Source organism: Corynebacterium aurimucosum ATCC 700975 (genome assembly GCF_000022905.1).
Taxonomy (GTDB): Bacteria; Actinomycetota; Actinomycetes; order Mycobacteriales; family Mycobacteriaceae; genus Corynebacterium; species Corynebacterium aurimucosum_F.
This window is the reverse complement of record NC_012590.1, coordinates 2,575,303-2,632,973: the sequence shown is the minus strand read 5'-3', so window position 1 is coordinate 2,632,973 and position 57,671 is coordinate 2,575,303. Positions and strand designations below refer to the sequence as shown.

The window sequence follows — 57,671 nt, the reverse complement described above, 5'->3', positions numbered from 1 at the left end:
TTGAACAACGATCCCCACGGCGACCACCGCGTTTGTTCATCGAAATTGGCCTGGTGGTCCAGCGCCAGGAAATGCCCGCGCCGTGGCGGATCGAAAGCCAGCATGGGGCTCAAGATGGCGTCTACTTCCCACTCTTGTGCCAGCATTTCCGATAGCTGCGCGGCGTGGGCGCGGGCTGCGGCAAATTCGGAATCCGTGACGCGGCGGCCCTTCGCACGAATCCATTCCGCGTAACCCTCCGCGAAGTCAAGGCCGGCTAGTCGGCGACTAAAGATGTGTTGGAAGGCCTCAAAGGTAGCCGCAGCCTGGGGATAGGGGGAAATGGCCACGGTTTCGAAACCCGCGCCTTCAAAGGTGGCGGTGGCCTCTGCGACCGCGCGCAGCATGTGCGGGGCCACCTCGACCTCGGCGAAAAGAGGATCCGTCAGCACGCCAATGCGGGCGCGCCGGGCACGCGGGCGAAAGCCGTGCAGCGTTGCGGTATCGGCGATGCTGCGCGTGATGAACCCCTGCACCGAGAGATCCTCGCCACCCGGCTTGAACCCGACGACGCCGCAGGCGGCAGCCGGCACACGAATGGAACCGCCACCGTCGGAGGCATGCGCGGCACGCAGCAGACCCCGCGCCACCTGGACCGCCGCTCCGCCCGAGGAACCGCCCGGAGTATGGCCCGGGTAGAGCGGATTATCCGGGTGAGGCAGGCCAACAGGTTCGGTGTCCACGCGCAGGCCCAGCTCGGGCGCGGCGGATTTGCCGACGACGAGCGCGCCAGCATCGATGAGCTCCTGCAGTAAAGGATCGGTCTCCTCCGCCACGTAGGCACGCTCGGCATGACCGAGCGTGGTGGGCATGCCGGCGACATCGTTGAGGTCCTTCACCGAGAGAATCCACCCGCTCAAGCGTCCATGCGACTGCGGCCGACACTCAAGGTCGAGGTACGTGAAGCCGTGCTCCGCAGGGCTCAGGCCCGATAGATCCTCGCGCAGCTTGTCCAGAGTGAACTCGGTGCTTTCCATGGCGGCTCAGTTTAGTAGTTGTGTGAGATAAAGTTGCTGTCATGAGCACCACCATCGCATTCCTCGGGCCCGCCGGAACCTTCACGGAAGCGGCGATGCAGCATTTCGCCGCAGACTTTGCTGCTCCCGAGGGGCTGCCGGTGAGCTCCCCAGCCGAGGCACTGTCGGCGGTGCGTTCCGGTGCGGCGGACTATGCCTGCGTGGCTATCGAAAACTCCGTGGATGGGCCGGTGACTGCCACCTTTGACGCGCTTGCCGACGGCACCCGGGTCCAGATCTACCGCGAGGTAGACCTGCCGGTGTCTTTTTCCATTCTGGTGCGCCCCGGCACTTCCGCGCAGAACCTTCGCACGTTCTCCACGCATCCTGTGGCCTACCAGCAGGTGTGCGGTTGGTTGGAGCAGAACTTGCCGGACGTGGAGTATGTTCCGGCGGCGTCGAATGGTGCGGCGGCGCAGGCCGTGGCGCGCGGGGAGGTGGATGTTGCTGCCGCCCCTGCCCGTGCAGCGGAGGTCTTCGGACTGGATTCTCTGGCGGAGAACGTGGCAGATGTCGCGGGGGCCACGACTCGTTTCGTCCTCGTGGGGTCGGCCGGAAAGCCGACCGCGCGGACCGGCAACGATAGGACATCCGTCATCTTCACCCTGCCCAACGAGCCCGGCTCCCTGGTGGGGGCCCTGCAGGAATTCGCGCACCGCGGGGTGGATCTCTCCCGCATTGAATCCCGCCCGCTGCGCACCGTGTTTGGTAATTACCGCTTCCACGCCGATCTCATCGGGCACATTGAGGACCAGCCGGTGGCGGAGGCTCTGCGGGCGCTATGGCTACGGGCGGAGGACGTCGTTTTCGTTGGTTCCTGGCCTTCCGTGGTGGCGCTGGGGGAGGCGCCGCGGGATCTGGCGCGGTTGCACGAGGCCGATGAATGGGTAGCGCAGGCGCGCACCGGCCAATAGTGTGGTGAAGCATGACCGGAAGAATTATCCTGCTGCGCCACGGCCAGACCTTTTCCAATATTGACCGCGTTATGGATACCCGGCCCCCGGGCGCCGAGCTCACCGAGCGCGGCCGCGGCCAGGCGGAAGATGTGGGACGCGAGCTAGCTGAGCTGTGCGCCGGCCGCCGCGTGCGGTTCGTATGTTCTATTGCCCTGCGTGCCCAGCAGACCGCGATGTTGGCCGCCCGCACATACGGCGAGGCCGTCGATGAACGCAACGTTCCCGTGGAAGTGCGTACAGGCCTGCACGAGGTCTTCGCCGGTGAGCATGAAATGAGCGGCAGCGAGGACACCCACCGCGAATATATGGTGGCGCTGCGCGGCTGGCTCGACGGCGATGAGAGCGCCCGGATGCCTGGCGGCGAGAGCTACGTGGATGTGCTCGAGCGCTACCAACCGGTGTTGGAGGATCTCGCTGCGGAGCTGGAGGATGATGAAGACATCGTCGTCGTCAGCCACGGCGCCGCCATTCGCGTGGTGACGGCGCACGCCTGCGGAGTGGACCCAGACTTTGCTTATACCGGTTATATGCCGAACTGCCGCTTTACCCTCATGGAGCCGCAGGGCCAGCCTTTTGGCCAGTGGACGCTCAAGCGCTGGGCGGATACCGAAGTTTAATTTCTCGCGGCCACGGTAGGTTTCGTTGTGGTCACGGTAGGCGTCGTTGTGGTCCCACGGTAGGTGCCTTAGGCACCTACCCCCAGCCGAGCTCGTGGAGGCGCTCCTCCTCGAATCCGAAATAGTGCCCGACCTCGTGGAAGACGGTCACCAGGACTTCGTGGGCGAGCTCTTCTTCCGAGTTGCTGATGGCCTGCAACGGCTGCCGGTAAATGGAAATGGTATCCGGCAGGTAGCCGGTGTGTGAGGCGGTGCGCTGCGTGAGCATGACGCCCTCATAAAGCCCCAACAGTTCAGGGTTCTCCGGGTGTTCTTCCTCGACGAGGATGACCAGGTTGCGCATCTGATTAACGAAGCGATCCGGAATTTTATCTAGGGCCTCGCCGACCATTTCCTCAAAGCGCTCTTCGCTGACCTCGTACATGTGGCTACTTCCTGTTCAAGGGCCGGGATTAGAGGGCCGGTGCCGCAGCTTCGGGGGTGGCGGGAGCGTCGTTCGCGCCAGCTGGCTCGGCGTTCTCGCCGCCCGGCTGAGCATTCGGGTCACGCAATGGGTTGCGCTTCGGCTGTTCGGTCGGCGGGGCGCCGTTAATGCTCAGGGCCTCGCGTCCCCCTGTGGCAGAGCCGGTGATCTCGGAGAAGTGGCCGTCCTTGATGTGGATCAGCGAGCAATTCACCGAACGGGAGCCGCTCTCCCAGGTTTCGCGGTTCATCGCACCCCAGAAAGGTTGCAGCGTGGACTGGTAAAGGTTCTCCTCGCCGCCCAGGTAGTCCATCGCATTTTGGGTGCAGGTCTCGGAGAGGAACTTATCCATGTCCTCATCGCTGGGGTAGCCATCGGGGAACTTTTCGGCCAGGTTGATGACGGAGACGGTCTCCATCTGGTGCGGTTCCTGGCAGGGCACGGTAGTGAGCGCCTGTTTATCATCCACCTTCCGGCACTCGCCCGGCTTGGCGACGACCGCCTGGTCCACCTCGCTGACCTTACCGGTGGATTCCTGCGGTACGCCGTTGGCGTCGGTAGTCTGCAGGCCACACAGCAAGGTACGGTCACCCTGATCCCAGGATGCGGCCGGGGGCAGGATGGAAGCAATGTCATAGCGCCCGTTGGGATCCCACTTGCCATTCAGGTAGCTCACCGTGGGTACCTCGCACAGCTCATCGCGCAGGGCGTTTTGGCGTGTGATGTCGGGGCGCGTGGCGTTGGGACCGAACTCGCTGGTGGGGTAGGTGCTGAGATCCTCGCGCGCCGAGACTTCGAAGCGGTGTGGTTTATCGCAGCTGATCTGCTCAAAACCAGTGGCGGTGCCGTCGGGGGCGATGTCCCACGTCACGCATGCCCCAGCGGAGGCGGTGGTGAAGGGAGCAGCTTCGCCGTCGGCGGCAGAAGGATCGGCGGCCTGACTGCCGTCGGCGCTGGAGCTAGCGGAGCCATGTCCGGCCGAATTGGTGCCGGTTGGTCCGCCGCTGAAGAGGCCGTAGGACGCCATGAAGACGGCCGCAGCCACGGCTGCAACGAGGACGACGCGGATGGCAGAGGCGGAGCGCCACGCAGATGAAGTGCTCATAGAACTCTTCATACTACTCCCTTAACGGCCCTGGCTTCTAGCCCGCCCAGCGCTGTTCTGGGCGAGGGTGCCGCTACATACGCGCGCGGGAGACGTGTGTTGTGAGGCGGTAGCGGTCAGTGCGGTAGACCGAGGAACACCATTCAACCGGGCGATCCCCCGAGCGGGCGAGGCGGGTGATGTGCAGCAGTGGGGTGCCCGGTGAGACGTCGAGAAGCTCGGCGATGTCCTCCTCCGCCGCCACCGCGGTGACAGTCTGCTCGGCCTCGGTGATGGGGACCTTAAAGGTGCTATCCAGAATCGCGTAGACGGAGTTATAGATGTCATTTTCTAGCAGCGTCGGCGCGAAGGCGGAGTTATACCAGCCATCGTCTATGGAATAAGGCTCGCCATCGCCCAAGCGCAGGCGCCGCAGGTGGGTGTGTGCAACCGTGGACTCTGTGCCGAAGAAATCACAGACCTCGCTGGGCGCGGTGCTGCGCTCGCCCAGCAGGATTCTCGAGGAAGCCTGTACCTTTTGGTAGCCCATCTCATCGGAAAAGGATGCCAGATGGAGCCGGGAGACCAGTGGGTTCGGAGCCACGAAGGTGCCCTTGCCTCGCACCCGCCGCAGGCGGCCTTCGGCTACTAAATCACCGATGGCGCGGCGCACAGTGATGCGGGAAACTCCGTAGGTTTCTTCGAGAATGCGCTCGCCGGGGAGGATGTCACCGGGTTTGAGGGTGGTTCGGCAGAGCTCGGAGAGAATATCCCGCAGCTGAGCGTGCTTGGGCACGGGGCCGTCGGTAATAATGTGAGGTGCCATGATATCCATGATAATGCGCTGGTTATGACCAGCGCAAAGGTATGGCCGTGCGCTAGACTATCCGGCGTGATTGATCTCAAGTTTCTTCGCGAAAATCCCGATGTCGTCCGCGCCTCCCAGGTAAACCGTGGGGAGGACCCCTCTTTGGTGGACCAGCTGCTCGCCGCCGATGAACAGCGCCGCGCGGCCATTGTGAAGGCAGACCAGCTGCGCTCGGAGCAGAAGGCCTTTGGCAAGAAGATTGGCCAGGCCTCCCCCGAGGAGCGCCCGGCGCTGCTGGAAGGCTCTAACGAGTTGAAGGAGAAGGTCAAGGCGGCCGGCGAGGAAGCGGCCGCGGCCGAGGCCAAGGTGACGGAGCTGCAGTACCAGCTCTCCAACGTGGTGGAAGGTGCTCCGGCGGGCGGCGAGGATGACTTCATCGTGCTCGAGGAGGTCGGTGAGAAGCCGCAGTTCGACTTCGAACCGAAGGATCACCTGGAGTTGGGTGAGACGCTGGGGCTTATCGACGTCAAGCGGGGCGCCAAAGTAGGCGGCGCACGTTTCTACTACCTCACTGGTGATGGTGCCTTCCTGCAGCTGGGCATGTTGATGCTGGCTGCGCAGAAGGCTCGTGAGGCGGGCTTTAAGCTTATGATTCCACCGGTACTTGTGCGCCCGGACGTTATGCAGGGAACTGGCTTCTTGGGCCAGCACTCCGATGAGATTTACTACCTTCCGGCGGATGATCTTTACCTGGTCGGCACCTCCGAGGTGGCCTTGGCTGGCTACCACAAGGAAGAAATCATCGACCTGTCCAAGGGGCCGTTGCAGTATGCAGGCTGGTCTTCTTGCTTCCGCCGCGAGGCAGGTTCGCACGGCAAGGACACCCGCGGCATCCTGCGCGTGCACCAGTTCGACAAGCTGGAGATGTTTGTCTACTGCAAGCCGGAAGACGCCGAGGAGATGCACCAGAAGCTCCTGAACATGGAAAAGGACATGCTGGAGGCGATGGAGCTGTCCTACCGCACCATCGATATCGCGGGCGGAGACCTGGGTTCCTCTGCGGCTCGCAAGTTCGATAACGAGGCGTGGGTGCCCACCCAGGACACGTACCGCGAGCTCACCTCGACCTCGAACTGCACCACCTTCCAGGCGCGCCGCCTGTCCACGCGCTACCGCGATGAGAACGGCAAGACCCAGTACGCCGCCACGCTCAATGGCACCCTGGCCACCACCCGCTGGCTCGTGGCCATCCTGGAGAACCACCAGCAGGCAGACGGCTCTGTGGTGGTCCCGGAGGCCCTGCGCCCATTCGTGGGTAAGGACGTGCTGTACCCCGTAAACTCCTAGAAGAACGCGGTGCGCGGGGCTTCGCGCGCCGCCCTCTCTTGTCCCTCCTCGCTGCCCTCGACAGCGGGGTCTTAGCTGTTTGGAGCACCATGAGCGCTGTGACTAACTTCCTCTACCGGCAGATCACGCACATCGGCCGCGGGGTGACGCTGGCCCAGGGGCTCAAGATGCGCCTGTCCGGGGAGGAGAATATCCCGGACAAGGGCGGGGCCGTCATCGTCTGCAACCACACCGGCTACATGGACTTCCTCTTTGGGGCTTTCCTGGCGTACCGCAAGCGCCGTTTGGTGCGTTACTTGGCAAAAGCTTCCATCTTCCGGACGCCGGTGGCCGGCCAGCTTTTTCAGGTGATGGGGCATGTCCCGGTGGACCGTATCGATGGCGGGGCGTCGATTGTCAAGGGCATCGAACTAGCCAAGAGTGGGGAACTCGTGGGGGTCTTCGCGGAAGGAACGATTTCCCGCAGCTTTGAGATCCGCAGCATGCGTAACGGCGCGGCGCGGATTGCGCATGGTGCGGGCGTGCCGATTATTCCGCAGGTTATCTTTGGCTCCCAGCGCATTTGGACGAAGGGACAGAAGAAGCACTTGGGTCGCACGAAGACGCCGGTGCTGATTAAAGCTTTGGAGCCTTATTACACGACGGGTGATTTCGACGCGGATATCGCGGAGGTACGTCGCCGCATGCAGGAGGCCCTGGAGGGCCTGTGGGCCGACTACGAGGCGGAGTTCGGCCCAATGCCGGCTGGTGAGTATTGGGTCCCAGCCCGCAAGGGTGGTGGGGCACCAACGCTGGAGGAGTCCGAGGCCCAGGACTCCGAGGTGGAGAGTGAGCGTTACCGTGTGCGCCGGCTGCGCGATGACCTGACCAACCTCAAGGACCGCGTCTCCGAGGCCACCGTGGAGCTCATGCGCGACCGGATGGCGCTGATGAAGCGGGCTAACTCTGAAGAATCGGGAGCAGAGCTTGGCGACGAGAACGCCGACGCCACGCAGGAAAGCGACGGCGCACAAGTTGAAAGCTCAGCCGCTGAGAAAGGCAAAGAGCGCCCGCGTACTGCTCCGGAGACTCTGGAGTGGATTAAGGAGAACCTCAACTCGGTGGTCGAGGAAGCCATGCGCGGAGTCGGGGAAGGCCGCGACAAGGTCACGGAGGTTATGGCGCAACTGAAGTCCGATGTGGTGGAGGCCCAGGCCTCTATGACGGCGAGCAGCAAGGAGATCTTCGCCGGTTCCGTAGTGGAGCAGGGCCTGCTTTCTGCGGCGACGCAATCGCGCATTATCGTCTCCCGCCTGCCACACCGCGTGAAAGCCCAGTACTCCGTTGTGCCGCGGGTGATTGTGGCAGATCAGAGCGCGCTGAGCATGGAGAACGGGGAAATCTCGAAGCGGCTTCAGGAAGCACTGACGCAGTTGCGCCCGCAGGTGGAGGAGTTCGTTGTGCTCTCGCCCCAGGGCGAAGTGCTGGACGCTGCTGCCTTTGGGGACCTCCCCCAATCGTGTTGGCGCATTGCCTGCTCAGAAGGGGCTGAAGGGGTGCAGTTCAACGATGCTCCCGGGGGTGTGGTGGTCACGGCTTCCTCACCTGCGGAGGGGTTGGCGGCTGTAGCGAAGAAGGTCGGGGCCGAGCCCGCAGACCTCCTGTTCTTTGCCAACGAGCCTGGTGATGAGACGTTTGCGGAGGGTGGGGAAGATATCGCTGTGCGCATGGTGGCGCTGGAGACAGCCCCCATTGAGGTGATTAAGGCTGCCCAAGCGGTGACCTATTCCGCTGAACGATGTGGCATGGCAGAAGTGTTGGAGGCGATGGCGCGCTTGCAGCAGGAGAAAGAATAGGGTTTGAACCCCTGGACTTGCAGCTAGTTCTTAACGCCCGCTAACACCCCCGGAAGGGGGTGTTATTTTATTTTGTCACCCTATGGAAGGGTTTAGAAACTCCAGGTTACGGCGGCGGAACTTACGTGTGAGTAGCGTCTCCAGGGAGAAATACGGGTGACCTATAGCATTGGCCGTGGGAGAAAACTTCTTCCTCATCCGCCGTTCGGGCAGTTGGCCAGGCATCGGCACATCGAGCGCGCGGTGGATGAGCACACTATGCTGCGCATACCGTCAACGAGGGGCTGGCCTTTCTGACGCCGTGCAGCGAGAGAGGAGACTCGGTCAACAATGACCACGACGAGTATCAACAGCTTTAACCCCGAATATTTTGAAAAGACGTGGAACGACTACTCCACCGAGGACTATGACATCGTCATCATCGGCGGAGGTTCCGTAGGTGCCGGCGCTGCACTGGATGCGGCCACCCGTGGCCTGAAGACGGCCGTGCTGGAATCCCAAGATTTTGCGGCGGGTACGTCTTCGCGCTCCTCCAAGATGTTCCACGGTGGCCTGCGCTACCTGGCAATGTTCGACTTCCGCCTCGTGGCGGAGTCCCTGAAGGAGCGCGAGCTCAACATGTCGACCCTGGCGCCACACCTGGTGAAGCCGTTGAAGTTCATCTTCCCGCTGACCCACCGCGGTTGGGAGCGCGTCATGATGTTCGGCGGCTTTACCCTCTATGACCTCATGGGTGGCGCCAAGAGCGTCCCCATGCAAAAGCACCTCACCCGCAAGGGTGTGCTGAAGGTGACCCCGGGTCTTAAGGAGGACGCCGTCGTCGGTGGCGTGCGCTACTATGACACGCTTGTCGACGACGCCCGCCACACCATGACCGTCCTGCGCACCGCCGCCGAATACGGCGCTAGCGTGCGCACCGGCACCGAGGTGATTGGCTTTGAGAAGGACGGCCGCGGCCGCATCACTGCCGCGAAGGTCCGTGACCTGGAAACCGGCCGCGAGACCACCGTGAAGGGCAAGGCCTTCATCAACGCGACCGGTGTGTGGAATGACAAGATTCAGGACATGGCGGGCGCTGAAGGCAAGTTCACCGTCCACGCTTCCAAGGGCGTTCACATCGTGGTACCGAAGGATGCCCTCGACGCGGAAGCCGCACTGTGCTTCGTCACCGAAAAGTCCGTGCTTTTCGTCATCCCGTGGGGTGAGTACTGGATCATCGGTACCACCGACACCGATTGGGAGAAGGGCCTGTCCCTGCCGGATCCGGCGCCGACCAAGGCGGATATCGACTACATTCTGGACGAAGTCAACCAGCGTGTGCGCGACAAGATCACCCGCGATGACATCGTCGGCGTGTACTCCGGCCTGCGCCCGTTGCTGTCCGGCAAGTCCGATTCCACCACCAACCTCTCCCGCAACCATGCCGTTGCTCGCGTGGCACCGGGCATGGTCTCCGTCGCGGGTGGCAAGTACACCACGTACCGCGTCATCGGCAAGGATGCCGTGGACCTGGCCGCCAAGGAGCTGGGCACCAAGGTGTCCGAGTCCGTCACCGAGCGCACACCGATTTTGGGCGCGGACGGCTACCACGCACTGGCTAACCAGATTCCGGCCTTGGCCCGTCGCTATAACCTCAGCGAGGACCGCATTGAGCACCTGCTCGGCCGCTATGGCTCGCTGATCGGTGAGGTCCTCGCCCCGGCTGCTGACGACGCCACGCTGCTCGAGTCGGTTCCGGGCGCCGAGAGCTACATCTGGGCAGAGGTGCGCTACGCCGTGACCCACGAAGGTGCCCTGCACATCGACGACATCGTCTCCCGCCGTCTGCGCGTGGCTATCGAATTTGCCGACCGCGGCGTCGCCGCTGCGCAGCCGATCGCTGAATTCGTCGCCCCGCTACTGGGTTGGGAGCAGGCCGACATCGAGCGCGAAGTCTCCCACTTCACCAAGCACACCGAGGCAGAGCTCGCCGCTGAGGCAGCGCTGACCGACCGTGAAGCAAATGACATCCTCGAGCGCGCAGGAAGCGCACGAGCCACCAAGGAAGAAGCCTAAAAGTCACAGGGCCCAGCGAGAGGTGGTTTTCCCTCGCTGGGCCCTTGGCCTAGGCAGATAAGAAAGGACATCTTATGACCGGAATGGATGCATTCCTGTGGGAGTTCATCGGCACTGCGCTGCTGCTCCTGCTCGGCAACGGCGTATGTGCCGTTGTGAACCTCCGCACCTCAGGCGCGCGCGGTTCGGACTGGATCGTCATCGCTATGGGCTGGGGCCTTGCGGTCTTCATCGGCGCTAGTGTCGCCGACCCCTCCGGCGGCCACCTCAACCCGGCGGTCACCATCATGCTGGCCGTGAACGGCTCGCTCGAATGGAGCCTCGTGCCCTACTACCTGCTGGGACAAATCCTCGGCGCGATGCTTGGTGCATTCCTTGCCTGGGCTACCTTTAAGCAGCTTTTCGACGCCAATAACCTCGACGAAGCCGGCAACGTCACCGGCGCCAACAAGAACACCGGGGGCATCTTCTTTACCGCCCCGGCGCACCCGAACAACGGTTGGAACGCAGTCACCGAGTTCATCGCTACCTGCGTGTTGCTCATGTTCATCGCCTTCGGCCCGGCTGGCGGCGAATTGGGCCCGCTGAAGTACTTCGCCGTCGCGTTCGTCGTCGTGTCCGTAGGTCTCTCCCTCGGTACTGCCACTGGTTATGCGATCAACCCGGTCCGTGACCTTGGCCCCCGCATCATGTACGCCTTCATCCTCCCCATCAAGGACAAGGGCAGCGCCAACTGGGGTTATGCATGGGTTCCGGTGGTTGCACCGACCCTCGCGGCCGTCGCCGTTGGTCTGCTGTCTATGGCTCTCTAAAAAATCAGACCTCACTACTCAGAAACGGAGAACACAATGACTACCAAGAGCTACGTTGCAGCGATTGATCAGGGAACCACGTCTACCCGCTGCATCATTTTCAACCACGACGGTGAGCAGGTGTCCGTCGGCCAGCTCGAGCATGAGCAGATTTTCCCGGAGAAGGGCTGGGTCGAGCATGACCCGGAGGAAATCTGGAGCAACACCCGCCGCGCGGTGGGTGAGGCTTTGGCGAATGGCGACATTAACGTCGAAGACATTGCCGCACTTGGCATCACTAACCAGCGCGAGACCACCGTCGTGTGGGACAAGAACACGGGTAAGCCGGTGTACAACGCTATCGTGTGGCAGGACACCCGTACCACCGATATTTGTAAGGAACTCGCTGGTGATGAAGGTGCGGACAAGTGGCGTCGCCGCACCGGCCTCATCATCAACTCCTACCCGGCTGGCCCCAAGGTGAAGTGGATCCTCGATAACGTCGAGGGTGCCCGCGAGCGTGCGGAGAAGGGCGAGCTGCTCTTCGGCACCATCGATACTTGGCTGCTGTGGAACCTCACCGGCGGCGCTGACGGCGACAACGGCCAAGAGGCCCTGCACGCCACGGACGTCACCAATGCCTCGCGCACCTTGCTCATGGACATCGAGAAGCTCGAGTGGGATGAGGAACTGTGCAAGGAGATGGGTATCCCCACTTCCATGCTGCCGGAGATTCGTCCCTCTCTGGGTGACTTCCGTACCGTCCGTGAGCGCGGTTCCCTGTCCGGTGTGCCGATTCGTGCCATCCTGGGTGACCAGCAGGCCGCCATGTTCGGCCAGGGTTGCTTCCGCCCGGGGTCCGCTAAGAACACCTACGGCACCGGCCTGTTCCTCCTGCTCAACACCGGTACCACCCCGAAGTTCTCTGAGAACGGCCTGTTGACCACTGTGTGCTTCCAGCGCGAGGGCGAGCGTCCGGTCTACGCGCTCGAGGGTTCCGTCTCGATGGGTGGTTCTCTGGTGCAGTGGCTGCGCGATAATCTGCAGCTCATTCCGAACTCCGCGTCCATTGAGAACCTGGCGCGCGAGGTCAAGGACAACGGTGGCGTCTACATCGTGCCGGCCTTCTCGGGGCTCTTCGCTCCGTACTGGCGCCCGGATGCCCGCGGTGTCATCGTGGGCCTGACCCGCTACGCCAACCGCAAGCACCTAGCGCGCGCCGTCCTCGAGTCCACCGCGTACCAGACTCGCGACGTCGCCGATGCCATGATCGCTGATTCCGGCGTGGAGATCACCGAGCTGCGTGTCGACGGCGGTATGACCATGAACGAGCTGCTCATGCAGTTCCAAGCAGATATGCTCGGTGTGGAGGTGCACCGCCCGAAGAACGTGGAGACCACCGCCACCGGCGCGGCCTTCGCAGCCGGTCTGGACTCCGGTTTCTGGGATGACCTCAGCGTGCTGGGCGCCCAGCAGGGTGATTTCAAGGTGTGGAAGCCGCAGCGTGAGAAGGAAGAAGTTGAGGCTCTCTACCGCGATTGGAAGCGCGCCATCAAGCGTTCCCTGAACTGGGAAGACGTGGACGATGACGACGTTATCGCTTAAGGGCTAAGCAGGAACCTTCGCACGCAGGCGCGGCTGTCACGAGCATTCTCGTGGCGGCCGCCTTCGTCGTTGTGCGCGTGGCAGGCTGCGGCACGGTGGTGGGGAGCCAACGCTGCAGTGGACGTTGTTGTGGCCACCAGCGTTGCGGGCGCGCCCTCGTGTGCATCGCTCTGACGTAGACTCAGGGCTATGGCCAGTGACGTATTTTCGGACCGCGCTCCGCGCCTCATCATTAGCGATATCGATGGCACCTTGTTGGATCGAAACCACCGGGTGCCCAGGCGAAACCGCGAAGCTGTGGCCCGCGCGGTCGCCGCGGGCAGCGAGTTTGCGCTGGCAACTGGCCGGCCCTTCCGCTGGATCATGCCCGTGCTTGAACAACTGACTGTGCGACCCGTCTGCGTGACCTCAAACGGCGCGGTGATTTATGACTCGGCGGAGGACCGCGTGCTCTCGGCCCACGAGCTCTCGCCCGAGGCCCTCGCGGAAACCGTGGAGGTAGCCACGAAGGTTCTGGAACCTCATGGTGGTGTTGGCTTTGGCGCGGAGCGCGCGGGAGGCTCGGTCATGGATCCGGTTGAGGAACTCTTCGTAGTGGAGTCGCACTATTCGGAGAATGCGCTCTTTGAAGGCTTCGGGCTGGTTAGCGTGGGGGAGTTGGTGTCCCGACCGGCGGTCAAGCTCCTAATTCGCAATACGGCGTTCTCCGCGCCGGAGCTCTACGGGCTCATTGCTCCCCACATCGATCCCGAGCTTGCCCACGTGACTTACTCGATGTCCGAGGGAATCCTCGAGGTGGCGGCCCCCAACGTGACGAAGCGCCGCGGAATTAAGTGGCTGGCCGAGCACCACGGTATCGCCCGCGAGGAGATCATCGCTTTTGGCGATATGCCCAACGATATCGAGATGCTTGAGTGGGCCGGGTGCGGTGTGGCCATGGAGAACGCACATCCGGACGTCGTGGCTGCCGCTGATGCGGTGACGGTAGCGCACCACCAGGCGGGTGTGGCAAAGGTTCTTGAGCGCTGGTTCTAGCACTGCTGTGCTCCGCCGCGCTGTAGCCGTGAAACCCCGCGCTACCTGCCCTGTTTATAGCGGAGCCTAAGAGTTTTCTGTCTCCGGTTGCGGGGTGGGTGGTGGTGTGGGCCTGACCCCCGGAAAGTAGACACGTCGGGGGTTAGCTATGCTGCTTGGGTCAGTGTAGCTGATGTGAGTGCTTCGAAGTCATCGGGGGCTAGAAGATTGCACCAGGAGTGTCGTCTGCGCGTGTTGTAGCGCATGCACCATCGAAAGACTTCTTGGCGACAGCTGATTGGGCTGTCAAAGACTTTCCGATCACGCAGAACTTCACGCTTTAAAGTGGCGTTAAACGATTCTGCCAAGGCATTATCAGCACTCGTTCCCACCGCGCCCATGGATTGGCGAACACCAAGCTGGGTGCAGTGGTCCCTAAATGCTTGTGAGGTGTACACACTGCCATGATCAGAATGGAAAATTGCCCCTTTAAGGCTTCCACGGACTTTCCTTGCATGAGATAAAGCTTCGATAACCAGCGATACCCGCATGTGATCTGCGAGTGCATGTCCGACAAGTTTGCGCGAGTAGACGTCGACGACCGTGGCCAGGTACATGTTCTTGCCGCCCTTACACGGCAGGTAGGTGATATCGCCTACATAGACCTGGTTCGGCCTGTCAGCGGTGAATCTGCGGCCTACTAAATCTGGCATGACTCGACGGCCAGGCTTGCGCCTGGTGGTGATACATCGACGCCGTTTAGTAAAGCCTTTCAGCCCCATGGATTTCATGATGCGTGCGACCTTCTTGTGATTGATCGGAGGAAAGCCCGTATCGTCGTTGAGGCTTGCAGCAATGCGTTTAGCACCATAAAGCCCGTGCTCATTATCGAAGATGGTCTTGATTCTCGCACCAATAAGGGCATCAGAACACGTCTTTAACCTGCGTTCTTGGCGGGTGTTGACCCATTTGTAGAACGAGGAGCGATTGAGCTTTAACACGTGGCACATCCGTGTGAGCCGAGTATTCGGTTCGGTGGTCATCGACAAACTGGAAGCGGATCACCAGCGTGTCTCTTCGGCAAAATATTTCGCGGCCTTGCGCAGGATGTCGCGTTCTTCGCGCAGCTTTGCGTTTTCTTTTTCTAGCTGGCGGATCCGCTCAGAATCAGTCGTCGCCTGAGCCTTGTCACGCATGGTCTTCGTGCGGGCACGTTTGCCAGTGCCGTACTGCTTAAGCCAGGAATAAAGTGAGGAGCGATTGACTCCAAGCTCTGCTGAAGCCGCGTGAAGTGAGAGGTCCTCATTGTTTTCGTAGAGGGCCACAGCATCACGTTTGAACTGTTCGGAGTACCTAGGCATGGTGGTAGATTACCTTTCTTCCCAACCCAACCGGGCTGGATATCAGGTGTCTACCAAACAGGGGTCAGGTCCTTTGTCGCATGGGGGATTTGGAGACTTATTTCTCCTACCGCAGTTCGGGGTTGGATCTTGTGGGGCTTGCGGTGGGCAGTGTGGATGATTTACGCGCGCGTGGTGCCTCGTTGGCTGATGCTGTGGAGTTGGCCGGGTTGCATGGGGCGTATTTCGGGCCGACGCGTTTTACAGGCAAGCAGCGGCAAGCACGTGCGGCTGCGGTTGCTCAAAGGCATGATGTGGCGACGTTGAGTTTGATTGAGTCGTATACCGCCAGGGTGAAAAAAGAGTTGGATGCGTGGAATTTGCGTGTCAGGTTGGCGGGGACTCCGGCAGACCGTATCCCGAAGGTGGCGAAGGACCGCTTGAAGCAGTTGCAGCCGCGGCGGGTGCCTGAACCGGGGGTGCGGCTGACGTATCGGAAGGCGGGGCCGCATTCGTTGACGATTACTGATTCAGCCTTGCGCATTAGTGAGATGCGCGGGACTTTGGAGTCGATTAATCCGGCTGATTTGTTGGATGCGGCAGGCCGGGTGTTCTTTGAACAGTCGCATGGGGGCACTAAGCCTGCGGTAGCGACCAATGTGGTGGTCACTTTGGATGAGTTGGATCGGATTGTGCGGGGTGAGGGGGATGATATTGAGCTTGTGCTGACTAATGGTGGGCGGATGACTGGTCGGGAGTTTGTGACCTATAAATTTGCCGAGGTTGGGTATGTGACGTTGGTGCATCCCACGGTTGGGCCGGTGTGGTTGCATCGGGTGCGGCGTTTGGCGGGGTTTGAGCAGCGGGTAATGGCCAGTGCGGAGCATCCGACGTGTGCGCGTGAAGGTTGTAATAAGCCGGCGGATTATTGTCAGGTGCATCATTTGGTGCCGTGGCAGGCTGGTGGTGCGACGGATCCGCCGAATTTGACGATGTTGTGTGCTTATCACAATGGCATTAATGACGATGATCCGGATAAGCCGACTGGTGCGGGTTATGTCTTTAGGTTGCGGGGCGGGGTGGATTATGTGCCACCCTGGGCGGAGCCGATTACTTCCCAGCCGGCATACCAAGCAGCACAAGCAGCATTGAAGCAGCAGGCCAACGGGGACTTACCAGTACCGCCGGATACCTAAACCCCAATCCCAAACACACGCCGAAGCGGAAGCCACCCGGTGGCTCCCGCTACATTGGCGATCCCACAGACCTGCACGTACACACGGTGCGGCTGGGATTAGTCCGTGAAGACCTGAATCTGCTCAGTCTCCGGGTTGTAGACAATGGATCCGCCCTGGAACTGCACGCGGACTTCCTTGCCGAGGCCGGTGGGGACTTCGTCGGACGTCGGCAAGCCGAGCGTTGCCGAGTTGTCGCCGGATGCCCATTCCTTGGCGATGCGTCCCACCAGAGCGTGCGTACCGGTGTCCTCGGAGCTCAGCACGACGCCGTTCTGGAAGAGCTGGTAGATGATGCCGGCGGACTCATCCGGACCGCCAACAGCCAGGCCCAGCGCTGGTCCGAAGGCGTTAAGGACTGCCGTCCACGTTTCCTTCAAACCCTCGTTCTTGCTCAGGGACAACACCTTGGTCACGATGCCAGGAATTTGCTCCACCGGCAGCCCATTGACCGTCTTATCCGTGTCAATCTGCTGGTCCGAGCGGGCATACATGATGGCGAAGAGCGTGCCAGCCAGGCCGACTAGTGCGGTGACGGTGCTCATCGGGATTTCAGTATCGCCCAGCGAGGACGTTGCCTCCTGTGCCGGGGCAGCCGGTGCGGGAGCAGACGGCGCATTGTTTTTCGGCGCAGAGCCAGAGGAGTCTGGGGTAGAGGTATTGCCGCTGCCCCAGTCCGTTGACGTCGAGCCCGACGCGCCCGACTTGATGGAGCGGTACTTCTTGTGCGCTGCCTCGCGGATCTTCGGCCACTGGGCGATGGTGTAGCGCCCCGGGCAGGCAGTGAAGTGAACATCGCTGTGCCCGAAGAGGCCATAGACCGGGGCAGAGGTGCCAGCCGGGTAGCGCGAGCCATTGAAGCCCTCCGAGCGCAGGGAGACGCGAGATGTCGGATCAACACCGGAAATCGCGCCCTTCCAGCCAGCCAGGTCGGTGACGGACTCCAGCAAGGCTTCCGTCGGCTGAGCCGTCTCATAGTTGCCGATCATGGAAATACCCCACGTATTCCGGTTGAAGCCACCGATGTGAGCTCCCTGTACTGCCTTGTCGAGCCCGCCGTAGCGGCCCTCGTAGATGGTGCCGTACTTATCGACCAGCGCGTTGTATCCGATATCGCACCATCCCAGGTTCTGGGCGTGGTACTTGTACGCGGCGCGCACCTGCGCGGCCGCCTGCGCGCGGGTGTAGTTATTGGAGCCCGCGGTGTGGTGCAGCGCAATGGCCTTCACACCGTCGTCGTAGTCGGCGCCCTTACAGCGGATATTCTCATTCGCGCCCCAGCCGGCGCGCGAGACCACGCGCGGCATACCGTCGGTCTCAGCGGTCGGCTCAATGACCTCGCCCTCCTGGGCGTTGCCGTCCATGAAGACAGCCTCCAGGCCTTCCACGTCGCTATTGACGGGAAGTTCTTCGGTCTCGGCGACGGGGGCGATGTCGCCGACGTTGAAGGAGGCGTCGTCGAGCGCGGCGTCCTCAACGGGGGTTTCGGTGAACTCTTCGTCCAGATTCGACCCGGTTACCAGATCCACATTGTTGATGGAGACCTGCACGTCGTTGGTATCGCCCACGAAGATGAGCTCGGTGCCGTTCGTGGCGTTCGGATCATCGTTGTTGTAGGACATTGAGTCCATGTCGTACCACTCGGACCAGGACCCGTCTGGCTGCTTGGCGCGGACGAAGGCAGCGACATCGCGCGCGCCCTTCCAAGTCACGGCAAAAGAGGAGAAGGTCTCATCGCGGTGGAATTGCTTGACGGCGCGCGGGCCTTCGCCCTCGCCTTGGGCGGCGATGGCCGGGTCATCCACCACGACCGTTTCGCCAGATCCGAAGGATTCGGAGGCCGAGCTCACTTCGATGGGCCCGCTGCCCGCTTCCTGGGTGTGGATAAGGGTTTGGCCGCCCACGGCTGCGGCAGCAACTACAGCGATCGAGGTGACCGTAGTGATAACCGGCGTAGACCACGTCGATTTCGCGGGAACAAGACGACGTTTGAGGTGCACTGTTACTCCTAGGATGGTGTGCGCCACAAGGTTAAGAGGAGCGCAAAAAGTTAACTAACGGGACAGATGTTACGTCAGGTGTTGGAGTGAAAGAAGGTGTGACACGCGAGTTTTCTCGCTTGGGTGTCACCCGCCGTTCTATGCGCGTTACTGCTTTAAGCTGATGCTCATGACTGCATATGACCTCATCGTTGTTGGATCTGGATTCTTCGGCCTGACCGTGGCCGAGCGCGCAGCCTCCCAGCTGGGCAAGAAGGTGCTTATCGTCGAGCGCCGCGAGCACCTAGGCGGCAACGCCTACTCGGAGGCCGAGCCGGAGACCGGCATCGAGGTCCACAAGTACGGCGCGCACCTCTTCCACACGTCGAACAAGCGCGTGTGGGAGTACTGCAACCAGTTCACCGACTTCACTGACTACCAGCACCGCGTCTTTGCTATGCATGACGGCACGGCCTACCAGTTCCCGATGGGTCTGGGTCTGATTAACCAGTTCTTCGGCCGCTACTACTCCCCGGATGAGGCGCGCCAGCTCATCAAGGAGCAGGCTGGTGAGTTCGCCGTGGATGAGGCGAAGAACCTGGAGGAGAAGGCCATCGCGCTCATTGGCCGCCCGCTCTACGAGGCCTTCATCCGCGACTACACCGCCAAGCAGTGGCAGACCGATCCGAAGGAGCTGCCGGCCGGTAATATCACGCGCCTGCCGGTGCGCTATACCTTCAACAACCGCTACTTCAACGACACCTACGAGGGCCTGCCCGTCGACGGCTACGCGGCCTGGCTGGAGAAGATGGCGGAGCATGAGCTTATCGACGTCCGCCTCAATACCGACTGGTTCGACGTCCGCGAGGAGCTGCGAGAGGCGTCGCCAAACGCGCCGGTGGTTTACACCGGCCCACTGGATCGCTACTTCGATTTCGCCGAGGGTGAGTTGGGCTGGCGCACGCTCGATTTTGACATGGAGGTGCTGGAGACCGGTGACTTCCAGGGCACCCCGGTGATGAACTACAACGACGCGGACGTGGACTACACCCGCATCCATGAGTTCCGCCACTTCCACCCGGAGCGCGCCGACAAGTACCCCAAGGACAAGACGGTGATCATGAAGGAGTACTCGCGCTTCGCGGAGAAGGGCGATGAGCCGTACTACCCGATTAACACCCCGGAGGACCGCTCCAAGCTGGAGGCTTACCGCAAGCTCGCTGCCGCTGAGGCCCGCGAGAACCAGGTCCTCTTCGGCGGCCGCCTGGGCACTTACCAGTACCTGGACATGCACATGGCCATCGCCTCCGCGCTGAGCATGTTCGATAACAAGCTGGCTCCCTATTTCCGTGATGGCCAAGCCATCACGCAGGAGCGCGGTCACTAGGCCACGGCGCTGGCCCGGCCGCTCCCGGTAGCGCAGCGTGGCGCGCTATGCTGAAACACCTCGATGAAAGGAGGTGACGGCATGGCGCAGCGCAAGAAGAAGCGCGCAGACCGCAGCATGTGGAAGATGTCCCCGGAGCGGCTCGAGGAACACCTCAAGCTGCGCAGTCGCGCAACGCGCATTCCCGATAAGAAGAAGGAACAATCCAAGAAGGCCTGCCGGAACACCCGGCGGGCCTTTGGCCGTTTATGGGGGACGTTTTGCCAGCGTGCGGAACTAGACCAAAGAAAATAAAAACTTGTGGTCTGGCCAACAATCACTTAAGGTTAACAGTAGGTTAACAATAGGCGAACAGAAAGTGAGTTTAGAGATGACTTCCCCGAACGCCCGCCGTTTCGATACGTTGCGCCAGGATTTACACGCAGATTATGGCCACGAGTACACCGCCCAGGAGATTGACTCCTTCCTCGATGCCACCATTGAGCGTCACGAGGCTGGCGCGACTTTAGAAGAGTTCATTCCCGTGATGGTGGAGCGCGAGGTGCGCGAGCACTTCGGCACCCACCGCATCCACGTGCGTTTCTCGGCAGGTGCCGACCATGCGCTGGCGCAGGCAGCCGTGGCTTTGACGAAGAAGTATGCCGGTAACGCGCTGCTGGTGGACGCCGCCGTAGCCCACCCGGAAAACGACCCTGACTCCCACATGGCCCACGTGCTCCAGGAGCGCGGCATGGCGGAGCACCCGGACCGCTACGTCGAGGACCTGCGTCTGGTGACTATCCCTGACTTCATTGTCTACCTCGGCCGCGAGGTGCCGCGCGATGAAGCCGGCAAGGATGTCAAGATCTGGGACATCGCCACGGCGGAAACCGTGGAGGAGACCCGTGAACTGGCCGATGACCTCGGCGCCCGCGTGCTCTACATGCTCAACCGCCTGGGTATCGAGCCCATCTCGGAGGATGCCGCTGTCACGGCCTAAATCAGCTGGATAAAGACTTCCTCAACGCGGTCGACACTGCGCAGGGAATCTGGAAGGTTAAGACCGGCATGGGCGATGACGTAGGCGTCGCGTACATCGGTCTTGGAGTTGCCGACGTGGATGCGAGAGAGCTGTCGCATCGCAAGCCCTGGTAGATAGCGAACATCTGCCCCCATGTCTTGGGTGACTGCGACGGTCAACCGGCCGATGTCGTTGGGAATAACAAGGACCGAGGCGTTGTCGGCGAGGAATTGGCCGAAGAGCTTGCGTAGCGAGCCTTCATGCTGATTGATGCGTTTGGACAGGACTTGCCTGCCATGAGGATCAAGGACGCAGGCGTGGTGGAAGTATTTGCCGACGTCCACCCCAATGACGAAGTCATAGGCCATGGGTGTATGCCTCCTAGCGATGAATTAGAAGTTGGACTATTTACGCTTCATCGCTGGGGTTGTCGGACATACTTGCGCTGGCATCCACATTACTGTGAGACCTCATACCACCTGGGCTGGGTCAGGTTCCTATTAGCAGATTGAGTATGTCACTGTCTTCGGCGGCATCACCCTCGGATCATTTTCAGACAGGGGTGGGAATAAGCCATACCGAAGCCAGCGACTAGTTCCACTGTCCTTTCAGACGGAGGGACCGGAAATAAACATAACCCGCCCAATCGGGTGGACAGACCATGAACCTTCGGCGCCCTGAGGTGGAACTGCTAACAACGTAATGTGTTCCTATATAGGTTGTGAACTCCACGGGTGGGCTTGGGGCCTGACCCCCGGAGAGTAGACACGTCGGGGGTCAGGCCCATCCTTGGTTCCTCATTGGGGCATGTGATGGCGGGGATTTCTCTGAAGGTTTCGTTTTCCCTTGCTGGCGTTCTTTTTGCAGCATTTCTTGTTTGTGCCGGCGTTTATCTCACTTGGGGAGCAGTTGGGAAGAGGTTCGCTAAAGTCGACTCTTTGAGCTGACTGAAATAGGAAGAAAGACACTCTGATCATGTGTTGCTATGAGGAGTATCCTTCTTATTGTACAGAGTTAATAGTTGTCAGTTAGCGAAAAATTAGTCAGTATTGTTCTCTACTTTCTCAATCTCCCTCCGATTCGACACTCTCTTGAGCCTCTGACAATTGCGGCCACGAGTTCGTGACCATCGAGGTCGATTTCCTTTTGGCGCCGCACGAAGTCGGCAAGGACATCAAGATTTGGGATATCGCCACGGCGGAAACCGTGGAGGAGACCCGTGAGCTAGCCGATGACCTCGGCGCCCGCGTTCTCTACATGCTCAACCGCCTGGGTATCGAGCCCATCTCGGAGGACTCTGCCCTCACGGCTTAGCTTTCCGCCGCGTGGGAACTCAGCGCAGCAGTGCTTAACCACTAATCTTGGTTTCTGAATACTGTCGAAATCTGTGTGGAGAACCGAAGATATCGTGACTGCCAACAATACTGCTGCGTACGAACCCGTACAGCGCATCCTGCTGCCCAAGCGTGGCGAGCCGGTCGACGTCCGCATGCTCTACCTCATCGAGTCCGAGCAAAACCGCGAGCGCCTCAGCTGGAGCGGCCGCACCTCCGTGACCATCCCGGCCGGCGAAGAGGCCTCCTTCGAGACCTACTTCAACGCCTTCCCGGCGGCCTACTGGCGCCGCTGGTCCCAACTGAAGTCCATCGTGCTGGTCATGGACGTCGAGGGCGAGGCCAACATCTCCCTGTACCGATCCAAGCAGGACGGCCAGCGCATCGCCGTGGCCAACCACGTGGTGACCACCGGCCACCACGAGTTTGAGCTGCCCCTGAAGAACTTCGAGGACGGCGGCCTGCTGTGGTTCGATGCCTCCGCCGTTGAGGACACCGTGCTTAGCAACGCCGCCTGGTGCGCCCCGCATGCCCCGAACCCGCAGCTCCTGCCGGACGGCAGCGAGTACCCGGCGCAGGAGAAGCGCGTGGCCGTGGGTATTCCGACCTTCAACCGCCCCACCGACGCCGTCGCGGCACTGCAGGCACTGGCGGAGGACCCGGTAGTGGACGGCATCATCGACTATGTCCTCATGCCGGACCAGGGCAACCAGCACCCGGCGGACGAGCCGGGCTATGACGAGGCCGTGGCGCACTTCGGTGAGCGCTTCCGCGAGTTCCGCCAGGGCAACCTGGGCGGCTCGGGCGGCTACTCCCGCATCATGTTCGAGGCGCTGGAGAATACCGACTCGCCCTACATCCTCTACATGGATGATGACATCGCCATCGAGCCGGATTCCATCCTTCGTGCGGTCCAAGCAGCGCGTTACGCCTCCAAGCCCTTCATCGTGGGCGGGCAGATGCTCAACCTGCAGGAGCGCTCCCAGCTGCGCACGACCGGCGAGCGCGTTAACCGCGCTGACTTCATGTGGGGTGCGGCCGAGCACGCCGTCTACGACCACGACTTTGCCAAGTACCCGCTGCGCGCCATCGGTGACGCGCAGTCCCACCTCGACCCGAAGAAATATGACTCCCGCGCGCTGCACCGCCGCGTCGACGTGGAATACAACGGCTGGTGGATGTGCCTCTTCCCGCGTGTGGTTGCGGAAAGCATCGGGCAGCCGCTGCCGCTGTTCATCAAGTGGGATGACACCGAATACTCGCTGCGCGCTGCCGCCCATGGTTTTCCGACGGTGACCTGGCCGGGCGCGGCCATCTGGCACATGGCATGGGCAGATAAGGACGATGCCATTGACTGGCAGGCCTACTTCCATTTGCGCAACCGCCTCATCGTGGCAGCGCTCTACCACGAGGGCGATGCACGCGGGATTACCAAGTCCATCTTCAAGTCCACCCTCAAGCACACCATGTGCATGGAGTACTCCACCATGGCCATCCAGCTGGAGGCCATGAAGGACTTCCTGGCAGGCCCGGATCAGCTCTTCGACATCCTGGAATCCTCGCTGCCGCGCATTGCCGCGATCCGCAAGGAATTCCCGGACGCTGTCATCATCGATTCGGCGGACCAACTACCCGCGCCCACCGGCGCGCCGGGCGTGCCCACCCGCAATATCGGTGGCCGCCTGGGCAAGATCAAGAAGATTCCGTGGCTCATCAAGTCCGCCAAGCACCTGGTCACCAAGGAAGACCCGGCGCACCACGAGGCGCCGCAGCTCAACCTCACCCCGGAGGAGGCCCGCTGGTTCACGCTCTCCCGCGTGGATTCCGCCACCGTCTCCACCGCGGGCGGCACCGGCGTGGCCTTCCGCAAGCGTGACCGCGAGCTGGCCCTCGAGCTGGTGAAGTCCACCCGCGAGCTCCTCAAGGAAATCGAGGAGAACTTCGATGATCTGCGCGCCGAGTACCGCGCGGCACTGCCGGAGCTGACCTCCCGCGAGTCCTGGCGAAAGGTTTTCGATGCCCAATAAGCTTTCTGTCGCCGAATCCCACGTCCTCGAGAAGATCCAGGACACGGCCTTCGAGGTCCCCGGTGTTCTGCCCACCGCGCGGGGCTTAAGCCACTTCGGCGAGCACGCCCTGGGCTGGTTGGCTCTATCCGGTCTGGGCGCCGCCGTGAATTACCAGAAGCCGGCGCGCCGCCGCCAGTGGGTAGCCGTCGGCGTGGGTGCCTTCACGGCGCATGCGGCCAGCGTTGTGATCAAGCGCATTGTGCGCCGCAAGCGCCCGGATTACGACTACGTCAAGGTGGGCGTGAAAACACCGTCTAAGCTGTCCTTTCCTTCATCCCATGCGACGTCGACAACCGCGTTCCTCGTGGGTGCCGCGCACGTTCTGGGAACCCCGGCACCGCTTGTCGGTGTGCCGGTCATGATGGCCTCGCGTATGGTGCTCGGGGTACATTACCCATCCGATACGGCGATCGGCGCCCTGCTGGGAGCCGCCACCGCGGAAGCATGTCACCGCTATGAAAGGAAGACCGCATGAGCGAACGACCCAACCGCGTCGACGACGGTGAACAGAAAGTCTTCCACTCTGAGCCGCACACCTCCGGCATCGATACCGGCCGCAAGCGCAAGCCGCCGAAGAACCTCGCCGATGGCATGGTGAAGGCCCTGCGCCCCAAGCAGTGGGTCAAGAACGTTCTCGTCCTGGCCGCCCCTGCGGCCGCGGGCGCGGAGTCGCTGTTCCACACGCGCGTGCTTCTCGACGTCCTCCTCGCCTTTATCGTCTTCTGCATGGGCGCGTCCTCCATCTACCTCATCAACGATGCCCGCGACGTGGAGGCTGACCGTGCGCACCCGACGAAGCGCTTCCGTCCGATCGCGGCCGGCGTGCTTCCGGTGAACTTGGCTTATGCCATGGCCGCGGTGCTCATCATCGGTTCGATTGGACTGTCCTTCTTGGCCACCGCGGGCCTGCAGCTTGCCATCGTCATGGCTATCTACATCGGTCTGCAGCTGGGCTATTGCTTCGGGTGGAAGCACATGCCGGTGATCGATATCGCCTTGGTGTCCTCTGGTTTCATGCTGCGCACCATGGCTGGTGGCGTGGCCGCGGGCATCGTGCTTTCTCAATGGTTCCTGCTGGTGGCCGCGTTTGGCTCCCTGTTCATGGCCTCGGGCAAGCGCTACTCGGAGATCCTTCTGGCTCAGCGCACGGGTGCGAAGATCCGTAAATCCCTGGAGGGTTATACGCCTACCTACCTGCGCTTCGTGTGGACCCTAGCCGCCACCGCGGTGGTCATGTCTTACTCCCTGTGGGGCTTCCAGCTCTCCAACGAGTCTGATGGCCCGGCCAGCGTGTGGTACCAGGTGTCTATGGTGCCGTTTACCATCGCGATCCTGCGCTATGCCGCCGACGTAGACCGCGGCAACGGAGGTGCCCCGGATGAGATCGCCCTGGAGGACCGCGTCCTCCAGATCCTGGCTCTGCTGTGGCTGGCCTGCATTGCTATGGCGGTCTACATCATGCCGGCAGTAATGGGTTAGACTCTCTCCTCATGCGAAAATCCGATACACGTACCGTGGCCGCGCTCAGCGCGTTGGCCTCGGTTATCGTGATCGGAGTTTTCTCGTTTTGGGGTGGCTTCGCCCGCCGCTGGATTTCGGACGACGGCCTGATCGTCCTGCGCACGGTACGCAACCTTGAGGAAGGCAACGGCCCTGTCTTCAACGCCGGCGAGCGCGTGGAGGCCAATACCTCGACTCTGTGGCAATACCTCATCCTTCTCGTGCGGTGGGTAACGAACGCCCCGCTGGAATCCATCGCCGTCAACCTGGGCCTCCTGCTAGCGGTCGCGGCGATGGTGCTGGGCGCGTGGGCCACGGCGCGGGCCTTCTACCGCTCGGGCCAGTTTTCTGCACCGCTCGTGGCTCCCGCGGGCGCGCTGGTCTACCTCGCACTGCCCCCGGCCCGTGATTTCTTCACCTCCGGGCTGGAATGGGGACTGTCCATCTTCTACCTCGCCGGCCTTTGGGCGCTGCTGCAGCACTGGGCTCAATCCCGCACGAATACTAGTGCTTATTGGCTCGCGCTGTGGGCTGGCTTGTCCTGGCTCGTGCGCCCAGAGTTCGCGCTTTACGGCGGGCTTGCCGGCCTCCTGCTCTTAGCAGCGCACCGCAACTGGAAAGTCTGGCTCGGCATCCTCGGCGCGGCCCTGCCCATCCCGGCGGGTTACCAGTTCTTCCGCATGGGCTACTACGGCCTGTTGACGCCGCACACGGCGGTGGCTAAGTCGGCGTCGTCAAGCGCGTGGGACAGTGGCCTGAACTACCTGCAGGATTTCGTGGGGCCTTATGCCCTGTATCTGCCCGTTATCGTGCTGGCGGGTGCGGCGCTGTGGACCTTCCGCGCCCAGCTGCGCCCGGCAGCGCTGCGCAGCTCCACGACCGTGTCCTACTTGATGGTCGGGGCTGCGGCGGTGCACGTGCTGTACGTGCTGCGCGTCGGCGGTGACTTCATGCACGGACGCATGCTGCTGCTGCCGCTTTTCGCCGCGCTTCTCCCGGTTTTCGTACTGCCGCTTAAGGGGCTGGTGTCCGCGCTTGCAGCAGCCTTCTGCGCGGTGTGGGCTGTCGTCATCGTGCTGCGCGGGCACCCGACGGACTGGGAGGCCTATGAGCAACCGCTGTCCATCGTGGACGAACGTGATTTCTGGACTTATGCCACCAACCGCGAGGCTGGGTACCCGCCGCGCTCGGCAAAAGACTACCTGGGGATGAAGTTCATGCGCGGCTACGAAGAGGCCGGCGAGAAACTGGTGGACGGAGATGCCCTGGCCACAATCTATGTGGAAGATGAGGAGAAGGACCTTCTCAATTGGCTCACCGTTCCGCGCGAGCCGGGTAGGGACGAGCCGCCGACGATCTACCTGGTGAACTTGGGCATGACGTCCATGAACGCGCCGTTGAATGTCCGGGTTCTTGACACGATTGGTCTGGCCACGCCGATGGCCGCGCGCATGCCCCGTGAGGAAGGCGGGCGCGTGGGCCACGACAAGCACCTCGACGTGGAGTGGCAGGCTGCGCTGACGGGCGCGGATATCGAGTATCTCCCGCCGTGGTACGACAAGGACAAGACCCGTCAGGCGCGCGCCGCGCTGGAAAGCCCCCAGGTGCAGGAACTCATCGCTTCCTATAGCGCGCCCCTGACGTGGGAGCGTTTCCGCGCGAACTTAGCTTTCTCGCTGACCTCGGGGCGCACCCTCATGCTCTCCGATGATCCGAGCGATTATCCTGTCCATTAGCTTGGCGTGAGCTGGGGAGCACCCCCATGGGTAGGCGAAAATTGCCAGGGTGCGTTACGCTACGAAAGATTCCTGTTATTGATCTGTAACTATCGCTGGCGTGTTGGCGATGTACTAATGGCAGTAAAAACGTTAAGGAGAAACATGAGTTCACTAAGCTCTGGCCTGCGGACTCGGGTCCTCTCAGTGGTGGCAGCCATCGCTGTGGCTTTGGGCCTGGTAGTGACCGCGGGTACGCAAGAGGCATCCGCCGCCAACCGTGACTGGCTGCGTGGCGACGCCACCGGTGCCTGCGAGTGGGACCGCGTTGGCTACTGGGTACAGCGCTGTGACGTCTGGTCCCAGGCAATGGGCCGTAACATCCCAGTTCAGATCCAGCCGGCGAAGAACGGCGGCAATGCAGGCCTGTACCTGCTTGATGGCCTGCGTGCTACCGAATCCACCAATGCGTGGATCAATGATGTCAACGCCGCGCGCACCTATGTGGACCACAACATCACCCTGGTGATGCCGGTGGGTGGCGCTGGTTCCTTCTATGCGGACTGGAACGGTCCGGCTACCTACGACCTGGTCAAGCCGGTCAACTACCAGTGGGAGACCTTCCTGACGCAGGAGCTGCCGGCCTACCTTGAGGGCAACTTCGGCGTGGCCCGCAACAATAACTCCATTGCTGGCCTGTCCATGGGCGCTACCGCTGCTATCACCCTCGCGGGCAAGCACCCGGAGCAGTTCCGTCAGGCGCTGTCCTACTCCGGCTACCTCACCACGACCTTGCCGGGTGCCCAGACGTTTATGCGCCTGGCGCTTCTCGACGCCGGCGGCTTCAACATCAACGCCATGTACGGCTCCATCATTAACCCGAAGCGCTTCAGCAATGATCCGTTCAACCTGATCCCGGATCTGGCTGCGAACGGAACGGACGTCTATGTCTCCGCCGCCTCCGGTATTCCGGGTCCGGTGGACCAGCAGCGTTACCGTCCGGAGCATATCGCGGCCGGCGTGGCGCTGGAGGGCTTTGCCAACGCCACCACCCGCCTGTGGGAGCTGAAGGCCCGTGCTATGGGTGTGCGCCTGCAGACGGACTACCCGGGCCAAGGCCTTCACAACTGGGAGCAGTTCGGTTACCAACTCGAACGCTCCAAGCCGCAGGTGCTTAACGTTATGAACGCCTGGTAAGCACCTACTGCCTAGCCGCCGTGCCGCTGTGCACGGCGGCTTTTTCATTGGTTTGCTGGGCGTGTCCCCCTAGCGAAAGTCTCAAGTTAAACTTAAACTTGAGAACACATTAGACCGCTCACCACGCGTGCGGCGGCGAGTTCCGCAGGAGGGGAACCTGCGGAGCCCGCTCGCGGCATCGCGTGCCCTCATCTCGATTTACCCCTACCAAGGACTCTTCAATGCCGAACACTGCGTCAACCCAGCCCCGCCGGTCCGCCAAGGATTCCGGCCTGCGTTCCCCGTCTGCAGCCCGCAAGGGCCTGACCATCGCCGCACTGCCCACCGCTGTGGCAGTGGGCTTTGCGCTGCTGCCTATTGCAAACGCGCAGTCGTCCAGCTCCTCGACTGAGGGTATTACTGATCTCCTGGGCAGCTCCAACCTCTCCGATTCTTTTGCCCCGTCTAACCCGCCGCAGCGTACCCCGGTGGAGACGGAGTACCCGAAGATCGAGGGTTTGCCGGAGGGCGTATCCGTCTCCCGCGTTGAGTACCTGACCAACCGCCACCTCAAGGTCTACATCAAGTCTGCCGCCATGCCGGACAAGGAGCAGGTCGTACAGATCCAACTCGCGCGTGACTGGTACTCCAGCCCGGACAAGAAGTTCCCAGAGGTCTGGGCGCTCGACGGCTTGCGCGCCCGCGATGACGAGTCCGGCTGGACCATTGAGACCAATATTCTGTCTCAGTACGCCGACCGCAACGTCAACCTCATCATGCCGGTGGGCGGCGAGTCTTCCTTCTACTCCGATTGGCAGAAGGAAGACAATGGCACGCACTACATGTGGGAGACATTCCTGATGCGGGAGCTCATCCCGGTTCTGGAGAAGGGCTACCGCTCCAACGGCAATCGCGCCGTCACCGGTATCTCCATGGGCGGTACCGCCGCCATGAACCTGGCTGAGCGCAATCCCTGGGCCTTCAAGTACGTCGGCTCCTTCTCGGGCTACCTCGATACCACCACCACCGGCATGCCGGAGGCGATTACCGCCGCCCAGGCCGATGCCGGCGGATTCACCTCCACCAACATGTGGGGTGACCTCTACTCCCAGGATTGGATCGACCACGATCCGAAGTTGGGCATCGAGAACCTCAAGGACATGAAGGTCTATGTCTCCGCCGGTAACGGCAAGGATGACTACGGCCAGATCGGCTCTGTAGCTAAGGGGCAGGCCAACCTGGCAGGCGTGGGCCTAGAAGCCATCTCCCGCATGTCCACCCAGACCTTTGTGGACTACGCCAAGCGCGCCGGCGTCGAGCCGGTGGTCAAGTTCCGCCCGACTGGCGTCCACAGCTGGGAATACTGGCAGTTCGAGATGACCGAGGCCTGGCCCTACATCGCTGACTCCCTCGGCCTAGACAAGAGCGACCGCGGCGCTGACTGCACGCCGATCGGTGCCATTGCGGAGGCCACGAAGTCCGGCATCATCGGTAACTGCGTGAACAACGAATATGACGTTGCCGATCGCGGCAAGGCCCAGGACTTCCAGGCCGGTACCGCCTACTGGTCCCCGGAGACCGGTGCCCACGCCGTCATTGGCCGCATCGGTGCCCGCTACTCCGAGCTTGGTGGACCGACCTCCTGGCTGGGCTTCCCGAAGACCGGCGAGGAGAAGACCCCAGACGGCCGCGGCCGCTACGTGCACTTCGAGCACGGCTCCATCTACTGGACCCCGGAGACCGGCGCTTGGCCCATCTCGAAGGACCTCTTCGATGCCTGGGGCAAGAACGGCTTCGAGGGCGGCGACCTCAAGTACCCGGTGTCCGAGCCGCGCAAGGTTGGCGAGGGCGAGGTCCAGGACTTCGAGAACGGCGTGCTGACCCGCAACCCGGATGGCTCCACCCACATCGTGCACGGTGCTATCGGCGCGAAGTACAAGGAACTGAAGGCTGCCGAGTCCGAGCTGGGCTACCCGGTGGGCGAGGAGAAGGCCGTCAACGGCGGCTTCTTCCAGGAATTCGAACACGGCAACATCTACTGGTCCATGGATTCCGGCGCGCACTACATCCTCAAAGGCAAGATCTTTGACGAGTGGGGCAAGCACGGCTGGGAGCAGGGCGAGTTTGGCTGGCCCACCAAGGACTACGCTTCCATTCCGGCAGGCGGACTGACCCAGTCCTTCCAGCACGGCGTCATCCGTGAGGTCATGGGCCAGGTCCAAGCGGATAAGAAGTAGGGACTGCCATGCGTCTTTTCTCTGCCCGTCCCACCGTAGCAGCTGGTGCGGCGGTGCTGCTTGCGGCCGGTACCTTGCTGAGCGCTTGCGGTTCCGCCACCGTCGACGAGGGCGATGCCACCGAAACCTCCGTGGCGCCGCTGGAGCGCTCCTCGGCGGCGAGTGATGAGTCGTCGGCAAGCAAGGCGTCCGAAAGCTCTGCATCCGCCTCAGGCTCCGCATCGGCCGAGCGAACGCCAGGCGAGGAGCCGGAAGATCGTGGTGCGCGCGAGATCTCCGAAATCCCATCCCCCGCGCCCGCGCAAGGCCCGGACCAAGACTTCCTGGACGCAGTGGCTGAGAAAGGCGTGAACGTCGACGGCGTAGAGGACCAACTGGTGGGCGCTGCACAGGCGTCCTGCCAGGGCGATGCCGTCACCGTGCCAGCTGTGGCCGGGCAACTCATTGAGCAGGGCCGCACGGAACTCAGCCACGAGGACGTCGTCCAGCTCATCACCGAGCAGGGCAACAAGCTCTGCGCTCAGTAATGTGGCAGGAATTTTCCAGCCAATCCCGCGCCTTGTCAAGGTAGAAATTTCTTCATGCGTAAAACACTCACCGTCCTTGCTGTCGTTGTTCTCCTGGCCGTGATTGGCGGGGGAGCGGTCCACTTCCTCAATACCAATGAGGAAGGAGAGCAAGGGAACTTGGCGGAGCCCGGCCCCTCCCAGGAGGAGGGCGACACGAGCCCCGAGCAGCCAGACTGGTGCCCGCGCGTGGAATTCATCTCCGCGCCGGGAACGTGGGAATCCGCTGCGGATGATGATCCGATCAACCCCGGGGCGAACCCGAACTCCTTCATGCTGTCGATCACGAATCCCTTGAAGGAGGCCTACGTCCCCGAAGACGTCAAGGTGTGGACGCTGCCCTATACCGCGCAGTTTAAGAACATCAACGCGCAGCACGAGATGAGCTACGACGATTCCCGCAACGAGGGAACCTCACGCCTAGAGGGCGAGCTGACCTACATGCACGACACCTGTCCGAATACGAAATTCATCCTGAGCGGGTTTTCGCAGGGAGCGGTCATCGCGGGTGATGTGGCGGACCGGATTAGCGGCGGCAACGGGCCCGTGCCCGCGGAGAGCGTGGCGGGTGTCGCACTCATTGCGGATGGGCGCCGCCAGGACGGCGTAGGTATTAACCCGGGCGCGCACGTCGGCGGCGTGGGCGCGGAGATTGCCCTGCAGCCCGTCTCCACGTTGATTCAGGGCATCGTCCCGGGCGCCACCATGCGCGGCGAGCGCGCCAACGGCTTCGGAGAGCTGGCGGACCGCACCTTCCAAATCTGTGCGCCAAATGATTCCATTTGTGATGCCCCGCTGGACGTCAGCAATGGTCTGGAGCGTGCGCGGGATCTCATCGACGCCAACGGCGTTCATGCACTGTATGCCTACAATCCGGACGTTATCGAAGGAACCACGGCCAACCAGTGGGTCACGCAGTGGGCTAAGGACACCATCGACGCGCACTAGCGCTTGGCGACGGCCCCCGCACGCCACCTCACCGCGCGCCATGTAACGCTCGGCACATCTCTTCTGATATTTTCAATGTCAAAAGTACGTGAAGTAGGGGTGCGTGCCCCTCTCTACCCTACGAAGGAGCTTTCCCACATGGACCTGAAAGCCTTGATCGGCCAGTTCTTCGACGAGAAGGGCAACATTGCCCTGCCGCCTCACCTCACGTTGGCGGGGCTCGCCGAACACGTCTATGCCTCGGAGCAGCAGGCGGGAATCCCGGATCGCCCGGTCATGCGCCAGTGGGTCTATACCGATAACCCAGAGGGCACCCCGCGCGATATCACCCGCTCCCAGGTCAATACCCGCATCAAGGCGGTGGCAGCACGCCTGCAGCAGGTGGGCAAGATGGGGGACCGCGTGGCCATCCTGGCGGGCAACTCTCCCGAGTACATCTTCGGCTTCTTGGGCGCGATGTACGCGGGCATGACGCCGCTTCCGCTCTACGATCCGAACGAGCCCGGCCACACCGATCACCTGCGGGCAGTCTTCGGCGATGCCAACCCGTCGATCGTTCTGACCAACAACATTTCAGCTGCGGCGAACCGCGCTTATTTCGCGGACCGCCCAGCGTCTGAGCGCCCGCGCATCATCTCGATTGACTCTCTGCCGGACTCCCTGGCGCAGAGCTGGGTGAACCCGCTGGAGACGGAAGAGGGCAAGGCGGCCTTGGCTGCGCTGCAGACCGCGCCGATCGATCACCCGGCCTTCCTGCAGTACACCTCCGGCTCCACCCGCACCCCGGCGGGCGTGCTGCTGACCAACCGCAACATCATGACCAACGTGCTGCAGATCTTCACCGCGGTGCAGATCAAGATGCCGGCGCGCGTGGTGTCCTGGCTGCCGATGCACCACGACATGGGCATCATCCTGGCAACCTTCGTGACCATCCTGGGCTTCAACCTGGAGATCATGACGCCGCGTGACTTCGTGCAGCAGCCCAAGCGGTGGATTGACCAGCTCAAGCGCCAGCCTATCGATGAGCAGCTGCAGGGAACCTACGCTGTGGTTCCCAACTTCGCTCTCGAGCTCGCCGCGCGCTACGGCGCGCCGGCAGAAGGTGAGACGCTGGACTTCAGCAACGTCGATGGCATCGTGATTGGCTCGGAGCCGGTCACGGAGTCCGCAGTGAATTCCTTCTGGGAGGTCTTCGGTAAGGAAGAATACGGCCTGCGCCGCGATACCCTTCGCCCCTCCTATGGCATGGCGGAGGCTTCGCTGATTGTGACTACCCCGCAGACCCCGGAGCGCCCGATTATCTCCCACTTCGACCGCGAGCGCTTGGCCGCGGGCGAGGCCGTCATCGTGGAGAAGTCCGCGGACTCCGTGGCTTATGCTTCCTGTGGTCAGGGCGTGGTGGCGCAGCACCTGACCATCGTGGATCCGGAGACCAAGGCAGAGCTGCCGGATGGTCGCGTGGGCGAAATCTGGCTCCACGGTGATAACCGCGCGGCCGGTTACCTGGACCGCGCGGAGGAAACCGCCTCGACCTTCCACAACACGCTGGGCGAGCGCCTGGCGGAGGGCTCCCGCGTGCCGAACGCGCCGGAGGATAACAACTGGTTGGCCACGGGTGACCTGGCAGCAATCGTGGATAACCAGCTCTACATCACCGGACGCCTCAAGGACCTCATCGTGGTGGCTGGCCGTAACCACTACCCGCAGGACATCGAAGGCACCGTGCAGGAGGCCTCGGGCCACGTGCGCGCGGATTCCATCGCGGCCTTCTCCGTGGAGGGTGGCAGCACCGAGGAGCTCGTTCTGCTCATTGAGCGCGCCGACGGTGCCAACCCAGCGGATGACGCCGCCGCGTCCGAGGCAATCCGCTCCGCGGTCTCCGCGCACCACGGCGTGACGCCGGCCGCCATCCAGTGGTTCAACGCTAATGAGATTAAGCGCACCTCCTCGGGCAAGATTGCCCGCCGCGTGGCGAAGAAGAGCTACCTCGCCTCCTAAAGTTCGCGCCTTTCAACCCCCCGTTTCCGCGCTACTGCGGGGCGGGGGTTGCTGCTGCCTGTGGGTATGTCGGTTATGAAACCCAAGTTAACAAAGTGGGATAATCGTCCGATAACCCCTATAGACGCATCGATGTGCGCGCTTTTGTGCTGCGCAAAATCGACCGCACATTTAGTTAGTTTTAGTCCGCGTAAGAAAGCTAGAGATTTATGACCGTTGAAGAGCTTCGTGGCTGGCTGCGCACTTGGGTTGCGCAGACCACCGGCCTGTCGGCAGAGGAAATCACGGACACCAAGCCGCTGGAGAATTTCGGGCTGTCCTCGCGTGACGCAGTGGTCCTTTCCGGCGAGTTAGAGAACCTCCTCGGCATTAAGCTTGAACCCACCGTGGCCTATGAGTATCCCACCATTGCGCAGCTGGCAGAGCGCCTTGTCAACGGCGCATCCGGCGCCCCGGCAGAAAGCGCGCCGCGTGGGGCTTCGCCGCGTTCTGCTTCCCTCGCGGGCGGGGACATCGCCGTCATCGGCTACGCCGGCCGTTTCCCGGGAGCCAAGAACGTCGACGAGTTCTGGACCATGCTCGTCGAGGGCCGCGCTGGTACCGGCCCGTTGCCCGTCGGACGCTGGTCGGAGTACTCCTCCGACCCAATTACCAGCGAGAAGATGGAGCAGCAAAACACCGACGGCGGCTACATCGAGGACATCGCCTCCTTCGACGCCGAGTTCTTTGGCCTCTCCCCGCTGGAGGCGGCCAATATGGACCCGCAGCAGCGCATTCTTCTAGAGGTGGCATGGGAGGCCCTCGAGGATGCCGGCGTGCCTGCCAACCAGCTGCGCGGCACCGCCACCGGTGTCTACATGGGCTCCACCAACAATGACTACGGCATGCTCATTACCGCCGACCCGGCTGAGATGCATCCCTATGCCATGACGGGTACGTCTTCGGCGATCGTGGCCAACCGCCTGTCCTACGCTTTTGACCTGCGCGGGCCATCGCTCAACGTGGACACCGCGTGCTCTGCCTCCCTCGTGGCGGTCAACCAGGCGGTCAAGGACCTGCGTGTGGGTGCGGCTGATACGGCACTTGCCGGCGGCGTGAACATCTTGGCCTCGCCGCACGCCTCCATTGGCTTCAGTGAGCTGGGTGTCACCTCGCCCACCAGCGCCATCCACGCCTTCTCCGATGATGCTGATGGCATCGTCCGCGCGGATGCCGCGGGCGTGCTCGTGCTCAAGCGCCTCGAGGACGCCGAGCGCGATGGCGACACCATCCACGCCGTCATCAAGGGCACCGCGGTCAACTCCGACGGCCACTCCAACGGCCTGACCGCCCCCAACCCGGAGGCGCAGGTCGACGTCCTCGAGCGCGCCTATGCCGACGCCGGCATCCGCCCGCAGGACGTGGACTACGTCGAGGCCCACGGCACCGGCACCATCCTCGGTGACCCCATCGAGGCCACCGCGCTCGGCCGCGTGTTGGGCCCGGGCCGCCAGGCCGCGAACCCGACCCTGCTGGGTTCTGCCAAGACCAACATCGGCCACTCCGAGTCCGCCGCCGGCGTGGTGGGCCTCATCAAGGTCATCGAAGGAATGCGCCACGGCGTCATCCCGCCGAATATCAACTACGCGGGCCCCAACCGCTATATCGATTTCGACGCCGAGCACCTCGAAGTGGTCGAGGACCCGCGCGAGTGGCCCGAGTACTCCGGCCAGAAGGTCGCGGGTGTCTCCGGCTTCGGCTTCGGCGGCACCAATGCGCACGTTGTTCTAACGGACTACCGCGGGCTGACCCACCAGGACGCTCCGCAGGTCGCCATCGGCGAAGACCAACCAGTAGCCCTGCCGGTTTCCGGCCTGCTACCCTCCCGTCGTGCTGCAGCGGCTTCTGACTTGGCGGACTATATCGAGGCAGAGAACCCGAACCTGCTTTCCCTGGCCCGCACCCTTGCGCGCCGCAACCATGGGCGCTCGCGGGCGGTAGTGGTGGCGTCGTCAAGCGAGGAAGCTGTTAAGCGCCTGCGCCAGGTCTCCGAGGGAACCGTCTCCGTGGGCATCGCCGCGGCGGATTCCCCGTCGGTGCACGGACCAGTCTTCATGTACTCCGGTTTCGGCTCCCAGCACCGCAAGATGGCCAAGGACATGATTGAGGTCTCGCCGCTGTTCAAGGAGCGCTTGGAGGAGCTCGACGTCATCGTCCAGCGCGAATCCGGATGGTCCATTCTGGAGCTGGTGCACGACGACGCCCAGACCTATAACACCGAAACCGCGCAGGTGGCCATCACCGCCATCCAGATCGCGCTGACGGATCTGCTCGACACCTTCGGCGTGCGCCCGGCCGGCGTTATCGGCATGTCCATGGGTGAGATCGGCGCGGCCTATGCAGCGGGCGGCATCACGGCGGCCGACGCCATGCTCATCGCCTGCCACCGCGCGCGCCTCATGGGCGAGGGCGAGGCCTCGCTTCCGGAGGACCAGCAGGGCGCCATGGCCGTCGTCGAGCTCTCCGCCGAGGAGATTGACGCCCTGCCGGGTTCCATCGAACCCGCCGTGTACACCGGCCCCGGCATGACTACCGTGGGTGGCCCGCGCGAGGAGGTCCTCGCGCTGGTGGAGCGCCTCGAAGGCGAGGGCAAGTTCGCCCGTGCACTCAACGTCAAGGGCGCGGGCCACACCTCCGCCGTTGATCCGCTCTTGGGTGAGCTTTACGCGGAAATCGCTGGTATCGAGACCCGCCCGCTGCACACGACGCTCTTCTCCTCCGTGGACCGCGGCAAGGTCTACCGCCCCGGTACGGTGCTGCACGATGAGGACTACTGGATCCGCATGACCCGCAAGCCCGTCTACTTGCAGGAGGCAGCGGAAGCGGCGTTCGCGGCCGGCCACATGCAGATCGTTGAGATTTCCCCGAACCCGATTGCGCTCATGGGCCTGATGTCCACCGCCTTTGCCGCGGGCAAGGCGGATGCGCAGCTGCTCTACAGCCTGAAGCGCAAGGTGGACCCCACCGAGTCGCTGCTGGACCTGCTGGGCAAGCTCTACGTCGCGGGAACTCCGGTGGATTACACCAAGGTCTTTGGCTCCGGCGAGTTTGTCGACGCCCCCCATACCCACTTCCGCCGCCAACGTTTCTGGACCAATGCTCGCCCTTCTTCTGGTGTGTCCGGTCTGCCGGGTGCGCGCGTGAGCCTGCCGGAAGGCGCGGTGGCCTTCTCCACGAACGCCGACCAGGCGCCGAGCGCGCTGGCCATCCTGGAGGCAGCCGCCGAGGCCGTCACCCCGGGCGCGCACATCGCGGCGAGCGAGGAGCACCTGGATCTGCCCGCGAAGGGCGAGGTCACCACGATCGTTCGCCGCACGCTGGGCGGACTGTCGGTGGCGGTGCACTACGTGGATGGAGCGACTACCAAGCTCGTTGCGGAAGGTTTTGCCTCGACCCTCAACCTTGCAGAACCCACCCCGACGGCCAAGCCGAGCCTGCCTCAGGCCGTGACCGCGCCGCAGTTTGCTGACCCCGACGTGGGCGTCGACGCCGTGCGTTGGGACCCGGCGACGGAGAGCGTGGAGGAGCGCTTGGCACTCATCGTGTCGGAGTCCATGGGCTACGACGTCTCCGATCTCCCGCGCGAGCTGCCGCTCATTGACCTGGGCCTGGATTCGCTCATGGGCATGCGCATCAAGAACCGCGTGGAGAATGACTTCCAGATTCCGCCGCTGCAGGTGCAGGCGCTTCGCGACGCCTCCCTCGCCGACGTCATCACCATGGTTGAAGAGGCCGTGTCCGAGCAGCCCGGTTCTGCCGCACAGGCACCGGCCGATGCAGCCGCCGACGCACCTTCCGCGCCCGCCGACTCGTCCGCGGTGAGCGCGAAGGACGCTGCGGAATCAGCCGAGGAAGCGACCGTGGGCGTCGGCGTCGCCCCGCGCGATGCCTCGGAGCGCATGGTCTTCGGCACCTGGGCCACCTTCACAGGTAAGGCCGCGGCCGGCGTGACGTCCGCGCTGCCACAGGTCAGCGAAGAGGTAGCTGAGAAGATTGCCGAGCGCCTCACCGAGCGCGCCGGCATCGAGGTCACCGTGCAGCAGGTCCACGAGGCCGAAGCGCTGGAGAACTTGGCCGACCTCGTCCGCGAGGGACTGGAAACCGAGGTTGAGGGCAATATCCGTGTCCTGCGCGAGGCCGATGGCCCCGCCGTCTTCATGTTCCACCCGGCCGGCGGCACCACCGTGGTCTACCAGCCGCTGACCCGTCGTTTGCCGGCGGATGTCGCGGTCTATGGCGTGGAGCGCCTCGAGGGCAGCCTGGAGGATCGCGCCGCCGCCTACATCGAGGACATCCTGCACTACGCGCGCGGCCGCAAGGTCGTGCTCGGCGGCTGGTCCTTCGGCGGCGCGCTGGCCTATGAGGTGGCCTACCAGCTCCAGGAGCGCGCAGCCCGCGGCGAGGATACTGCTGAGGTTGCCTTCATCGCTCTGCTGGATACCACCCAGCCGGCCCACCCGGCCCCGAAGACGCTGGAGGAGACCAAGGCCCGCTGGGGCCGCTACGCAGCCTTTGCCAAGAAGACCTACGGCCTCGACTTCGAGCCGCCCTACGAGATGCTGGAGACCGTGGGTGAAGATGCGCTCATGGCCATGCTCGCGGAATTCCTCAGCTCCACCGACGCTTCCGAACACGGCCTGTCCGCCGGTGTGCTGGAGCACCAGCGCGCATCCTTCGTGGACAACCAGATTCTGGGCTCGCTGGATATGGGACGGTGGGCGTCGGTAAGCGTGCCCGTCATCCTCTTCCGCTCCGAGCGCATGCATGATGGCGCCATCGAGCTCGAGCCGGCCTATGCCGAAGTTAACCCGGACGGCGGTTGGGGCGTTATCGTGAAGGATCTGGAGATTGTGCAGCTGCCGGGCGACCACCTGGCGGTTCCCGACGAGCCCGCAATCGGTATCGTGGGCAAGCACATGGATGAATGGATCGAGGAGAAGATTCGGAAGTGACTAGTACCGCTGACAAGCTAGCGGACCTACGCGAGCGCCTCGAGCGTGCCCAGGATCCCGGCAGTGAACGCTCCCGGGCACGCCGCGATGAGGCCGGCCGCTCGACTCCGCGCCAACGCATCGCCGCGCTTCTCGACGAAGGCTCTTTCGTCGAAACCGGCGCCCTGGGCAAGACCCCCGGTGACCCGGATGCGATTTACTCCGACGGCGTGGTCACCGGCCACGGCCGCATCAACGGCCGCCCGGTGTGCATTTACGCGCATGATAAGACGGTCTACGGCGGTTCCGTGGGCGTGACCTTTGGCAAGAAGGTCACCGACATCATGGATTTGGCCATCAAGATTGGCTGCCCGGTCATCGGCATCCAGGATTCCGGCGGTGCGCGTATTCAGGACGCGGTGACGTCGCTGGCCATGTACTCGGAGATTGCCCGCCGCCAGCTGCCGCTTAGTGGTCGCAGCCCGCAGATTTCCATCATGATGGGCAAGTCCGCCGGTGGCGCGGTGTATGCGCCGGTGACCACGGACTTCATCATCGCCGTCGATGGTGAGGCGGAGATGTACGTGACGGGCCCGAACGTGATCAAGGAGGTCACGGGCGAGGAGATTTCTTCCCACGACTTGGGTTCCGCCCGCCAGCAGGAGCTCAACGGCAACGTGTCCGTCGTGGTGCCCTCGGAGGATGAGGCCTTTGACCTGGTTCGTGATTTGCTGGATCACCTGCCGCTGACCTGCTTCGACGAGTCCCCGGTCTTCGACGCACCTTCTGATGACGAGGTGGCTGAAGACACTGAGCTGGATTCCTTCATGCCGGATGACACGAACGCCGGCTACGACATGATGGACCTGCTCACGCAGCTTGGCGACGACGACGATCTCATCGAAATCCAAGAAAACTACGCCCCCAACGTCATCACCGCCTTTGGCCGTATTGATGGCAAGGCCGTGGGTTTTGTGGCCAATAACCCGATGCACTCGGCGGGCTGCATCGATGCGGATGCCGCCGATAAGGGCGCGCGCTTTATCCGTATTTGCGATGCCTACAACATCCCGCTGGTCTTCGTGGTGGATACGCCGGGTTACCTGCCGGGCGTGGACCAGGAGAAGGCGGGCTTGATTCACCGCGGCGCGAAGTTCGCGTTTGCGGTGGTGGAGGCTACCGTGCCGAAGGTTTCGCTGATTGTGCGCAAGGCCTATGGCGGCGCGTATGCCGTGATGGGTTCGAAGAACTTGACCGGTGATATCAACTTGGCGTGGCCGACGGCTCAGATTGCAGTGATGGGCTCGGCCGCCGCGGTGGTCATGATTGCGGGCAAGCAGCTCGAGGCCGCCGAGACCCCGGAGCAGCGCGCGATGACGAAGAAGATGTTCATGGACTTCTACGACGAGACCATGACCGCGCCTTATGTCGCCGCGGAGCGCGGCTACCTCGATGGCATGATTAAGCCCTCCGAGTCGCGCTTGGCCCTGCGCCGCGCGCTGCGCCAGCTGGCCGATAAGCAGGAGAAGGACCTGCCCAAGAAGCACACCATCTCCCCGCTCTAGCGTTCTGAAGCTGACAGGGGTTCACTGCCTCGTGTTAGCTGCTCCGGGGTGCATGCTCACCGGGCGACCTAAACCTCCGCTGCGTGCCCTGGCACGGGGCGTAACATGCGGGCCCGTTCTATCCGATAAGCCTAAAGACTAGGAATTCAATCAAAGGAGAAACCCAATGCTCTCTAGCGTTCTTGACCTCAGCGGTGACATCATCAACCTCGTCATCATGCTGCTCAACCAGGCCGGCGTGAACGTTGGCGCCCTGAGCTCGAAGTAAGCCAGCGCTTCTAGCCCCTCCTTGTGGAGGGGCTTTTTTGATCTACTCCCAGACCGGGCTGGGAAGGAGGACTGGCGGTCCACCGTCGGGAGGCAGCCAGGCCATGCGTCCTTCGATGCGGTCGATGCGCCCGCGATATGTGGGGCGTGCGGGGTCATCGTCGTTGATAGCGTTGTGGTACTTACATAGCGGCACGAGGTTGTCGAGGTTCGTCGGCCCGCCATCCTGCCACCGTCTGATGTGGTGCATCTGGCATTCCGCGGCCGGTCTTGTGCAGCCGAGCCAAGCGCACGTCGGATGCTCTGCGCTGAGCAAAAGCCGCTGTTTATCGTTGGCGAAGCGGCTGCCGTGATACACATTGACCGGCCCCTCGACTGGGTGAAAGAGGGAGACGAAGCCACGCTCGTCGAACGTCGTGTGAAGGAACTCAGCGCCCGTCATGGTGCCGCCGTCGGTAGCCTGCAGAAGGATGTCATCGCCCTCGCCGCGCACAATCTTGTCCAGCTGTTCAAGGCGCACAATGACGTGAGCATGCAACGCCGGCTTCGGCGCCCCACTGCCGGAAAAGACCTCGTGGACTGCCTTCAGCAGATCCTCCGAGGTGGCTTTGAGCGTGCCTACCAGATTGGCAATCGCGCGCGGGCGGTCGGTGATGATGAGCTTGTGCATGCCGCCCGTACTGCGTCGCACACGGACGCCAGGAGTGGGCTCGGGCTTGAGCTCCGCGAGCCGGCGCTTCGCCACGCCCGCAATCTCACCCTCGGGTGTCCCACACAACTCCACTCGCAGGTCCCATGCTTGGCGTGAGTTCTTGACGCGCGACACATGCCGTTCAATCTGTAACAGCGTATCCAGCGCATGGTCAGTCTCCCGGGCGCGGCGCTGCTTGGCAGTGAAAGCAGTCTGGCCAAAATAAACGCGGTGAAGTCCTTCGAGCTGCCGTGCTATGCGCGGCGTCGCGCCAAGCGCCAGCATCTCCTCACGGGTGTGGCCAGCGCACAAGGACACGACGTGCATGCCGCGAGCGAGTACCCCGAGTAAGTCCCCCAACTTCATGCCCCACACACTAAACCGGCCCGAAGCACCCCGCAACCGGAACGCTAAACTCCCAGCTCAAACACTAATTTTCAAAGGCGTAAAAGGATGAAAGTAGGTCGACGGGTAACCGACTATGACATAGATTCTATGCGCGGGAGCGGGACGCAAAGGCCGCGATGGCGCGCCAACCAAAGAAGAACAGCGCCGACATCACGGTGGCCACGATGAGGAAGGACCAGTGTGGCAGGCGGCCGTTGACCAGCATCCACAGGGCCATGCCGCCAATGATGGCGCTCAGCCACACGACGACGCCCTCCTTCCACAGGCCGCTCAGCTTCGCCGCCATGATGATGACCCAGCCAACCAACGCGCCCACGGTCCACGGCCAGAAGGCATCAACCCACGAGCTAAAGCTCAGACCACCGTGCGCCAGGCGGGCGAGGATGGCGAAGAGGGCGAGAGCGAGGACGTCGATAAGCGGGGCGACGCGCATTTAGGATTCCTTCCGGTTCAACGCCGCGTAAGAGAAGCCATCGCGGGCGTAATGAGCGAAGTAGATGACCCATCCAATGATAGTGATGAGCGCAAAGGAAATAAGCCGGTAGATGATGGCGGCGGAGGTGGCGTGCACCACGGTCAGGCCCGTGGCCACCAGCGGGGTGATGAGCGCGGCCTCCACCGTGCCCACACCACCCGGGGTGACCTGTGCGGAGCCGGCCAGCTTCGCCGCGAGGAAGGCTAGGGCAACACCGGCCAGGGTGGTGTCATCGGCGCCGGCGCGCAGCCACGGAATCTCCCCGGTCACCGCCCACACGGAGGCCCACAGCGCTGCCATATCGGCCAGGCGGTGAACCAGCGACGCCCCAGCAACCACAGCAAAGGGGCCACGCGAAAGGTGGACCTCGCCCAAGTTGCGCACCTCTTGAATCGCACGGTCCCGCTTCGGGCCGGGCCGCAGCTTGCGCAGCCAGCGCTCAAGGGTCACCGGGTGCGAGGTCAGCCAGAAGATGCCCCCGAGCGCCGCGAGCATGAGGACAACCGTGGTGATCAGCGATCCCAGAGCCATATCCGCGTTGAGGAAAAATACCCCGCCCAAGCCAATGAGCGCGAGGAACATCGAGCTAATGATCGAGGATAAAAACAGGAAGTAGCTGCACAGCGCCACCGACGCACCCCAGCGGCGCTGCACCTGGAAGGTGAGCAAAGCCGAAAAGGCGGGGCCCGCCGGCAGAGTCGTGGACCACGCATTGGAGGCCAGCGTGATGGCGTAGGTCTCGCGCAGCGGCACCTTGACGCCGCCCGCGCCGATGAGCCGCTTCATCACCTCCGCCATGCCCGCGATGGAGAGCAGTGCGAAGAACACCACCAGCACCACGGGGAAAGGTTCAGCGTGGCGCAGGCGGCGCAATCCCTCGGAGATGAAGTCCAGCTGGTCGCGGAAGAACCACGCTAGCGCGGCCAGAATCAGCAGGGAGATTATCCAGGTCAGCCAGTTCTTCTTCATCGACCATCCGTGGACTTGAGGCGCTTGACCAGCTCGGAGAAGGGGATGAGCTCCGCGTCAGTGTCGGCGCTGCGGTCCCCGCGTACGGCGGCTTCGCTTGCCCTGCTTGCCGACGTCCCCTCTACCTCGCCCCGCGAGCCCGGCTTTTCGACAGGTGCTGTGGGAGTAATGGGAACAACCGGTTTCTCTGCCTGCCCGGTGGATCCAGCCGAAGAACGCGGCTCGTCCCGCTCGGTAGTTACGGTGGTGGAGGGCACAGCCTGTTTAGCCGGTGCGGCCTCTTCGTTGTTCAGCGCTGGGGCGGTGGGCGTTGGCGCGGCAGCGGATGCGGTGGCTAGGTCCGGCTCGGCAGCTGGAGTGTTGTCGCCGCCGAGGCGATGGGTCAGGCGGGTGAGGAAGCGCGGGGCCCACCAGTTGTCCTCGCGCAGCAGGTGCATGACGGCGGGGACGAGGAGCATGCGGACGATGGTGGCGTCGATAAGCAGGGCGAAAATCATGCCGAAGGCGATGTACTTCATCATCACGATGTCGGAGAAACCGAAGGCACCTGCGACCACGATCATGATGAGCGCGGCCGCCGTGATGATGCCACCGGTGTGCGCGGTGCCCGCAGCGATGGCCTCGTCCGTGGACGCACCGCGGCGGCGGGCCTCCACCATGCGCGAAACCAGGAAGACTTCGTAGTCCGTGGACAGGCCAAAGACGATGGCGATGATGAGCACCAGAATCGGGCTCATGAGCGGGCCGGCGGTGAAGTTGAGCAGGCCGGAGCCGAGGCCGTCGACGAACATGAGCGTCAAGATGCCCAGCGTCGCACCCAGGGAAAGCAGCGTCATGATGATGGCCTTCAGCGGCAGGATGAAGCTGCCGAAGACCAGCGCCATGAGGATGAAGGTGGCCAGCACCACGTAGAGGGCCATCCAGGGCAGCGTGTCGAAGAGCGCGTCGAGGGATTCGACCTCCATGGCCGGGGTACCGCCGACGTAGAGCTCCACGCCTTCCGGTGCCTCAATGTTCTCGAGCTCGTGGACGATCCGCGCGTAGTCATCGCGGTCTTGGATGCCGGCGCCGAGGACGGTGGTGCCGTCGACGGTCGCGGTCTTCGGGCCCATCGGCTCGGTAAGGCCTTGGATGGAGCGGGCTTGCATGACGACGTCGACAAGCTGTTCATTCGTCGCGTTCTTCACCACCAGCTTGACCGGCTCGGTGCGGAAGGAAGGGAATTGCTCGTTGAACTGGTCCTGCGCCACGCGCGCGTCCTGGTTGGGCGGCAGGTAGGTCTCGTTGATGCCGCCGAATTTCACGCCCAGCACCGGCAGGGTCAGCGCGATGAGCAGCGCGCAGATAGCGGTGGTCATCAGACCCGCGCGGCCCATGGCCCAGCGCGGCATCCGGTACCACCACGTGTCCTCGATGCGGCGCCCGCGGCGCGAGGTCTTGCGCACAGTCCACTTGTCGATGTTGGGGCCCAGCAGGCCAAACAACGACGGCAACACCATCACCGACAGGAGTGCGGCGAGGCCGACGGCGGAGATGGAGCCATAGGCCACGGACTTGAGGAAGGCCTGCGGGAAAAGGAAGAGCCCGGAGAGGGACACGGCCACCATCGCGGCGGAAAAGACCACGGTCTGGCCGGCGGTGGCGGTGGTGATCGCCACGGCCTCTTGGGTACTGCGGCCCTTGTCCAGCTCCTCGCGGAAGCGCGAAACCATGAACAGGCCATAGTCGATGGCCAGGCCCAAGCCCAGCAGCGTGACGACGGCCTGCGCAAACACGTTGACCTGCAGGAAGCCGGCCAGGATGGAAAGGATACCCAAGGAACCTAGGATGGATAGCCCGCCCACGACGAGCGGCATGAAGGCCGCGACGACGGAGCCGAAGACTACGAGGAGCAGAAGGCCGACAAGCGGGAGGGCGGCCTTCTCCGCGCGGGAGATGTCCTTGGCCATGCCCTCATCCAGCGCATCGGCCACGGCGGTGGCACCCGCTACCTGCACGGGCAGCCCGCTGGAGTGCAGGGAATCCTCGATGGCGCGGAAGTCCTTGAGCGTTTGCTCGCCGTCGCCCTTCAGACCGATGGCGGCGAAGGCCGTGGAGTGGTCCTGCGTGATGAGGTTCGGGTTGCGCTTATCAAAGTAGCTGGTGACGGAGTCGATCTGCTCCGGGTACTGGGTCTGGAGCTCGTCGAGGAAGGCCTTGGCCTCGGCGGCGTGGGCATCGGGGTCGTCGAAAAGCAGGATGACGTCGCCGGAGTTGTCGCGGCCGAAGGTCTCCAGCTCGATCTGTGCCGCGCTTGTCGACGCCGCCCCTGGGTCCTCCCAGCCCTCCTGGCTCATGCGCTCCTCAAGGCGCGTGCCGAAGCCGACAAAGAGGCCGAGGATGAGCCCGACGATGAGGAGCGGAATGACCTTGCGGTGGGCGTAGGAGAAACGGCCCCAAGAATAAAACATGCGGCTCCTAACTGTGCTCGGGCGCGCGCTCCGGAAGCAGCGCGGACAGCGGGCGGAAAGGCTGCAGCCAGGCGCCGCCTGGAGGTAGATTATCCAGGTTAACGCGCGGCAGCGGCTCGCGGAAGACGCCCTCGATATCTTCGAGGTCGACGAATTCGATGTCGGGGTGGGTCAGTGCCCAGGAGGCGTGCTCGTGGAAACCGAGCACGCAGGTGGGCAGGCCGGAAGCGTTGAGCTGTTCCAGCAGGTGTTGGAAGTTCTGGCCGTCAGCCGAGGCCACGATGACACCGGAGAGGTTCTCGCGGTTGGCTTTGATGTACTCGACCATGTCGGGGTCGACATCATCGTCCTCGTGGAGCTTCGGCTTGGCAAAGACGGCGAAGCCGACGTTGCGGATGGCCTCGACCCACGGGCGGATGACGTCGGCGCCGCCGGGCGTGACGTTGGTGAAGACGGCGGCTTCGGGAGTGGCGTCGTTGTCGAAGGCCAGCTCCACCAGCCAGCGGCCGATGGCGTCGAAGCGTGGGCGGTAGGCGGCGGTGGGGCGCCCGCCGAGGATGGCGCCGAGCCCCATGTCCATGTTGGGCGCATCCCACACCAAAAGGTAGGTGCCGGCCATTACTTCTTCTCCCACAGGTACTCGGTGATGACGTGTTCCTTATCCAGACCCTTGCCCTCAAACTTGGTGATGACCTGACGGTCGGTGAGGATGGGGCACTCCGGCCAGGGCCAGCCCTTGTAGTCGAGGGAGGGCTCGACCTCGACGAGCTCGTTAATCCACTCGGTGTAGCCGGCGTGGTCGGTGGCCACGTGGAGCACGCCGCCCGGCTTGAGGCGGGAAGCGAAGAGGTTGAGCGTGCCGGATTGGATGATGCGGCGCTTGTGGTGGCGGGCCTTGGGCCACGGATCCGGGAAGAAGATGCGGATGCCGTCGAGGGACTCGGGCGCGAACATGCGCATGAGAACTTCGATGCCATCGCCGCGGACCATGCGGATGTTCTCAATGTCGTTGCGGATGATGGAGCCCAGCAGCTTGGCTAGGCCCGGCTTGTAGAGCTCGACGGCAACGATGTTGGTGTCCTTTTCCAACGGGGCCATCGCGGCAGTGGAGGTACCGGTGCCGGAGCCGATCTCCACGATGGTCTTGGCGCCCTCGCGGCCGAACCAGGCAGGGATGTCGAGGGGTTCGTCGGCAAGCAGGCGTCCCAACTGAGGCCAGTGCTCCTCGAAGAGGGCGTTCTGGTTGTCGGTGAGGGTGCCGCGACGGAAGGTCACGTTGCCGAGGCGTGGGTAGTCCAAATCATTGTTGAACTCGGCGTTGAAATCCGTCTGGAGGCCGCGGCCATGAGGCATCTGCGCGGCGGGATTCTGGGAGGAGTCTGCACTATTCATCAGTTGACATTGTTCCCTTAAGCAGGGGTGAGGGGCAACGTGCCGCGCCGTGGAGGGCGGAGGGGCGTCCAGGTGGAGGCCACACAGGACGCCGTGGGGGTAGCGGGACGGGCGTACGGGATGGGCAACCCAAAGAAAATCCACCCCTGTGCGGGGGTATCTTTGGTGGCTGCGTGCCTTAATTCACACTTCGTTGTCCTTGGGTTAGTCGGGTTAACCAGGGTGGATATAACCGGGGTGGGCTGTATTACACATTCTGTTATCACCAGTATCCGTACTCTGGTTGGTGAAACGTCGATAGGGGAAACCTTCGGCGATATAAAGCACCCTGGCCACACCGACCACAGGAGAATGTGAGATGACCGCAACCATTAAGGGCCTTGTAGGTGAACTGCCCACGAAGAACGAGAAGCTTATTTCGTGGATCAGTGAGAGCGTCGAGCTCTTCCAGCCGGAAGAGGTCGTCTTCGTAGATGGCTCCCAGGAGGAGGCTGACCGTCTCGCCGCTGAACTCGTGGAGAAGGGCACCCTGATTAAGCTCAACGAGGAGAAGCGCCCGAACTCCTACCTGGCTCGCTCGAACCCGTCGGATGTCGCGCGCGTGGAGTCCCGTACCTTCATCTGCACCGAGACTGCCGAGGACGCAGGACCGACCAATAACTGGGCCCCGCCGGCAGCCATGAAGGAAGAGATGACCGAGGCCTTCCGCGGCTCCATGAAGGGCCGCACCATGTATGTGGTGCCTTTCTGCATGGGCCCGATTAGCGACCCGGACCCCAAGCTCGGCGTGCAGCTTACTGACTCCGCTTATGTCGTGCTCTCCATGCGTATCATGACCCGCATGGGTCAGCAGGCTCTGGACAAGATCGGGGACAACGGCGATTTTGTCCACGCCCTGCACTCCGTCGGTGCTCCGCTGGAGCCGGGCCAGGAGGATGTCGCGTGGCCGTGCAACGACAAGAAGTACATCACGCAGTTCCCGGCAACCAAGGAGATTTGGTCCTATGGCTCCGGCTACGGCGGAAACGCCATCCTGGCCAAGAAGTGCTACGCGCTGCGTATCGCTTCCGTCATGGCGAAGGAAGAGGGCTGGATGGCAGAGCACATGCTCATCCTGAAGCTCACCAACCCGGAGGGCAAGAAGTACCACATCGCGGCCGCCTTCCCGTCCGCCTGCGGTAAGACCAACCTGGCCATGATTACCCCGACCATCCCGGGCTGGAAGGCTGAGGTCGTGGGCGATGACATCGCCTGGATGAAGCTGCGCGAGGACGGCCTGTACGCCGTCAACCCGGAGAACGGCTTCTTCGGCGTGGCACCGGGTACTAACTACGACTCCAACCCGATCGCCATGAAGACGATGGAGCCGGGAAACACCCTGTTCACCAACGTCGCGCTGACCGACGACGGCGATGTCTGGTGGGAGGAAATGGGCGAGGCCCCGGAGCACCTCATCGACTGGCATGGCAACGACTGGACCCCGGCTTCGACCACCAAGGCTGCGCACCCGAACTCCCGCTACTGCGTGCCGATTACCCAGTGCCCGTCCGCTGCGCCGGAGTTTGATGACTGGAAGGGCGTCAAGATTGACGCCATCCTCTTCGGCGGCCGCCGCGCGGATACCGTCCCGCTGGTGACCCAGGCCTTCGACTGGAACCACGGCACCATGATTGGCGCCCTGCTCTCCTCCGGCCAGACCGCTGCCGCTGAGGGCAAAGTCGGCGCCCTGCGTCACGACCCGATGGCCATGCTGCCGTTCATGGGCTACAACGCCGGTGACTACCTGCAGCACTGGATCGATATGGGCGAAAAGGGCGGCGACCGCATGCCGGCCATCTTCCTGGTGAACTGGTTCCGCCGCGGTGAGGACCGCCGCTTCCTGTGGCCGGGCTTCGGCGAGAACTCCCGCGTTCTTAAGTGGATCGTGGACCGCATCGAGGGCAACGTCGACGCCGTTGAGACCGTCGTGGGCCACACCGCCCGCCCAGAGGATATCGACCTCACCGGCTTGGACTTCGACATCGAGGACGTCCGCGAGGCGCTTGCCGTGAACCCGGCCGATTGGGCTGGCGACATGGAAGACAACAAGGAGTACCTGACCTTCCTGGGCTCCCGCGTTCCGTCTGAGGTGTGGGACCAGTTCTCCGCCCTCAAGGAGCGCGTTGAGTCTGCCTCCTAGTCTTCGCATCTAAAGAATGCTCCCCTGCGGGGGAGCATTCGGCGTTTTCGGGGATTAAGCGCGCAGGACGAGGACCAGGTTAGAGGTGAGGAACTCGCGCAGCACCGGCACCTTGAGCACCCACCAGGCCCACCACGGGTGGTAGCGCGGGAAAGCTGCGACGAGCTCCGAACCACGCGACGATTCACGTCGCGCCCAGTCCAAGCCCTCGCGGGCGGAGAGCGCAAAGAGCGAGGTGCCGAAGACGTTCTTCGGTGGGTGGCCGTGGCGGTGGGTGTAGCGGTCGCGGGCGAACTCGCCGCCCACGTAGTGCTCCCACAGGCCGGTTTCGTGCCCGCCGAAGGGTCCCAGCCACACCGTGTAGCTCACGATCACCAGCCCGCCGGGCTTGGTTACGCGCAGCATCTCCTCGCCCATGTCCCACGGATTGGGGATGTGCTCGGCCACGTTGGAGGAATACGTGATGTCGAAGGTGTCATCCGCGAAAGGCAGGCGCGTGCCATCGCCGCGCACAGCCTGGGCCACCTCGATGCCGGCGGCGGACATCTCGCCCACGTCCGGCTCCAGCCCCACATAGCTGGCCCCGCGCTGGGCAAAGGCCGACGCGAAATAGCCGGGCCCTCCCCCGACGTCGAGCACGCGCGCGCCGGTGAGGGACAAAGACTGGTCGCGGGAGAGGGCGTCGACAAGCGCGGCGGTGTCCTCAGCCAGCCCCCCATAAAAGATCGCGGGTGCTGTCTGCTCAAAACGGAAGGAGCGCAGCAGCCGCCAGGAGCGGCGCAGTGTGGCCAAGGCACGGGTGCGTTTCATAACCCACTAGGCTAAAGCATCGTCATGAAAATCCTTCTTTTGTGCTGGCGCGATTCCACCCACCCGCAAGGTGGCGGCTCCGAGCGCTACCTCGAGCGCGTCGGGGAATACCTCGCTGCCCAGGGCCACGAGGTGGTCTTCCGCACCGCGCGCCACATGAACGCCGCTAAGCGCGAGCGCCGCAACGGCGTGCTTTACTCGCGCGCCGGGGCCAAGTTCAGCGTGTACCCGCGCGCTCTGTTGTCGATTTTATTGGGGCGCCGCGCTTTGCGCGGCGCTGATGTCGTGGTGGATACCCACAACGGCATTCCCTTCTTCGCGCGCCTGGCCACCCGCGCGCCCGTGGTGATCCTGACGCACCACTGCCACCGCGAGCAGTGGCCGGTGGCCGGGCCCGTCCTGGCGCGGCTGGGGTGGTTCCTGGAATCTCGCGTGGTGCCCGCGCTGTATCGCGAGAACACGTGGGTGACGGTCTCGGAGGCCTCGAAGCGTGACCTGGAGAAGCTGGGGATTCACGGCGCGCACATCATTGAGAACGGCGTGGACCCCCTGCCGTCACACGTGCCCACCTTGGAGCGCGAGGCCGACATCCACCTGGTGACGCTGTCGCGCCTGGTGCCGCACAAGCAGATTGAGCATGCCATGGACACCGTGGCGCGGATTCCGGGCGCGCTTCTCGACGTCATCGGTTCCGGCTGGTGGGAATCCCACCTGCGCGAGTATGCGCGCGCCCACGGGGTGGAGGCGCGCGTGCGCTTCCGTGGTCAGGTGACGGAGGATTATAAGCATGCGCTGCTTGCGCGCGCCGACGTCCACCTCATGCCGTCTCGAAAAGAAGGCTGGGGTTTGGCAGTCATGGAGGCGGCCCAACATGGGGTGCCCACAGTAGGTTATGCGTTTGGCCTGCAAGACAGCGTTATCCACGGCAAAACCGGTGTGCTAGTACAGCGCGAGGAGGAGTTCGCGCCGGCGGTGCGCATGCTTGTGGCCGACCCCCTCCTCCGCCACCGTTTAGGCAACGCGGCGCGCGAGTTGGCGGCTACTTTTTCGTGGGAGAAAACCGGCGCGCGCTTCGAAGAGTTGCTAGAAGCGGAAGTGCGCACCAGGCGGCGCTAAGCCCCCACGGGGCGGGTGCCGGTTGCGCGTTGGTAGTGGCAACGATGCTTCCCGCTTCGACGACCGCGCCCACGCCGAGTTCCTCCAACCGGTCGAGGTCGCGGTTGCCCCAGGCCTCGGCGGCCGCTAAGTAGCGGGGTGAGGGCTCATCCACGTTTATGCCGTCGACGGTGAGCGCCCCGGAGTCGAGCTTGTTGGCGGCCTTGGAGTAGGGGTCGAGGGCGATGCCGCCGTCGAGCGGCACCATGGCGGGGCGATCGGCGAAGAAGGTCAGGCGCCCGTCGAGGTCTTCGACGAGCTGGCGGTCGATGCCCGTTTCGCGTGGGCGTAACACGGCGAGCTCCTTAGGGGCATCGGGGGCCTGGAGCAGGCAGGCGCACAGGGCGAGTGCGGCGGGTAGTTGGCGCAGGGCTCCGATGCCTGCCACAGCCAGCGGTAGGGCCAGGAGAGTGAGCTTGGAGGAATCGCGCAGCAAACCCGCGCCGGGGATGTGCTCCACGGCGAAACCGGTGACCCCGGGGGCGAGTGCGCCGAGGACGGCCAGGCTCATGCCGAGAACAGCCAGGGCCGCGAGCGGGCGCAGCTCGCGCCGGGGAAGGCGGGTGGCGCCCAGAACGGCAAGGGCGGCGACGGCCAGGCCTGCTAGAGCGAAGCCATGCTCGCGGGACGCCGGCACCGCCGCAGCATTCCAGATGCCGCCGAAGCCGAGCAGCGAGCCAACCGCACCCACGTAGGCCTCCGCGCGCGGGGCAAAGGCCGCGGCTTGGGCGGCGGGGTCGCCGTGGGTTCCCGGATTTCCGGCCGCGAGACTGGGAACCAACCACGGCAACCACAACAAGACTGAGCCGCCCGCGAAGAGCCACCTTCTTCGCCCTTCGCGCTCACAGGCAACCGCGATGAGTCCCCCGAAGAGCCCGCCGGTGGGCGTCAAGGACGCGGCCCACAGCGCCAGCCACGCCACGCGCGGGCGAGCGCTCAAGCAACCCCACGCGATCACGGGTGCTAACCAGGCGGCGACTGCTAGCGACCACTGGCCCTGCAGGAGGCGCTCGATGACGAAAGGATTGGCCACCGCGCACGCCATTGCCGCGGCCGCCGCCCACGGGCTGAATTGTGGGCGCTGGCACGTCCATAGACCCGCCACCCACGCCGAGGCACTCGCCGCGCCGAGGATAAAAACCCTGGCCAGCCACGCCCCGCCAAAGAGGGCAAGCACCCCGTCCTGTGGAGCATTGCGCGCGGGAAGATCTCCGGCGCCGAAGGCGGCGGCGCTGAGGGCCGGGCGGTCAAGCAGCACCATGTCGCGCCACAGGAACTCGCCGGGCAGCACAAAGGGCCAGCACACGGCGAGCACGAGCACCACGCCCCACGCGCCGAGGGCGGTGCGCGTCGCAAGGGAGGTAGTCACGGGCGCCTACGCGCTCTGCGCCGAATGACGGCGCATAAACATCGCGGCCGCCACTGCCAACAACGCCACGCCGATGGCCTTGCCCAACCAGCCCACGAGGCTCAAGATCTTGACCGTGTCGATGACCCGGCGAACAGAGTCGAGGCGTTCGGTGCGGGTGGAGTCGGACCAGGAGAGGGGGACGTCGAGAAGCGCACGCTCCTGTGTGTCATCGGCGTCAACCATGGCCTGGGCCTGGCGCGCGTCAGTGGCCCAGAAGACGCGCGGGTGTTCCTCCTCGTTGAGGATGGTGCCCGTCGTGGGCTCTACCCATACCGTGCGGCTCACCGCGTAGAAAGGCTCGAGGATGACGTGCGAATTCGGCTTGAGGTTGTAGCGCTCAAGGGATTCCGGCGAGTAGAAATCCCCCGCCGGGCCGGAGCGCTGGTTGTCGAAGGCGAAGACCTCCGCGAGGGGAACCGGCGCGACATCCTGGTGGAAGACATAGGTCGGGATGCCGTCGAGCTTCTCATCGCGCAAAAAATCGATGGGCTCCGCGTCCTGGGTGAGCGGGTCGAAGAAAGGATAGGAGCGCTGCTCCGCGCCAGCGGGGAAGAAGTAGCTGATGCCATCGCGCTCGATCCGGTCTTCCACCTGCAGGTCGAAGGCAGAAAGATCGATGTGCTGCGTGGTGTTCGGGCCCGCCACCGGGTAGGTGGACTCGCGGTTGAGCAGGGATTCCTCGGTGATGTGCGCGAAGGTGTCGCCATCTACGGTGAGCTCCGTGGTGGACTCAGCGTGGGCCACGGAATCCTTCTCCGCGGGGGCGGTCGTGGTGTGGCGGGTGAACTCGACCCCGTCCTGTTCTGCGTGGACCGTGATGTAGAGGTCCCTGGGCAATGGGCGGGACTGGTTGTTATACAGCGGCGGAAGGATGGACCCGAGTATGAGGAATACCGCGGCGGCAATCGTCACCTGCGCTAGGCGGGAGCGAAGGAACACGTCAGCTCCGATCGGTCGAGGGATTCACTGCAGAAATAGTATCGTAGTGGGCCATGCGCTTTCTCCCTGAGCTCGAAGGCGTGCGTGCGCTGGCTGCATTGGCAGTCGTGATCACGCACGTGTCCTTCCAGACGGCAACCGGTTGGGCCTGGGCTGAGCGCTTGGATTATGGGGTGGCGGTCTTCTTCGTGCTCAGCGGTTTCTTGCTGTGGCGCCGGCGGCATGCGCACACGGCGGGGCAGTATCTTCTTTCTCGCGTGGCGCGTTTGGCACCGCTGTATGTGGTGTGCGTGGTGGCGGTACTCGCCTTGCTTCCCGACGCTTCCCCCTTAACCTTCCCGCAAGTCATCACCAACCTGACCGGCACGCAGCTCTATATTGCTGACGGCTTGGTTCCCGGGTTAACGCAATTGTGGTCGCTGTGCGTGGAGTTCGCCTTCTATGCGGTGTTGCCGCTGTTGGCGTGGTTGTTGGATAGGCTTTCGGCGCGCCCGCGGGTTGCACTTATTGCTGGAGCTGGCGTGCTGAGTTTGTTCTGGGGTTTTCTGTCGTTTGTGGCCGGATATGAATCCGGCGATGTCAATACGCAGATTTGGCCGCCCGCGTATTTCTCGTGGTTTGCGGTGGGAATGTTGGCCGCGGAGGCGGAGGCAGCTGGCGTGCGTGTGCGCGCCGGGCGCATTGTGCGGCCCGCTTGTTGGGCGGTGGCGGCGGGCTGCGTGTGGCTGGCCAGCCGCGAGTGGTTCGGCCCGCAGGGCTTGGTGCATCCAGAACCGGGTGAGTTTGCGCGGCGCATTGCGGCGGGGGCCGTGTGCGGGGCGTGCATCGTGGTGCCGGTGGCGCTGGCGCCGCGCGAAAGCTGGCTCTCCTCCGCTGTGATGCGGGCGCTGGGCCGCTGGTCATATGGGGTTTTCATGTGGCATGTGGCGGTGCTGGCCATCGCCTTCCCGCTGTTGGGTGTGTCTGCCTTCTCGGGTGCTGCCTGGGATTTCGCGGTGGTGCTGGCTTTTACGGTGGTGGTCAGCTGCGTGCTGTCTGCTGCGACCTACGTGCTTGTCGAGGTCCCCGGCCGCGACCTCATCCGCTCCCTCGCCTTTACGCGCGGTCGCATCGCCGTTCCGCGTTCGTTGCCGCGCCAGGCAGATAACCCTGCCGGCTCCGCTTCTGCGAGCAATGCCAGTTCCGGATCCCTCGCCAGCCCTGCTGGCTCTGATGATTCCGCCGGTTCGGTGGGGTCGTAGACGGCACTTCACACATGGCATTTTCCAGAAGGCATTAGTCAAACGGTTTCCTTGCCCCCAAACAAACCTTTTATATCGCCGCAGATGGTTTCCTTGACCCCAAAGACACCTTCTGACTAATGCCTTTTGAGGGGAACCATATGCGGTGAGGCAGGGTACCTAGGGCGTGCTGCGGGGCGGGAGGCAGGCACAGGTAATGGCCGCGACGCAGAGCAGTTGCACGAGCAGCGAGTCGCCGGCGTAGCCCTCCGCGGGCCAAGGTGCGCGGGCGAGCATCGCGCCCGCGGCAAGGGTGAGCATACCCGCCAGATAGTCGGAGCGCAGCGTGGTCCAGCGGGTGATGGCCCACGCCGCGGCAGCGGCGGCCACACCGGGCAGACCTGCGACGAGAGCCATCGTTGCCGCAATGAGCAGGGCTAGCAGGACACGCGCCGAGGTAGACGAGTGAGCAACACGGGCGGGCGAGAGCATTTGGGAAGCTGCGGAGGATACCGGCAGGGCGGCATCGGCGACTGGGCTGGTCGAGGTTGTGTCGTGTGCTGCGTACGCCCCGGACGAAGCAGCGGAAGCAGTAGGCGAGGCGGGGGCAGCGGCTTGGGAGCGGGGGCCGCGGGCCATGACGAGCAGACACAGCGCGGTGGTCAGCGCGGCGAGCGCGCCGCCGAGGCCCAAGCCCACGCGATAGGCGCGGTCGGCAGCGAAAGACATGTGGAAGGTGCCGCCGGCACCGGCGGGAATGAGGAAGGCTTGCGTGTCGGCATCGATGGAGCGCGGTTCGAGGGCCAGCGGTTCCGAGTTGGAGTTCGGCGTCGAATCCGGCGCTGCGTCTTGTGCTGAACCTGGCGTCGAGATCGCGGCTGTGCTGGGGGAGCGCAGCTCGCCGCGCAGGCCCTCGTTGAAGGCACGGCCGGTGATGAGGAGGCGGTGGTGGTCGGCGGGCTCGATGGGCTCGCCGGCAGCGAGCGGGGTATAGCCGTGGTCAGCGCCCGATGCGGCCGATGGGGTAGCGCCGGTTGCGGGTGCTGGGCGATCAGAGTTGATAGGAAGGGGCGCGGGCAAGGAGGACGCGGTATCGGTCAGCGCCGCCCAGTCGCCGGTGGTGCGCACGAGGTGCTGACCGGCGGAGAGGTCGAGGGTGGAGTTGGGGGTGTGGGGGGAGCCGTCGATAAGCACTGTCTTCTCACCCGAGACCCGCACTGTCATATCGCGCGGGGCGGTGAAGGAGCGGATGAGGATGTGTTCGTTATCCTGCTGGAAGAGGAACTGCTCGGCATTGGGTGAGGTATCGGGAACGGTGACGATGCGCCGCGGGGTGGGCTGATCCACGATGGAGGCCTCCGCAATTCCGGTGCGGCGCTGCGGCTCGATGCGGATGGTGGAGGCCTTCGCGCCGGGCACGCGAATATCGCGGGCGCGGTAGGCCTCCATGGTGACCGTGACCTTGGAGTCGCCGTTGTGGATGGTCACCTCAGTCGTGCCGGTGGTCATCAGCCGCAGCGTGGGCGAGGTCCACGTGGAATCGGAGTGCAGCTCCAGCCAGCCGGAATCGCCGGGCGCTGGCCACCACGCGGTGGAGTTCTCACCGTCAACGGCCGCGGTGAGAGAGCGCGCCGGGTTCGCCCCGCCGAAGGCCGAGGCATCCGCGGCAGAGGACGATGCGGTGACGCGACCATCGTGCTCCACCACCTGGGTCAGCGGGCCAGCGGAGGGGTAATCGCGCAGTCGATTGCGCACGGTAGAGGGGTCATCAGGGGCCAGCGGCGCGGAGACCGGGCCGGAAAGCGTGCCGTAGTTGCGGTCACGCAGCGTAGGCGTATCGGTGACGATGTCCGCGTCGGAGGAGACGAGCTCGTGGGGACCGGAGAGGAGCGCGAGCGACTCGCCGCCGCCCGCCACGCGCGGCGGATCCGTAGGCGCTAGGTTCATGGAGAGGTCGCGGTCGAAAACTACGACGTCGACCTCCCCGAAGGTGTGGACCTCGCCCGGAATATGGGTTGCAGAACCAGAAATCAGGTCGTGGCGCACCGCGACGGCCCCGATGCCCAGGCGCTGCAACACGAAGGGCGCCGTAGTAGGGTCGCGCTCGATCTGCGCCATCGCACCGTCCAGGCCACGGATAGCCTCGGGCGGGATGAGGGGAACGGCGTCGCGGACGGCCCAGGGGACGTCGAGAAGCGGCTGCGCCGGCTCATCGCGCGTCCACCCCCACTCCTGCCGCGCAAAGGAGGCCGGCGGGTAGATGAGCACGCGCGTATCCAGGCTGTTCATGAAATCGGCGGCCTTGTGCCAATAGGCGGGTACCTCTTCGTAGGCGCCCTTCGGCAGCAGCCGGCCCGCCCACGCCGGTGCGGTCGCGCCCACAACCACGAGGCACACCAGAAGGCCCGCTGCTTCACGACGTCCCGGGGCCAACGTCCGCGGCAACCTCACCCGGGCCACCACCGCGGCCACGCCGAGCACCAGCGGGATGCGCACCAGCGGGTCGAATTTATGCACGTTGCGCAGCGCGGCCAGCGGGCCGTCGAGCGCGTCGAGGTACCACGCGGCATGCGTGCCCAGTACGGCCACACCCACCAGCAGCATGACACCCCACAGGCGCGGAAGGCGGGACAGGCCCACCAGGCCCAAGGCAGCA

At 63.5% G+C, this 57,671-nt stretch carries 42 protein-coding genes and 2 pseudogenes (2 of these 44 only partly in view); 27 read left to right on the top strand and 17 right to left on the bottom strand.

Going from position 1 to position 57,671, the window contains the following annotated elements; genetic code table 11:
* Positions 1-1,016 carry the 5' portion of an amidase gene (locus CAURI_RS12525; protein ID WP_010188512.1) on the bottom strand. Its footprint begins 130 nt before the window's first position, so the window shows 1,016 of its 1,146 coding nt (coding positions 1-1,016); the start codon lies at positions 1,014-1,016; its stop codon lies off the left edge, out of view.
* A gap of 41 nt (positions 1,017-1,057) precedes the next feature.
* On the opposite strand from CAURI_RS12525, the gene pheA reads away from it, so the two are divergent.
* Both pheA and CAURI_RS12515 read left to right on the top strand, forming a co-directional pair.
* On the top strand, positions 1,058-1,969 hold the full coding sequence (pheA, locus tag CAURI_RS12520) for a prephenate dehydratase (RefSeq protein ID WP_010188513.1): 912 nt from the start codon (positions 1,058-1,060) through the stop codon (positions 1,967-1,969).
* Positions 1,970-1,980: 11 nt separating this feature from the next.
* Entirely contained in the window at positions 1,981-2,628 is a 648-nt protein-coding gene (locus CAURI_RS12515) for a histidine phosphatase family protein (protein ID WP_010188514.1), read from the top strand.
* Between the two features lie 76 nt (positions 2,629-2,704).
* On the opposite strand, the gene CAURI_RS12510 is transcribed toward CAURI_RS12515, so the two are convergent.
* The 3 genes from CAURI_RS12510 to CAURI_RS12500 form a co-directional block, all read right to left on the bottom strand.
* The gene (locus CAURI_RS12510) at positions 2,705-3,052 is read right to left on the bottom strand and encodes a metallopeptidase family protein (RefSeq protein WP_010188515.1); all 348 of its coding nucleotides are present in this window, start codon (positions 3,050-3,052) and stop codon (positions 2,705-2,707) included.
* 28 nt (positions 3,053-3,080) lie between these two features.
* Positions 3,081-4,196: a septum formation family protein gene (locus tag CAURI_RS12505; RefSeq protein WP_010188516.1), complete on the bottom strand. Its 1,116-nt coding sequence runs from the start codon at positions 4,194-4,196 to the stop codon at positions 3,081-3,083.
* Positions 4,197-4,269: 73 nt separating this feature from the next.
* On the bottom strand, positions 4,270-5,001 hold the full coding sequence (locus tag CAURI_RS12500; RefSeq protein ID WP_010188517.1) for a GntR family transcriptional regulator: 732 nt from the start codon (positions 4,999-5,001) through the stop codon (positions 4,270-4,272).
* A gap of 66 nt (positions 5,002-5,067) precedes the next feature.
* On the opposite strand from CAURI_RS12500, the gene serS reads away from it, so the two are divergent.
* From serS to CAURI_RS12470, 6 genes are all read left to right on the top strand, one after another.
* Positions 5,068-6,330, top strand: a complete 1,263-nt coding sequence (serS, locus tag CAURI_RS12495) for a serine--tRNA ligase (RefSeq protein WP_010188518.1) — start codon at positions 5,068-5,070, stop codon at positions 6,328-6,330.
* Positions 6,331-6,419: 89 nt separating this feature from the next.
* Positions 6,420-8,165: a lysophospholipid acyltransferase family protein gene (locus CAURI_RS12490; protein WP_010188522.1), complete on the top strand. Its 1,746-nt coding sequence runs from the start codon at positions 6,420-6,422 to the stop codon at positions 8,163-8,165.
* Positions 8,166-8,495: 330 nt separating this feature from the next.
* A complete protein-coding gene (locus CAURI_RS12485; RefSeq protein WP_010188524.1) occupies positions 8,496-10,220 on the top strand; it encodes a glycerol-3-phosphate dehydrogenase/oxidase in 1,725 nt (574 codons plus the stop codon).
* Positions 10,221-10,294: 74 nt separating this feature from the next.
* Positions 10,295-11,032, top strand: a complete 738-nt coding sequence (locus CAURI_RS12480; protein WP_010188526.1) for an MIP/aquaporin family protein — start codon at positions 10,295-10,297, stop codon at positions 11,030-11,032.
* Between the two features lie 36 nt (positions 11,033-11,068).
* Entirely contained in the window at positions 11,069-12,616 is a 1,548-nt protein-coding gene (gene glpK, locus CAURI_RS12475) for a glycerol kinase GlpK (RefSeq protein WP_010188529.1), read from the top strand.
* A gap of 189 nt (positions 12,617-12,805) precedes the next feature.
* Complete coding sequence (locus CAURI_RS12470) at positions 12,806-13,651, top strand: HAD family hydrolase (protein ID WP_010188531.1); 846 nt, start codon at positions 12,806-12,808, stop codon at positions 13,649-13,651.
* Between the two features lie 146 nt (positions 13,652-13,797).
* Here the strand turns inward: CAURI_RS12470 and CAURI_RS12465 are convergent.
* Positions 13,798-14,991, bottom strand: a pseudogene (locus CAURI_RS12465) (IS3 family transposase).
* Between the two features lie 80 nt (positions 14,992-15,071).
* Here CAURI_RS12465 and CAURI_RS12455 point away from each other — a divergent pair.
* Positions 15,072-16,166, top strand: coding sequence for an HNH endonuclease signature motif containing protein (locus CAURI_RS12455; protein ID WP_012715348.1), 1,095 nt, complete (start codon positions 15,072-15,074; stop codon positions 16,164-16,166).
* Between the two features lie 98 nt (positions 16,167-16,264).
* Here the strand turns inward: CAURI_RS12455 and CAURI_RS12450 are convergent, their stop codons facing one another.
* On the bottom strand, positions 16,265-18,205 hold the full coding sequence (locus CAURI_RS12450) for an N-acetylmuramoyl-L-alanine amidase (RefSeq protein ID WP_012715347.1): 1,941 nt from the start codon (positions 18,203-18,205) through the stop codon (positions 16,265-16,267).
* A 169-nt stretch (positions 18,206-18,374) separates the two neighbouring features.
* On the opposite strand from CAURI_RS12450, the gene glf reads away from it, so the two are divergent.
* From glf to CAURI_RS12435, 3 genes are all read left to right on the top strand, one after another.
* The gene (gene glf, locus CAURI_RS12445) at positions 18,375-19,571 is read left to right on the top strand and encodes a UDP-galactopyranose mutase (protein WP_010188544.1); all 1,197 of its coding nucleotides are present in this window, start codon (positions 18,375-18,377) and stop codon (positions 19,569-19,571) included.
* Positions 19,572-19,652: 81 nt separating this feature from the next.
* Positions 19,653-19,865: a hypothetical protein gene (locus CAURI_RS12440; protein ID WP_010188545.1), complete on the top strand. Its 213-nt coding sequence runs from the start codon at positions 19,653-19,655 to the stop codon at positions 19,863-19,865.
* A gap of 76 nt (positions 19,866-19,941) precedes the next feature.
* Positions 19,942-20,550, top strand: coding sequence for a three-helix bundle dimerization domain-containing protein (locus CAURI_RS12435; protein ID WP_010188546.1), 609 nt, complete (start codon positions 19,942-19,944; stop codon positions 20,548-20,550).
* A gap of 2 nt (positions 20,551-20,552) precedes the next feature.
* On the opposite strand, the pseudogene CAURI_RS12430 reads toward CAURI_RS12435, so the two are convergent.
* Positions 20,553-20,939, bottom strand: a pseudogene (locus CAURI_RS12430) (IS110 family transposase); the annotation flags it as partial.
* Between the two features lie 754 nt (positions 20,940-21,693).
* Here CAURI_RS12430 and CAURI_RS12425 point away from each other — a divergent pair.
* The 12 genes from CAURI_RS12425 to CAURI_RS12370 all read left to right on the top strand — a co-directional run bounded on the left by CAURI_RS12425 (position 21,694) and on the right by CAURI_RS12370 (position 40,649).
* Positions 21,694-21,885 (top strand): hypothetical protein, encoded by a 192-nt coding sequence (locus tag CAURI_RS12425; protein WP_010188550.1) that lies wholly within the window; start codon positions 21,694-21,696, stop codon positions 21,883-21,885.
* 94 nt (positions 21,886-21,979) lie between these two features.
* Positions 21,980-23,932, top strand: a complete 1,953-nt coding sequence (locus CAURI_RS12420; RefSeq protein ID WP_010188552.1) for a glycosyltransferase — start codon at positions 21,980-21,982, stop codon at positions 23,930-23,932.
* A complete protein-coding gene (locus CAURI_RS12415; protein WP_010188554.1) occupies positions 23,922-24,449 on the top strand; it encodes a phosphatase PAP2 family protein in 528 nt (175 codons plus the stop codon). The genes CAURI_RS12420 and CAURI_RS12415 overlap by 11 nt, the downstream gene beginning before the upstream one ends.
* Entirely contained in the window at positions 24,446-25,453 is a 1,008-nt protein-coding gene (locus tag CAURI_RS12410) for a decaprenyl-phosphate phosphoribosyltransferase (protein WP_010188556.1), read from the top strand. Before CAURI_RS12415 ends, CAURI_RS12410 begins: the two co-directional genes overlap by 4 nt.
* Positions 25,454-25,464: 11 nt before the next feature.
* Positions 25,465-27,210, top strand: a complete 1,746-nt coding sequence (locus CAURI_RS12405; RefSeq protein WP_010188558.1) for an arabinofuranosyltransferase AftB family protein — start codon at positions 25,465-25,467, stop codon at positions 27,208-27,210.
* A 144-nt stretch (positions 27,211-27,354) separates the two neighbouring features.
* Positions 27,355-28,386 carry an alpha/beta hydrolase gene (locus CAURI_RS12400; protein WP_012715344.1) on the top strand — a complete coding sequence of 344 codons (1,032 nt, stop codon included), beginning with the start codon at positions 27,355-27,357 and terminating at the stop codon, positions 28,384-28,386.
* Positions 28,387-28,607: 221 nt separating this feature from the next.
* Entirely contained in the window at positions 28,608-30,602 is a 1,995-nt protein-coding gene (locus CAURI_RS12395; RefSeq protein WP_010188562.1) for an alpha/beta hydrolase-fold protein, read from the top strand.
* Positions 30,603-30,610: 8 nt separating this feature from the next.
* Entirely contained in the window at positions 30,611-31,129 is a 519-nt protein-coding gene (locus CAURI_RS12390) for a hypothetical protein (RefSeq protein ID WP_010188564.1), read from the top strand.
* 54 nt (positions 31,130-31,183) lie between these two features.
* Positions 31,184-32,116, top strand: coding sequence for a cutinase family protein (locus CAURI_RS12385; RefSeq protein WP_010188566.1), 933 nt, complete (start codon positions 31,184-31,186; stop codon positions 32,114-32,116).
* A gap of 138 nt (positions 32,117-32,254) precedes the next feature.
* Positions 32,255-34,114: a FadD32-like long-chain-fatty-acid--AMP ligase gene (locus CAURI_RS12380; protein ID WP_010188572.1), complete on the top strand. Its 1,860-nt coding sequence runs from the start codon at positions 32,255-32,257 to the stop codon at positions 34,112-34,114.
* A 209-nt stretch (positions 34,115-34,323) separates the two neighbouring features.
* Positions 34,324-39,105, top strand: a complete 4,782-nt coding sequence (locus CAURI_RS12375; protein ID WP_010188574.1) for a type I polyketide synthase — start codon at positions 34,324-34,326, stop codon at positions 39,103-39,105.
* Entirely contained in the window at positions 39,102-40,649 is a 1,548-nt protein-coding gene (locus CAURI_RS12370) for an acyl-CoA carboxylase subunit beta (RefSeq protein WP_010188576.1), read from the top strand. The genes CAURI_RS12375 and CAURI_RS12370 overlap by 4 nt, the downstream gene beginning before the upstream one ends.
* Positions 40,650-40,959: 310 nt before the next feature.
* Here CAURI_RS12370 and CAURI_RS12365 read toward each other — a convergent pair whose 3' ends face one another.
* The 6 genes from CAURI_RS12365 to trmB form a co-directional block, all read right to left on the bottom strand.
* Positions 40,960-41,973: an HNH endonuclease signature motif containing protein gene (locus CAURI_RS12365; RefSeq protein WP_010188579.1), complete on the bottom strand. Its 1,014-nt coding sequence runs from the start codon at positions 41,971-41,973 to the stop codon at positions 40,960-40,962.
* A 127-nt stretch (positions 41,974-42,100) separates the two neighbouring features.
* Complete coding sequence (locus CAURI_RS12360) at positions 42,101-42,448, bottom strand: DUF3054 domain-containing protein (protein WP_010188580.1); 348 nt, start codon at positions 42,446-42,448, stop codon at positions 42,101-42,103.
* Complete coding sequence (locus CAURI_RS12355) at positions 42,449-43,459, bottom strand: lysylphosphatidylglycerol synthase transmembrane domain-containing protein (protein WP_010188581.1); 1,011 nt, start codon at positions 43,457-43,459, stop codon at positions 42,449-42,451.
* On the bottom strand, positions 43,456-45,909 hold the full coding sequence (locus tag CAURI_RS12350; protein WP_010188582.1) for an MMPL family transporter: 2,454 nt from the start codon (positions 45,907-45,909) through the stop codon (positions 43,456-43,458). The genes CAURI_RS12355 and CAURI_RS12350 overlap by 4 nt, the downstream gene beginning before the upstream one ends.
* Before the next feature lie 7 nt (positions 45,910-45,916).
* The gene (locus CAURI_RS12345; RefSeq protein WP_010188583.1) at positions 45,917-46,528 is read right to left on the bottom strand and encodes an NYN domain-containing protein; all 612 of its coding nucleotides are present in this window, start codon (positions 46,526-46,528) and stop codon (positions 45,917-45,919) included.
* Positions 46,528-47,301 (bottom strand): tRNA (guanosine(46)-N7)-methyltransferase TrmB, encoded by a 774-nt coding sequence (trmB, locus tag CAURI_RS12340; protein ID WP_010188584.1) that lies wholly within the window; start codon positions 47,299-47,301, stop codon positions 46,528-46,530. Before trmB ends, CAURI_RS12345 begins: the two co-directional genes overlap by 1 nt.
* A gap of 358 nt (positions 47,302-47,659) precedes the next feature.
* On the opposite strand from trmB, the gene CAURI_RS12335 reads away from it, so the two are divergent.
* Positions 47,660-49,480, top strand: coding sequence for a phosphoenolpyruvate carboxykinase (GTP) (locus CAURI_RS12335; RefSeq protein ID WP_010188585.1), 1,821 nt, complete (start codon positions 47,660-47,662; stop codon positions 49,478-49,480).
* 54 nt (positions 49,481-49,534) lie between these two features.
* Here the strand turns inward: CAURI_RS12335 and CAURI_RS12330 are convergent, their stop codons facing one another.
* Positions 49,535-50,290, bottom strand: coding sequence for a class I SAM-dependent methyltransferase (locus CAURI_RS12330; protein ID WP_010188586.1), 756 nt, complete (start codon positions 50,288-50,290; stop codon positions 49,535-49,537).
* Positions 50,291-50,314: 24 nt separating this feature from the next.
* On the opposite strand from CAURI_RS12330, the gene CAURI_RS12325 reads away from it, so the two are divergent.
* A complete protein-coding gene (locus tag CAURI_RS12325) occupies positions 50,315-51,406 on the top strand; it encodes a glycosyltransferase family 4 protein (RefSeq protein WP_010188587.1) in 1,092 nt (363 codons plus the stop codon).
* Here the strand turns inward: CAURI_RS12325 and CAURI_RS12320 are convergent.
* Both CAURI_RS12320 and CAURI_RS12315 read right to left on the bottom strand, forming a co-directional pair.
* Complete coding sequence (locus CAURI_RS12320) at positions 51,330-52,814, bottom strand: MmpA family trehalose lipid delivery protein (RefSeq protein WP_012715342.1); 1,485 nt, start codon at positions 52,812-52,814, stop codon at positions 51,330-51,332. The genes CAURI_RS12325 and CAURI_RS12320 overlap by 77 nt on opposite strands.
* Positions 52,815-52,820: 6 nt before the next feature.
* Positions 52,821-53,795: a PorA family protein gene (locus CAURI_RS12315; protein ID WP_010188598.1), complete on the bottom strand. Its 975-nt coding sequence runs from the start codon at positions 53,793-53,795 to the stop codon at positions 52,821-52,823.
* 53 nt (positions 53,796-53,848) lie between these two features.
* On the opposite strand from CAURI_RS12315, the gene CAURI_RS12310 reads away from it, so the two are divergent.
* The gene (locus tag CAURI_RS12310; protein WP_010188600.1) at positions 53,849-55,036 is read left to right on the top strand and encodes an acyltransferase family protein; all 1,188 of its coding nucleotides are present in this window, start codon (positions 53,849-53,851) and stop codon (positions 55,034-55,036) included.
* Positions 55,037-55,195: 159 nt separating this feature from the next.
* On the opposite strand, the gene CAURI_RS12305 is transcribed toward CAURI_RS12310, so the two are convergent.
* Positions 55,196-57,671, bottom strand: partial view of an alpha-(1->3)-arabinofuranosyltransferase domain-containing protein gene (locus CAURI_RS12305; RefSeq protein WP_010188602.1) — the 3' portion only. It continues 839 nt past the right edge of the window; only the last 2,476 of its 3,315 coding nucleotides appear in the window; the start codon falls outside the window, past its right edge; it ends in the stop codon at positions 55,196-55,198.

Excerpts from the sequence above, each read along its gene's own strand:
- CAURI_RS12335 (WP_010188585.1), top strand. The coding sequence starts at position 47,660 with ATGACCGCAACCATTAAGGGCCTTGTAGGTGAACTGCCCACGAAGAAC.
- CAURI_RS12325 (WP_010188587.1), top strand. The coding sequence starts at position 50,315 with ATGAAAATCCTTCTTTTGTGCTGGCGCGATTCCACCCACCCGCAAGGT.
- glpK (WP_010188529.1), top strand. The coding sequence starts at position 11,069 with ATGACTACCAAGAGCTACGTTGCAGCGATTGATCAGGGAACCACGTCT.
- CAURI_RS12490 (WP_010188522.1), top strand. The coding sequence starts at position 6,420 with ATGAGCGCTGTGACTAACTTCCTCTACCGGCAGATCACGCACATCGGC.
- CAURI_RS12485 (WP_010188524.1), top strand. The coding sequence starts at position 8,496 with ATGACCACGACGAGTATCAACAGCTTTAACCCCGAATATTTTGAAAAG.
- CAURI_RS12415 (WP_010188554.1), top strand. The coding sequence starts at position 23,922 with ATGCCCAATAAGCTTTCTGTCGCCGAATCCCACGTCCTCGAGAAGATC.
- CAURI_RS12400 (WP_012715344.1), top strand. The coding sequence starts at position 27,355 with ATGAGTTCACTAAGCTCTGGCCTGCGGACTCGGGTCCTCTCAGTGGTG.
- CAURI_RS12500 (WP_010188517.1), bottom strand. The coding sequence starts at position 5,001 with ATGGCACCTCACATTATTACCGACGGCCCCGTGCCCAAGCACGCTCAG.
- CAURI_RS12365 (WP_010188579.1), bottom strand. The coding sequence starts at position 41,973 with ATGAAGTTGGGGGACTTACTCGGGGTACTCGCTCGCGGCATGCACGTC.
- CAURI_RS12470 (WP_010188531.1), top strand. The coding sequence starts at position 12,806 with ATGGCCAGTGACGTATTTTCGGACCGCGCTCCGCGCCTCATCATTAGC.
- CAURI_RS12510 (WP_010188515.1), bottom strand. The coding sequence starts at position 3,052 with ATGTACGAGGTCAGCGAAGAGCGCTTTGAGGAAATGGTCGGCGAGGCC.
- CAURI_RS12390 (WP_010188564.1), top strand. The coding sequence starts at position 30,611 with ATGCGTCTTTTCTCTGCCCGTCCCACCGTAGCAGCTGGTGCGGCGGTG.
- CAURI_RS12375 (WP_010188574.1), top strand. The coding sequence starts at position 34,324 with ATGACCGTTGAAGAGCTTCGTGGCTGGCTGCGCACTTGGGTTGCGCAG.
- CAURI_RS12350 (WP_010188582.1), bottom strand. The coding sequence starts at position 45,909 with ATGTTTTATTCTTGGGGCCGTTTCTCCTACGCCCACCGCAAGGTCATT.
- CAURI_RS12310 (WP_010188600.1), top strand. The coding sequence starts at position 53,849 with ATGCGCTTTCTCCCTGAGCTCGAAGGCGTGCGTGCGCTGGCTGCATTG.
- CAURI_RS12360 (WP_010188580.1), bottom strand. The coding sequence starts at position 42,448 with ATGCGCGTCGCCCCGCTTATCGACGTCCTCGCTCTCGCCCTCTTCGCC.
- CAURI_RS12410 (WP_010188556.1), top strand. The coding sequence starts at position 24,446 with ATGAGCGAACGACCCAACCGCGTCGACGACGGTGAACAGAAAGTCTTC.
- CAURI_RS12515 (WP_010188514.1), top strand. The coding sequence starts at position 1,981 with ATGACCGGAAGAATTATCCTGCTGCGCCACGGCCAGACCTTTTCCAAT.
- CAURI_RS12440 (WP_010188545.1), top strand. The coding sequence starts at position 19,653 with ATGGCGCAGCGCAAGAAGAAGCGCGCAGACCGCAGCATGTGGAAGATG.
- CAURI_RS12405 (WP_010188558.1), top strand. The coding sequence starts at position 25,465 with ATGCGAAAATCCGATACACGTACCGTGGCCGCGCTCAGCGCGTTGGCC.
- glf (WP_010188544.1), top strand. The coding sequence starts at position 18,375 with ATGACTGCATATGACCTCATCGTTGTTGGATCTGGATTCTTCGGCCTG.
- pheA (WP_010188513.1), top strand. The coding sequence starts at position 1,058 with ATGAGCACCACCATCGCATTCCTCGGGCCCGCCGGAACCTTCACGGAA.
- CAURI_RS12355 (WP_010188581.1), bottom strand. The coding sequence starts at position 43,459 with ATGAAGAAGAACTGGCTGACCTGGATAATCTCCCTGCTGATTCTGGCC.
- CAURI_RS12330 (WP_010188586.1), bottom strand. The coding sequence starts at position 50,290 with ATGAAACGCACCCGTGCCTTGGCCACACTGCGCCGCTCCTGGCGGCTG.
- trmB (WP_010188584.1), bottom strand. The coding sequence starts at position 47,301 with ATGAATAGTGCAGACTCCTCCCAGAATCCCGCCGCGCAGATGCCTCAT.
- CAURI_RS12385 (WP_010188566.1), top strand. The coding sequence starts at position 31,184 with ATGCGTAAAACACTCACCGTCCTTGCTGTCGTTGTTCTCCTGGCCGTG.
- CAURI_RS12435 (WP_010188546.1), top strand. The coding sequence starts at position 19,942 with ATGACTTCCCCGAACGCCCGCCGTTTCGATACGTTGCGCCAGGATTTA.
- CAURI_RS12345 (WP_010188583.1), bottom strand. The coding sequence starts at position 46,528 with ATGGCCGGCACCTACCTTTTGGTGTGGGATGCGCCCAACATGGACATG.
- CAURI_RS12395 (WP_010188562.1), top strand. The coding sequence starts at position 28,608 with ATGCCGAACACTGCGTCAACCCAGCCCCGCCGGTCCGCCAAGGATTCC.
- CAURI_RS12505 (WP_010188516.1), bottom strand. The coding sequence starts at position 4,196 with ATGAGCACTTCATCTGCGTGGCGCTCCGCCTCTGCCATCCGCGTCGTC.
- CAURI_RS12480 (WP_010188526.1), top strand. The coding sequence starts at position 10,295 with ATGACCGGAATGGATGCATTCCTGTGGGAGTTCATCGGCACTGCGCTG.
- CAURI_RS12455 (WP_012715348.1), top strand. The coding sequence starts at position 15,072 with ATGGGGGATTTGGAGACTTATTTCTCCTACCGCAGTTCGGGGTTGGAT.
- CAURI_RS12380 (WP_010188572.1), top strand. The coding sequence starts at position 32,255 with ATGGACCTGAAAGCCTTGATCGGCCAGTTCTTCGACGAGAAGGGCAAC.